Consider the following 57,110-nt stretch of genomic DNA (forward strand, 5'->3'; position numbering starts at 1 on the left):
ATATTTGGGCTTATTTGTTGGTATTTAGTCAGTGGTGGTGGCAAACCATTCATCTAACTTCTGAGCAAGCTTATCAACGCCAATACGGTTTAATGCGGAGAAAGCTTCAACTTGGATATCCCCTTGGAAAGGTAAGATTGCTTCTCTCACCATTTTTAATTGTTTGCTGCGTTCACTTTGGCTTAATTTATCTGCTTTAGTGAGAAGTAATAGTATCGGTAAATCAGCACTAACTGCCCACTCAATCATCTGTTGATCGAGATCTTTCAATGGATGACGAATATCCATTAAGATGACTACTCCGCCTAAACATTCTCGTTTTTGTAAATACTCACCTAATGATTTTTGCCATTGTAGTTTTAGTTTTTCTGGTACAGCAGCATAGCCATACCCAGGTAAATCAACGATTTTACAGTTTTCACTGACTTCAAATAGATTAATCAGTTGTGTTCTACCTGGGGTTTTAGATGTTTTTGCTAAAGTTTTTTGATTAGCAAGTGTATTCAATGCCGTTGATTTTCCTGCATTGGAACGGCCAGCAAATGCAATTTCTACACCAGCATCTGCGGGTAATTGAGTGATATTCGCTGCACTCATTAAAAAGTGAGTTTTATGGTAATTGAGTTTAAATTCACTGGTTGACACAATAATTATCCTTTTTTGAATGTAATTGTTTCGCCTTTTTCACCATAAGGGTTTGCAGTTGGTTGGCCGAGGAATACTCCCCACTCCATTAGTAACATTGCAACAATAAAAATAGGAAAAAATTTACCTAAAATAGATTGCATAATGCCTTGGCTATAAGGCGCAATCATGACACAGCACAATGGAACAAATAAGATAACGATGGCTTTAGCTGAACGCCCACGATCATGTAAACGTTTAATAATAATAGCGAGCCAGCAATAGACAATCAGCAATAATGGAATAATTGCACCCAGAGCTGTTGTCGTATGTTGTAACCATTGTTGGACAGGAAGAATATTCGCAATAATGAATAGCACTACGGCACAAAGTCCAGAACCAATCCAGAAACCTTGTCGGTTTAATCTTCCTTTAAAAGAAAAAAGTGCTTGGGTAATGTACATAATGCTTGGTGATTAAAAAAGAGCCTATTTTTAGAAAGTGAGCAATTATACAAGGAAACCATTGAAAAAAGCGAAAAATTTGTTGCTTTTTCTAAGGATTATATAAGGATTTTAGTGGAGAATAAAAAATCTTAATTGTGATCAAGTTCACATCATTTTTTACAAGACAAAAATTAAAAATCGTTTTAATATTAGCAGCGTTTTTGATTTCTATCTTTGAAAATTAACTTTAAATATGAGGAAAAACAAATGGCAAAAATCGTTAAAGTTCTTGGCCGTGAAATTATCGACTCTCGTGGTAACCCAACAGTTGAAGCTGAAGTTCATTTAGAGGGTGGTTTTGTTGGCTTAGCAGCTGCTCCATCTGGTGCGTCAACTGGTTCTCGCGAAGCATTAGAATTACGTGATGGTGATAAATCACGTTTCTTAGGTAAAGGTGTATTAAAAGCTGTTTCTAACATCAACGACATCATCGCTCCAGCATTAATCGGTAAAGATGCAGCACAACAAGCTGAAATCGACCAAATTATGATTGATTTAGATGGTACAGATAACAAATCTAAATTAGGTGCTAACGCAATTCTTGCAGTTTCTTTAGCAAATGCAAAAGCAGCAGCAGCTTCTAAAGCATTACCACTTTATGCTTGGATTGCAGAATTAAACGGTACTCCAGGTCAATATTCTATGCCATTACCAATGATGAACATTATCAACGGTGGTGAACACGCGGATAATAACGTGGATATCCAAGAATTTATGATTCAACCAGTTGGTGCAAAAACTCTACGTGAAGCATTACGTATTGGTGCAGAAGTATTCCACAACTTAGCGAAAGTATTAAAAGCAAAAGGCTTAAGTACAGCGGTTGGTGATGAAGGTGGTTTCGCACCTAACTTAGAATCTAACGCAGCTGCATTAGCTTGTATTAAAGAAGCAGTTGAAAAAGCAGGTTATGTTTTAGGTAAAGATGTGACTTTAGCAATGGACTGTGCATCTTCTGAATTCTATAACAAAGAAACTGGTATGTATGAAATGAAAGGTGAAGGTAAGTCATTCACTTCTAAAGAATTCACTCATTACTTAGAAAAACTTTGTGAAGAATATCCAATTAAATCTATCGAAGATGGTCAAGATGAATCAGATTGGGAAGGTTTCAAATATCAAACAGAAGTGCTTGGTGGCAAAATCCAACTTGTTGGTGATGACTTATTCGTAACTAATACTAAGATTCTTAAAGAAGGTATCGAAAAAGGTATTGCTAACTCAATCTTAATTAAATTCAACCAAATTGGTTCATTAACAGAAACTTTAAATGCTATTCGTATGGCGAAAGAAGCAGGTTACACAGCAGTAATTTCTCACCGTTCAGGTGAAACTGAAGATGCAACCATTGCTGATTTAGCAGTAGGTACAGCAGCAGGTCAAATCAAAACTGGTTCTATGAGCCGTTCAGACCGTATTGCTAAATACAATCAATTAATTCGTATCGAAGAAGCTTTAGGTGATAAAGCACCATTCTTAGGCTTAAAAGCAGTGAAAGGTCAAGCTTAATCTGCATGAATAATTAAAATAAAAACTGCACCTTGATGGTGCAGTTTTTTTATGCAAGCTAAACTTAATTTCGATCATCAACTCCAATTAGTAAATAACGACCATTAATATCGCTTAAACTACGAAAGCCAATATTAAAAATCTGATATGGACGAACACGACCTTTTACTTGTGTGTAATCGAAGTTGTCATGATGGTGGCCATGAAAGATCTTTTTTACCCCCATGCTTTCCGCTAATTTATTAATTACAGCGAAGCCAGAAGGATGAGGTTTAGGGGCTTCATGACAAATCAGAATGTCTGCTTGTTGGTTTGCTAGAGTATCTACATCTGAAGGGAAAATAGATGTACGGTGACGTAATGGTAACCCACCATTCCAAATTTTATCTTGTGTACAATATTGGCAATAATGAATTGGATCAAGAAATAAAGGTTTGTTTGGCGGCATCCAGATTTGTCCTCGGAATACACCGCCTAGACCAGCAATTTTTACTCCTTCAATCTCAACAACTTTACCGTGAAGATTACGTTGTTTCCATTGGCTGCCCCAAATTGCCTCGAAAGCTGCAACAGTTTTACTGTCATGATTACCATGGATAAACCAAAGATCACAGTGTTGTGCAAGTCTATCAAGCTCTGAACAGTCCGTAAGCTGTAAATCACCTAGGATAATCAACGAGATCGGTTGATTATCCTGAATAAATGGATAGAGATGTTCAAAATATCCGTGAGGATCGCCAGCAAAAAGAAGCATGGATTACTTATTTCTCCTTATCATCAACTGCTTCATGGACAGATTCATCATTAAGCACACGTTCGACAATTTTTTTCACTTGAGCATAACGTTCTAGATAGCTAGGAGATTCAATCTCGATATAAGGAATATTATATTTTTCGAGTAATTTTTTCAGTAATTGTTGAAAACGTTGTCGTTGTTGCTGAGATCCTAAACTACGTAAACCATCATCTACCCAAGCCGTATTATTTTTTAGCAGAATTGTGATATCAAAAGGGTATTCTTTGATCATTGAATCTAAGAATGGATGGGCTTTTCCTTCATATTGGATACAAAATGCTTGTGTAGTAATAAAGTCAGTGTCAATAAAAGCGACTTTATGTGCGTGACGTAATGCATAATCTACATAACGTTGATGACCTAGTGCCATTAGAGGGTAATCAGAATATTGCATTGCTTGTTCATTTCCCCCTAACTTTTCAAAGACAAATTCACGCCCATATTCCCAAGCAGATGTTGTATTGAACACAGCAGCGAGTTTATTCACTAACATTGTTTTACCACTGCTTTCACCGCCTAAAATTGCAATCGTTTTGGCAAAGAATGGGCGAACTTCTTTTGGAATAAATTTCCAATATTGGAATGGATGATTGCGAATCTTAGTCGCGGAAACATTAAAGAATTCACGTTGTGGATCAACCAAAACAACTTCTAAATGTAAGTATTTTTCATAAGGTTCTTTGTCTTGTGGTTCACTGGTGAATACAACGCTCGGTGTGAAATGTTTTTCTTTAAATAGCGTTTTAACACGTGAAGACCAATCTACCCAACCGTTTGGATAAGAGGCGATACCATCTTCGATAAGATGATGAATAAAGATTTGTTTTTGTTGATATTTAAAGATTTGTTGCATCCAACGTAAGCGATCTTGCACTGTTGGCATTTTTTTCATCTTACTATCATAGAATAGCTTTAAATCGCGTTCCGTATCACTACAAACAATAACGTGTAATTCATCCACCTTACTAAAGGCTTCATAAATCATATTAATATGCCCTGTGTGAACAGGGTAAAATTTACCAAAAATTACGCCAACTTGCTTGTTTGGGGTATTGGAAATTTGTAGTGCATGGTGGATTGCATTAAGTTTTTTAGCACTTGGATTTTGGATTTTACCACCGACAAGTTGATTGTAATAAGCACGTGTAATTTGTGCTTTTTCACAAACTTCAGCAACTTTCATGCCTAATTGTTTGCGCTTTTGTTGTAGGTAAAGAAAATCAGTCATATTTTGCTCCTTGAATGAGAAGCATAATACGCAACAAATGACATATTGTCATTATTCTTATGTTGTCTATATTAGCTATTTTTAAGATTGATTACACATTAAAGTGTATTTTATATGCTACGTTTTTGGCGTTTCATTTTGTTGTTGTAATAATGCGTCAACACGAGCTTCTAAAGCGGTGAGTTTTTCACGTGTACGTAATAATACTTGTGTTTGTACATCAAACTCTTCACGAGTGACAACATCTAATTTAGAGAGTTGAGCTTGTAAGACTTGTTTTAATTTTGACTCGACATCATTACCAATGTCTTTGATACCTTGAGGTAAGTTGTTTTGGACTTGCTGAATGATTTCTTCAATTTTTTTAGGATTTAACATAAGCACCTCATAAAATTTAATGGATTTATTGTAAGAGAAAAACGGGAAATTTACTAGGCAAGGCAAATTTTTTCTTTTATACTTCTTCCCGCATTCTCAGGGCGGGGTGAAATTCCCCACCGGTGGTAAGCGTCAGTAAGCCCACGAGCGTTCATATTTGTATATGAAGTCAGCAGATTTGGTGAAAATCCAAAGCCGACAGTGATAGTCTGGATGGTAGAGAATAGCGGTATCTCAAAGATAAAAACACTATTTAATCTATTTAAATAGTGCTTTAATGTTATTAATCTTCAATATGATAGAAATGATCTTATTTAGGCTATATTCACTGATATAGCAATAAGTTAATTTGTAGCATATAGAGATTAATATCAATTATTTTCTTGTCTGCCGTACTTCCCTTATAGCCCTGATTCTGGTACTAACAATTAACAAAGGATAATTTACCATGAGTCAGTCAATTCTTTCTCAATTTGGCAACGCAGAGCAACGTGTGCTTAATGCGATTTCTGCCTTACAACAAGGCAAAGGTGTATTAGTGTTGGATGATGAAGATCGTGAAAATGAAGGTGATTTGATCTATCCAGCGGAAACCATTACGCCAGCACAAATGGCAAAACTTATTCGTTATGGAAGTGGGATTGTTTGCCTTTGTATTACAGATGAACTTTGCCAACAACTCGATTTACCACCAATGGTAGAAAATAATACGAGTGTAAACCGTACTGCATTTACCGTAACGATCGAAGCGGCAAAAGGTGTTTCTACGGGGGTATCAGCACAGGATCGTGTTACCACAGTGAAAACAGCGGTAGCAGATGGTGCTAAACCAAGCGATTTGCATCGTCCAGGACATATTTTCCCATTACGTGCGAATGATAAAGGTGTTTTGGGGCGTCGTGGTCATACGGAAGCTTCTGTTGATTTAGCAGAATTAGCTGGTTTTAAACGTGCGGGAGTAATTTGTGAAATTACTAATGATGATGGCACAATGGCGCGCGCACCAGAAATTGTGAAATTCGCTTTAGAACAAGGTTATCCAGTAGTCACTATTGAAGATTTAGTGGCATATAAATTAAGTCATTAAGCGATACTGAATAAAGATGCCTAATGTTGATAATAATAACATTAGGCATCTTTTTATTTCCCTTTCTTAATCCAGTATTGATAAGGTATTGTAGCGGTTTCACTTTGTAATAATGTATGTTCCATAAATTGGCAGAAACCGGGGATATCTCGGGTGGTGGCGGGGTCATCAGCAAGGATTAATAAAATCTCTCCATTCTGCATTTCACGAATTTTTTTGCGTACTAACATGACAGGTTCTGGGCAGCGTAGTCCTTGTGTATCAAGTGTTTGATTAATTTTCCATTCGGTCATATGATTGCTACTTATTATGAATAAAGTGGTAATGATACTGCATTTTTAGTCGAGATGGGATAGTGGAGGAAAGAATGAAAACGTTATTCAATGCACATTTAGCACATATACAAGAGATTATTAAAGAGGCTCTATCTTGTTGTCGTTTGGATGGCGTTTGGATTTATGCAGGGCAAGCAGATCATTATTTCTTAGATGATCAAACAAAATCATTTCATATTAACCCTTATTTTAATTATGCAGTACCTATGCCAAAGGCAGAGGGCAGTTGGATATTTTTAGATGGGTATAGCAAACCAAAACTATATTTCTATCAACCTAAAGATTATTGGTATTTTGTAGAAGCATTGCCTGATGATTTTTGGTGTGATGCCTTTGAATGGGAGGTCATTACTCAACCAGAACAAATTAGACAAGTGATCAATAATCGTACTAATTGTGCTTTTATTGGTGAAGATGAGCAGTTAGCAAAATCATTAGGCTTTTTCTCAATTAATGACCGTAAGTTATTGAATATTCTTAATTATTATCGAGCGTACAAAACAGAATATGAAATAGAATGTATTTTCCAAGCACAAAAGCCAGCCTTATTCGGACATATAGCAGCAAAACAAGCGTTTGAAGAGGGACAAAGTGAATTTGCGATTAACTTAGCCTATTTACAAGCTAGTGAGCAGTCGGATCTCAATGTACCTTATGGCAATATTATTGCAATTAATGAACATGGTGCAGTATTGCATTACAATCGGTTAGCAACTAAAGCGCCAGAAACACGACGTAGTTTTTTAATTGACGCCGGGGCAACTTATTTAGGATACGCATCAGATATTACTCGTACTTATCAATATGAAAAGAATGATCTGTTTGCAGGATTGTTGCAAGGTATGGAACAAATGAAGCGAGATATTATTGCTGAATTACAAGTGGGCTATAATTATTTGACTTATCATACTCAAGTCCAGCAACGAATTTCAAAGTTACTGCAAGAGAGCGGTTTAATTAACTTACCGGCTGAGCAAATTTTTGATCTCGGGATTAACCGTGCTTTCTTACCACATGGCTTAGGGCATTTCCTTGGTTTACAGGTGCATGATATTGGTGGTTGGCAACAAAATAAACGTGGAGCAATTAAACGCCCACCAGAAGTTTATCCTAGTTTACGTTGTACACGTGAATTAGCTGAAGGAATGGTATTAACGATTGAACCTGGTTTATATTTTATTGAATTATTATTGCAAGAATGGCGAGCTCATCCATTAGCAGATAAATTTGATTGGCGTGCGATTGAAATGCTAAAAGGTTTTGGTGGAATTCGTACAGAAGATAATATTGTGATGAGGACTACTGGAGCTGAAAATTTGACAGTAAAAATGCAACAAGCGCTGAACCTTAGCTAAGAGGTACTATGCAATATCCTGTATTACAAGAACCTGTTAGCTTTAGTGAAGAAATTAAAAAAAGTCGCTTTATTTGTTATCTACAACCAGTCAAAAATCTTGAAGAAGCGAAACAATTTTGGCAACAAGTCAGAGCAGAACACCCTGATGCTCGGCATCATTGTTGGGCGACAGTCGCTGGTGCACCAAATGATTCACAACAATATGGATTTTCTGATGATGGTGAACCATCAGGCACAGCAGGCAAGCCTATGCTGAATGTGTTGTTAGGTAGCGGTTTGGGGGAAATTTGTGCCGTTGTTGTGCGTTATTACGGAGGCATTTTATTGGGAACGGGTGGTTTAGTACGAGCTTATGGCAATGGGGTACAGCAAGCACTAAAATTAGCCAAAACAATAATTAAAATTGAACGAGAACCGTATCAATTAGTGTGTCAATATCCACAATGGGCTTGGTTGGAACCAATGTTAAAACATTTTGATGTGGAAATTTTACAGCAACAATTTACGGATCAAGTCTGTTTGACTTTAGCGATTGCCCCAGAAGAAGCCAGCCTGTTAGATCAGCAATTAAATGAACGTTCTGCAGGACAACTCCAATTACAACGAAAAGAAGATTGAGTAATACTTTATGAAAACATTAATTCTATATTTAACGCATGATGGACAGACTCGTAAAATTGCTGAAGCAATTTCTGCACAACTTACGGGGCAATGTGTAATGGCAAATTTGCTGGAAAATATGAATATTGATTTAACGCCTTATGATCGTGTGGTGTTAGGTGCTTCTATTCGTTATGGGAAGTTTAGTCCAAAACTCTATACATTTATTCGTGAGCATAAACAGCAGCTAGCGACTAAAAAAGGGGCATTATATACCGTTAACTTAACGGCGCGTAAGGCGGATAAAAATACACCACAAACTAATGCCTATACGCGTAAATTATTAGCCAAAATTACTTGGCAGCCACAGTTAGTTCAGGTGTTTGCAGGTGCATTATTTTATCCGCGTTATACTTGGTTTGATCGCACAATGATTCGCTTCATTATGAAAATTACTGGGGGAGAAACCGATCCTCGTAAGGAAATAGAATATACAGATTGGAAACAAGTGGCTAAGTTTGCTCAACAGATAGAAGAGTTATAAGCAATAAAAAACCGCCAGTTAAAGGCGGTTTTTTATTACAAATTTCAAAAAATAATTAAGCTAATTTTTTGATTTGTGCAGATAATTTAGATTTGTGATTTGCTGCTTTATTTTTGTGGATTAAGCCTTTAGAAGCCATTCTATCCACTACTTTTTGCATTTCAACAAAAGCTGCTTCTGCAATTGCTTTATCACCAGCCGCTACTGCTGCATAAACTTTTTTAATATAAGTACGCATCATAGAGCGTTGGCTCGCATTGTGTTGACGGCGTTTTTCAGATTGAACCGCACGTTTTTTTGCTGACTTGATATTAGCCAAGGTCAAACTCCCAAAATTTCTAATTAATTACACTAAAAATGAAAGGCGTAAAATATGCCTACTTTTTAAGCCTTTGTCAATTTATTTATTGCCTATGCCGCAATTTGCTTCGAGAGTAAGCAGTGGCAATGATGGGCTTGCCTCAGTGAGACACAACCGAAGTAAGCCAAATAAAAGGCGGGCAAAATTTTACCAGTTTTTTAACTGAGAATATAGCGTAAAAAGTAAAAATCTATACAATGAGCCGTAATTTTTGCCAAATAAATAAGAAAAAATGGTAGGTCGTTTTGAGTAAAGTTTTATTAAAATCAGGGATTATCGTGAGCAGTATGACATTACTGTCACGAATTTTAGGATTAGTGCGTGATGTTGTTATTGCAAATCTACTAGGTGCGGGCGTAGCGGCAGATGTGTTTTTATTTGCTAACCGAATTCCTAATTTTTTACGCCGTTTATTTGCCGAAGGTGCATTTTCTCAAGCCTTTGTGCCTGTATTAGCTGAATACCAAAAAGAGGGTGATTTAGATAAAACACGGGCTTTTATTGCTAAAGTATCAGGAACATTAGGGGGCTTAGTGACTATTGTTACATTACTGGCAATGATTGGTTCGCCAGTGGTTACAGCCATTTTTGGTACTGGTTGGTTTCTCGATTGGATGAATGATGGTGCTGAAGCAGAAAAATTTACTCAAGCATCATTATTGTTAAAAATTACCTTTCCTTATCTTTGGTTTATTACGTTAGTTGCGTTATCTGGAGCGATTCTAAATTCAATTGGTAAATTTGGTGTGATGTCATTTTCGCCAGTATTATTGAATGTTGCGATGATTGGTACTGCTTTATTTCTTGCGCCTCATTTAGAGAACCCTAATCTTGGATTGGCGATGGGTATCTTTCTTGGTGGTTTATTACAGTTTTTATTCCAGATCCCTTTCTTAAAAAAAGCAGGATTATTAGTACGTCCTCAGTGGGCATGGCGTGATCCCGGAGTAGTAAAAATTCGTACTTTAATGATTCCCGCCTTATTCGGGGTGTCAGTGAGTCAAATTAATTTATTGTTGGATACCTTTATTGCTAGCTTCTTGATGACAGGATCAATTAGTTGGCTCTACTATTCTGATCGTTTACTAGAATTCCCATTAGGATTATTCGGTATTGCAATTTCTACAGTTATTTTACCAACGCTCTCCCGCCAACATGTACATAATGAAGATGTCAAAAGTAACCTTGCGTTCCGACAAACATTAGATTGGGGCGTAAGAATGATCTTATTATTAGGCGTGCCAGCAATGGTAGGAATTGCTCTATTAGCACAACCTATGTTGTTGGTATTTTTTATGCGAGGTAATTTTGTGTTAAGCGATGTACAAGCCACCTCTTACTCTTTATGGGCGTTTAATGCAGGATTATTAAGTTATATGCTGATTAAGATCCTAGCTAATGGCTATTATGCACGTAAAGATACGAAAACGCCTGTATGCTATGGCATTATTGCGATGGTAAGTAATATGTTGTTTAACCTCTTAGCTATTCAGTTTAGCTATGTAGGGTTAGCGATGGCTTCAGCAATGTCTGCAACCTTAAATGCCTTTTTATTATATCGAGGATTAGCAAAACAGGATGTTTATCATTTCTCAATGAAGAGTTTGATCTTTTTTGTCAAAGTAGTGCTTGCGGCAAGTGTGATGGGAGGCGTATTATTTTATTTCACACCAATGTTATCTGAATGGTATGCAATGCCTTTTGTTTGGCGAGTTGGTTGGTTAGGCGGCTTAATTGTAGCTGCCGCAATTTGTTATTTATTAGTATTAATTTTGCTTGGTGTGAGAAAAAGAGATTTATTGGCACACTAATATGAGCATTTTACAATCAATGTGGATGGTTTTTGCCAGTGCAACTTTTGCAATCATGGCAGCGTTTATCAAACTTGCCGCTGAAGATGGGGCAAGTTTGGGCGCAATCATTTTTACTCGAGGTTTACCATCAGTTATATTGATTTGGTTGTGGGTATTATTTGATCGTCAACATAGAAGTTTTAAGACCCCACGTTTACGTTCTCATCTTTCTCGCAGTATTTTTGGTGTTATTTCTATTTGGTGCGGATTTTATGCTTATGCTCATTTACCTTTAGCTACCGCAGCTAGTTTAAATTATACCACCACATTATTTATTACTTTTTGGACGGTTCTTACTTCTGTTGTTGCTCGAAGTGTCATCCAGATTTTAGCCGTTGGACTCGGGTTCTTAGGCGTACTCGTGGTATTACGTCCCAGCATTAATGCCCAAGATTGGTTTGCAATTTTAGTTGGCATATTGGCGGGATTAAGTGCTACTGGGGCGGTATTGACCGTGAAAAGATTAGGACAATCAGGTGAGCCCGTATGGCGGACAGTATTTTATTTCTCTGTATCAGTGACAGTCATTGGTTTTTTAGGTTTCTTGTTTGCTGATAATTATGTAGCCGATTTCCATTCAACCGGCTATTTATTAGGTATCGGTATTTTTGGTTTATTAGGGCAGTTAGGACTAACTCGTTCTTTCAGTTATGGTGCAACCGTATTAACAGCCACTTTGCAATATACAGCGATTATTTTTTCCGCATTACTTAGTTTATGGTTATGGGATACTTCGATTGATTTGTTAAGTTGGCTAGGAATGTTAGTGATCGTTGCCTCTGGCGGGTTATGTGCATACGCCGCTAAAAAATCATCTTAAGCAGAATGTTCCGATGACAGCAATGGGGTATGACGTTTTACACCCTATGACAATCTGCGTATAATACCCGCATTTTTTGTAACCTTTTTGATGAGCTAATAGCAATAATGCAGTTAATTCGAGGTCTTTATAATTTACCTACCTTTCCGCAAGGTTGTGCACTGACTATCGGTAATTTTGATGGTGTGCATTTAGGGCATCAAACCATTTTGCGGCATCTTAAGCAAAAAGCAGCACAATTAGGGTTACCAACAGTTGTGATGTTATTTGAACCACAAGCAAAAGAATTTTTCTTAAAAGAGAAAGCCCCCGCTCGTTTAATGCGTTTGCGTGATAAGCTTACTCACTTAGCTCGTTTTGATATTGATTACGTTTTTTGTGTTTCGTTCAATCAGCATTTTGCACAACAAACCACTACGGAATTCATTCAACATTATTTAATTGATAAATTGAAAGTTAAATTCCTCAGCGTAGGTGATGATTTTCGGTTTGGTGTGAATCGGAGTGGTAATTTCACGACTTTACAAGCTGCAGGCAAACAGTATGGTTTCCAAGTAGAAAATAATACGAGTTATTGTTTAGCTAATTTGCGTGTAAGCAGTACCGCGATTCGTCAGGCATTAGCAGAAGATAAGCTCGATCAAGTCGAGCAAATGCTAGGGCGTCCATATAGTATTTTAGGACGAGTTGTGCATGGTAATGAATTAGGGAGAACGATTGGGTTTCCAACCGCCAACATTGGATTACACCGTAATGTGAACCCGATTCAAGGGGTATATGCAGTAGAAATTAGGGATAAGCTAGGTAATCATCACTATGGTGTTGCTAATGTTGGTAATCGACCAACCATTAATGGAGTAAAACCTTTATTAGAAGTTCATCTATTTGATTTTAATGGTGATCTTTACGGGAAAACCTTAGAAATTTTCTTCAAGTCTAAATTACGTTCAGAAATTAAATTCCCATCATTTGATGCATTGCGTGCACAAATTGCACGTGATGCGGAAAATGCAAAAATGTATTTTCAACAAAATGGTGAAAAATAATCAAATTTTTTGATAAGTTTGTTTGCATAGCGATCTAAAAAAAGCTATAAAAGAGCGTTTACCAGCGAGATTTTGGTAGTAATGATAGAAATCTAGCTAATTCAATTTGATTTAACTTTTATTATTATTTACGGAATAAAAACATGTCTAAAGAAACAACTGATTATAAAAGCACGTTAAACCTGCCTGAAACAGGTTTCCCAATGCGTGGTGATTTGGCAAAACGTGAGCCTGCCATGTTAAAAAATTGGTATGACAAAAATCTTTATCAAAAGATCCGTCAGGCAAGTAAAGGGAAGAAAACATTTATTTTGCACGATGGCCCTCCTTATGCAAATGGTACGATCCATATTGGACATGCAGTAAATAAAATTTTAAAAGATATTATTGTTAAATCAAAAACAGCACTTGGTTATGACTCTCCTTATATTCCAGGTTGGGACTGCCATGGATTACCGATTGAACTTAAAGTAGAAGGATTAGTGGGTAAGCCAAATGAAAAAGTATCTGCAGCGGAATTCCGTGAAGCATGCCGTGCTTATGCAAAAGAGCAAGTTGAAGGACAGAAAAAAGATTTCATTCGTTTAGGGGTGATTGGGGATTGGGACAATCCTTATCTCACCATGAATTTTGCGACAGAAGCGAATATTATTCGTACTTTAGGCAATGTGATTAAAAATGGTCACCTCTACAAAGGTTCAAAACCTGTTCATTGGTGTTTAGATTGTGGCTCGGCATTGGCAGAAGCGGAAGTTGAATATTACGATAAAACCTCCCCATCAATTTATGTGCGTTTTAATGCAGTAGATGAAGCCGCAGTATTAGCGAAATTCAATTTACAACAAACAGGCGAAGGAAAAATTTCTGCTGTTATTTGGACGACAACACCATGGACATTACCATCTAACCGTGCCATTGCGTTACATCCAGAATTAGAATATCAATTAATTCAAGTTAATGGTGAACGTTTAATTTTAACCACAGAACTTGTTGATAGTGTGATGAAAGCGATTGGTGCAAGTGACTATCAGGTACTTGGTATTGCTAAAGGAAAAGATTTAGAGTTATTACAATTCCAACATCCTTTCTATGATTATGTTGTGCCATTTATCCTTGGTGAACATGTGGGGAATGATGCAGGTACAGGGTTAGTACATACCGCACCAGATCATGGTCATGATGACTTTATTGTAGGGCAACAATATAACTTACCAATGGCTGGCCTCATTGGTAATGATGGTAAATTTAATAGCCAAGCTCAATTCTTTGCAGGTGAAAATGTCTTTGATGCTAATCCATTAGTTGTCAAAAAATTGGAAGAGGTGGGAGCATTATTAAAAGTCGAGAAGATCTCGCATAGTTATCCACACTGCTGGCGTCATAAAACACCGATTATTTTCCGTGCGACACCACAATGGTTTATCGGTATGGATGTTAAAGGGCTACGTACCCAAGCATTAGGCGAAATTAAACGTGTACGTTGGATTCCAGATTGGGGACAAGCTCGTATTGAGTCAATGGTCGCAAATCGTCCAGACTGGTGTATTTCTCGCCAACGTACTTGGGGTGTACCATTAACTTTATTTATTCATAAAGAAACCGAAGCGTTACATCCACGTACTTTAGAATTAATTGAAGAAGTGGCTAAACGCGTAGAAGAAAAAGGTATCCAAGCATGGTGGGATCTCGATATTAATGAAGTATTAGGGGAAGACGCTAAAGAGTATCAAAAAGTACCTGATACCCTAGATGTTTGGTTTGACTCTGGATCAACGTATTCTGCGGTTGCAAAACATCGTCCTGAATTTGGTGGTAATGAAGTTGATATGTATCTTGAAGGTTCAGACCAACATCGTGGTTGGTTCATGTCTTCTTTAATGTTATCAACAGCAACGGATAATAAATCACCATATAAACAAGTATTAACACACGGATTTACCGTTGATGGACAAGGACGCAAGATGTCTAAATCAATCGGTAATATTGTTACACCACAAGAAGTTATGGATAAATTTGGTGGTGATATTTTACGCTTATGGGTTGGTTCATCAGACTATACAGGCGAAATTGCGGTATCAGATGAAATCTTTAAGCGTGCGGCAGATTCATATCGCCGTATCCGTAATACTGCACGTTTCTTATTAGCTAACTTAAATGGTTTTGATCCAAAACGTGATATGGTGCCAGCAGAGCAAATGATTGTGTTAGATCGTTGGGCAGTAGCTTGTGCATTACAGGCACAAGAAGAGATCAAACATTCTTATGATAATTATCAATTCCATGAAGTCGTACAACGTATTATGCGTTTCTGCTCAATTGAAATGGGATCATTCTATTTAGATATTATCAAAGACCGTCAATATACAACGAAAGCGGATAGTATTGCTCGTCGTAGTTGTCAAACTGCGTTATATCATATTGCAGAAGCGTTAGTGCGCTGGATTGCACCAATTCTTTCATTCACTGCAGATGAAATCTGGCAATATTTACCAGGCAAACGTAGTGAATTTGTCTTTATGGAAGAGTTCTATAATGGGCTATTTGCGTTAGCAGATGATGAAGCAATGAATGATGCTTACTGGCAGGAAGTGCTAAAAGTAAGAGCAGAAGTTAACCGTGTGTTAGAACAAGCTCGTAATGATAAAGTTATTGGTGCTGCGTTAGCAGCAGAAGTGACTTTATATGCTAACCCACATTATAGTAATTTATTAGCAAAATTAGGTGATGAATTACGTTTTGTATTAATTACATCTAAAGCAGAAGTAAAACCGTTGGCAGATGCAGATGTTGCAGAAGGTGAATTAAGCGGATTAGCTGTAAAAGTTGTCGCATCACAAGCGGAAAAATGTCCTCGTTGTTGGCATTATTCTGATACAGTAGGACAAAATAGCGAACATCCACACCTCTGTTCTCGTTGTGTAGAGAATGTTGCAGGTGAAGGTGAAACTCGTCAATTTGCTTAATTTGGTTTTATTAAAGCTAAAATTAATCGGAGATCACTGCTAGGATTGACTTAGCAGTGATCCTTTTTTATGGTGAAAGAGTAAATTGTCTTTAGATAAAAATCAGTAGAAATGAGCGTGTTTATGAAGCAAAAACAAGCAAATGGATTAATTTTTTTGTGGTTAAGTGTCGTAGCATTTGTCCTTGATTTAGGAACAAAATGGCTGGTTGTAACACGTTTTGAGCTATATGAAAGTATCAATATATTACCGATTTTTAATTTAACTTATGTAAGAAACTACGGTGCGGCATTTAGTTTTTTAGCCGATCATAGTGGCTGGCAAAAATATTTTTTTGTATTAATTGCCGTAGCGATTTCTAGTTTATTGTTATTTTGGTTAGCACGTTCGCCACGAAATAAAACACTGCTCAATAGCGCTTATGCGTTGATTATCGGTGGTGCATTAGCCAATATGGTCGATCGTGTATATCATGGTTTTGTTGTTGATTTTCTTGATTTTTATTGGCGTATTTATCATTACCCAGTCTTTAATGTTGCTGATATTGCAATTTGTGTTGGTGCAGGGTTAATGATTTTAGATTATATAAAGAATGATAAGAAAGGCTCGCAGGAAGGTTAATTATGAAGATTATCTTAGCCAATCCAAGAGGATTTTGTGCTGGTGTTGACCGAGCAATTAGTATTGTTGAATTAGCTTTAGAAATTCATGGCGCACCAATTTATGTGCGTCATGAAGTTGTACACAATCGTTTTGTGGTAGAAGGATTACGTCAGCGAGGAGCGATTTTTGTCGAGGAATTGAGTGAAGTACCAGATGGTGCGATTGTCATATTTTCAGCCCATGGTGTTTCTCAGGCAGTGCGTCAAGAAGCAAAGGATCGTAATTTAAAGGTGTTTGATGCGACTTGTCCGTTGGTAACAAAAGTTCATATGCAGGTGGCTCGAGCAAGCCGTAAAGGGACAAAGGCAATCTTAATTGGGCATAAAGGACACCCAGAAGTTGAAGGCACGATGGGACAATATGATAATCAATCGGGGGGGATTTATTTAATCGAGGATGTAGAGGATATTGTAAAGCTTCCTGTGTCTGATCAAGATGATTTAACCTTTATGACGCAAACAACATTATCAATTGATGACACAGTCGAAGTCATTGAAGCATTAAAAGCGAAATACCCTGCGATTCAAGGGCCACGTAAGAATGATATCTGTTATGCGACAACCAATCGTCAGCATGCAGTGAAAGAGTTAGCGGTACAGTCAGATTTAGTTATAGTAGTAGGTTCTAAAAATTCATCTAATTCTAATCGTTTAGCGGAATTGGCTTCTCGGATGGGCGTGGCTGCTAAGTTAATTGATGATGCTGCTGATATTGATCCTACTTGGTTAGAAAATGTAAAAGTGATTGGTATTACAGCAGGAGCTTCAGCGCCAGAAGTCTTGGTTCAATCCGTAGTTCGTCGTTTAGTAGAATTAGGCGCAACTTCAGTAGAAGAGTTAGCTGGATGTGAAGAAAATACTGTGTTTGAAGTACCAAAAGAGTTACGGATCACAGAAGTAAATTAAGTAGCAAAAGCCTATTACAAAACAAAAAATCGCACAGTGTATTGCTATTACTGTGCGATTTTTTTGTCAGTTATTGACTATACATCATAAGTAGTTGATGCGGTATCACCACCATGTCCAGTCCAGTTAGTATGGAAGAATTCACCGCGTGGTTTATCGGTACGTTCATAAGTATGTGCACCGAAGTAGTCACGTTGAGCTTGAAGTAAGTTTGCTGGTAAACGTGCCGTAGTATAACCATCTAAGAAGGTTAATGCAGATGCCATACAAGGCATTGGTAATCCAATTTCTACTGCTTTAGCAACGACTTGACGCCATGCAGTTAAACAATCTTTTAAGATGCTATTGAAATAAGGGTCAGAACCTAAGAATACGAGATCTGGATTTGCTGTATAAGCATCACGAATATTACCTAGGAATGCACTGCGGATAATGCAACCTTCACGCCATAAGAGGGCTGTATTACCATAGTTAAGATCCCATTGATAGTTTTCTGAGGCTTCACGAATTAACATAAAGCCTTGCGCATAAGAGATAATTTTTGATGCAAGTAATGCTTTACGTACCGCTTCTACCCATTCTTTCTTATCACCATTTACTGGTTGAATTGTATTATCAAATAATTTTGCAGCTGCTAGGCGTTGTTCTTTAAATGAAGAAACACAACGAGCAAAAACAGCTTCACTAATTAATGTTAATGGAATACCAAGATCTAACGCATTAATTCCTGTCCATTTACCAGTTCCTTTTTGACCTGCAGTATCAAGAATTTTTTCAACTAATGGTTGACCATCTTCATCTTGGTAAGCAAGAATATCAGCAGTAATATCAATTAAGTAGCTGCTTAATTCAGTGTTTTTCCATTCACTAAAGATCGCTTGCATTTCAGGATAACTTAACCCTAAACCCTCTTTGAGGAAGTGGTATGCTTCACAAATTAATTGCATATCACCGTATTCAATCCCGTTATGTACCATTTTAACGAAATGACCAGCACCATCTTTACCTACCCAATCACAGCAAGGCTCACCTGCTGGTGTTTTAGCTGAAATAGCTTGTAGGATTGGTTTAACATATGGCCAAGCTTCTTCATTACCTCCTGGCATAATTGATGGACCACGTCTTGCCCCTTCTTCACCACCAGATACACCAGTACCAATAAAGCGAATACCTTTCTCTTTTAATGCCGCAACGCGACGGTTTGTATCCGGGTAATTTGAATTTCCACCATCAATAATAATATCGCCAGCTTCAAGATAAGGCACAAGATTATCAATGAATTGATCAATCACGTTTCCAGCACGTACCATTAACATAATTTTGCGTGGTTTTTCGAGTTTATCGACAAGATCTTGTAATGAATAAGCACCAATAATATTAGTCCCTTTTGCCGCACCTTGAAGAAATTCATCAACTTTTGAAGTTGTACGGTTATAAGCAACTACTTTAAACCCGTGGTCATTCATATTTAAAATGAGGTTTTGTCCCATTACCGCTAAACCGATAACACCAATATCGCCTTTTTGGCTCATATTTTGCTCCTGTATTTTCCCAATATTTAAGTTAACTATATTTGTTATATAGCTGTGAAACCTTTATTTTACCCATGCGCTTGGATGTTGGGTAAAACCAATATGCGGATAATAATTTATTGCCTGCGGTGCAGAGAGTAAAATAATTTTACATTCTGCATCAAGCTGCTCTTTTAAAGTTTGAATTAATTGTTTGCCAATGCCTTGTTTTTGCCATTGTTCACTTACCGCTAAATCACTTAGATAGCAACAATAGGCAAAATCTGTTACTGCACGAGCTGCACCTACCAGATGTTCGCCGTGCCAAGCCGTAATTAATAGATCGGCGTGTTGTAACATCTTGGATATTTTATCAATATCATCAATTGGTCTGCGTGCACCAAGCGTTGTTTGCTTTAATAATTCAATATATTGTTGAGCTGTGAGTTGGGTATCTGTTCTATAAATAATCATTGTTTCTGTCTTTTAAGTTATTGCGTTTATGGTTGTGAGATACTCTTCTCTCCAGAACATATACTATTATTATTTCTCTCACAGTAGGTAACCATTTTAATAATGTTACTGCCTGGATAAATTACTAATGCTCTAAATTGATCATTATCTAATTGGTTGATAAAAATTCTCGCATTGTCGGCTTTCCAACTGGCTAATTCAATATTGCTCATTGCGCCACTAATTAATAATTTTTTGTCATTAATATAATGAAATGGCGGTACAAAATATTCTGTACTCTCTATTTTATTAATATAATGATTGTCGATACAATCGTCTAAATAATATTGTTTTTTATATTGATCACGAATCTGTTCAAAGGGTATTTCAGTGTAAGTTTCCTTGATTTTATCAAAATCTATCCATCGTTCTTTTTGATAATAGTGGTTATAACAATATTTCATTTCCCATTCTTGGAACCGAGTTTGTAAAACCAAGTTACTCTCGCCATATAATATCTTTTGTAAGATTATCTGATTATTTTGATTAATATTTTCAAAAGATCTTGTTGTGGTAATATAATCATCAATATAAAAAATAATAGAGATAACACCAAAAAGTAATAATATCCCAAAAATAAATACAACAATCGGAATAAATATAATCATTAGGGGAATAAAAATAATCATCCCTATTTTTTGTTTTATATTTTTCACCATAAATTAAGAGCTTTTGGCTTGTATAACAACATATTTTTGCTTAATAATTTGCTGAAATTTTTGTGATGTTGCGACCCAATCCACTACATCTACCGTATAAGGTAAATCACTCTCTGAAAATGCATTTTCAACTTGACAGAGTGTTCTTAAATCAAGCGGTTGCTCACTTATTATCACTAAATCTAAATCAGAAAATGTAGTCGCTGTCCCTTTTACCCTTGAACCAAAAGCCCATACTTCATAATTTGGCAAATAAGTCTGCAAAATTTGCTGCACAATAACTAAATGTTGCGGTTGAATATCAAGCATTTTAATTTCGCTGTTTTAGTTGTGTTAATAGTGTTTGTGCAGATTGCAGAAATCCCGAAATATCATGATAGATTTGCTGAGCTTTATTGTGATCATAAGTATCCGAGGTAATATTACGCATTTTACGATATAACAACCAATCATCCATACTTGTGATTAATCCTGCTTTTGCACTCAAACGCAAAACATCTCTAAAGTCGCTACTATCAATTTCTTCAGGTGTTTCAACTATTTGCTTTAATTGTCGTTTGAGCATTTTGATACTTAACTCATAGACAAATTCAAATTTTTGAATTGCCCCTGCAATTAATGTATCTTGCACGATACTTTCTTGTTGATTAAACCATTGTTTATCAGCTAACTTTTCAATTGTATCGTGAAGAGAGATAAACGCATTTTCTAATACTGACAGATCAAGTTTTTCCATTAGTTACCTCTCATATTGCTTACAATAAAGCCGCTGCCTCTTTATCTAAATACCACTCTGTCATACCCTGTTGAGATTTAATTTTCGCTGCAGGATAAGGTAAATCTTCAGCGGCAGTCGTTTGAATCTGATTCAGAATTTTGGCTTTGCTAACACCAGTTACCAAATAGGTAACTCGTTTTGCATTTTCAATTAAGCGTGCTGTTTTAGAAATACGATACTGCCCACTTTCAGGATGTTGTGCAATCAGCGCTAGATTTGGATCAGCAAAATTGGTTTGATGTGGGAATAAAGAGGCAGTATGCCCATCAGTTCCCATACCAAGAATAACCCAATCAAAAACAGGTAAGCCATTTTGTGTTGTTGCAATAGCTTGCAGATCTTGTTCAAAACGTACTAATCCTTGCTCTGGTGTTAATTCACCATAAATACGATGGATATTTTCATTCGGAATCGCAATATGATCGAATAATAAACGTTGCACCTCACCATAATTACTTTCTGGATCAGATGGTGGCACACAACGTTCATCTCCCCACCAAAAATGTAAATTTTGCCATTGAATTGCTGTGTTATAGGGTGGTTTTGCTAAAGTCTGAAACAATAATTTAGGCGTACTGCCACCTGATAAGGAAATATGGATTGCAGTTCCTAATTGACTATAACGCTTAAACTCTTCGGCAATATGTTCTACAGCTGCTTGTGCAGTGGTAAAAATTTGGTAATTCATATTTATAGCTCGCAGTAATTGGTATCAGTAAGATTTTTACAAGGGAAACGCCATTCACGTTGGCTACGACTCATAAGTTTATCTGCCGCATCAGGTCCCCAAGTTCCACACGCATAACCATGAATTTTTGGATTGCCTGCTTTGTAATCTAAAATTGGTTGTACAAATTGCCATGCTGCTTGCACTGCATCACTACGCGTAAACAGGGTTGCATCGCCATTTAATGCATCGAGTAATAGGCGTTCATAAGCTGAGAATAAATGCCCTTCAGCAATAGAATCATAGTGGAAATCCATTGCAACTTCTTTTGCTTTAAAGCCAGAACCTGGTTGTTTTAAACCAAAACTCATCACAATACCTTCATCTGGTTGAATACGGATAATTAATTTATTTTCTGGCGCATTCATATTAAACACTGGATGAGGTGTTTTCTTGAAGTGGATAACAATTTCGGTAACACGTGTTGGCATCCGTTTACCACTACGCACATAGAATGGAACACCACTCCAACGCCAGTTATCAATCGTTAAGCGTAATGCGACATAGGTTTCGGTACGAGATTGAGGATCGACGCCTTTTTCTTCTCGATAGCCCGGTAATTCTACACCACGAACTTTAGAACGGGTGTATTGCCCTAAAACGAGATTTTCTTCTAAGGATTCTGCGGTTAATGGATGTAGGCTTTGTAATACTTTCACTACTTCATCACGCATTGATTTTGCATTGATAACGGCTGGACTTTCCATTGCCACTAAAGCGAGAACTTGTAGTAAATGGTTTTGGAACATATCACGCATTGCACCAGAACCATCGTAATAACCGCCTCGTTCTTCAACACCTAAGGCTTCAGCACCGGTGATTTCTACATAATCAATATAGTTTCGATTCCATAATGGTTCAAATAGACCATTAGAAAAACGTAATACTAATAAATTTTGTACAGTTTCTTTACCTAAATAGTGATCGATACGATAGATTTGGTGCTCTGCAAAGGATTGATGGATTTTGTCATCTAAATCAATGGAAGATTGCAAATCATAACCAAATGGTTTTTCAACAATTAGACGTTTCCAACCTTCAGATTCATCGTTTAAATTATGTGCTGCCAGACATTCTGGAATAACCCCATATAAACTTGGTGGTGTTGATAAATAATACAGAACGTTATGCTGACCATTATGACGAAAGTTCAATTCAACTAAGCGATTTTTGATTTTTTCATAATCATTAACGTTTTTGGTATCAATCGCTTGATAATAAATATGTTGCAAGAAGGCTTCTAAAATGCCTTCATTCACTTTTTCATTTTCAATTAGGCTTTGGCGTAATTTATCACGAAATGCATTATCACTATATTCAGTACGACTTACGCCTAAAATAGCAAAATCATCTGAAAGCTGTTCATTTTCAAAAAGTTGGTACAATGCAGGGATCAATTTACGGTGTGTAAGATCGCCTGATGCACCAAAAATAACGATAGTATTATTTTCTGGTTTTTGCATATCTTTGAATTCCTACCTATAACGACTTTAAACTTTGTTAGTACTATCATCTTACGGATAAAACCGATTAAGGCTAATCGGTTTTATCTAAGGTAATGATAACTATTGTTGTAATAAAATTTGACGCCAATCCCAGTGCCGATCTCCCACAACAATAAAATGTGGGTTCACAAAGGTATTGCGTTGATTATATGTGAGCGGTTGTTGTGAAAGTGTGAAAATATCACCGCCACTTTCCTGTAAAATTAACTGTGCAGCAGCGGTATCCCATTCGCCTGTATCACCTAAACGAATATAGCAGTCACATTGTTGGCGTGCAACTAATGTACTTTTCAAGCCACTTGAACCATAAGTAATAAATTGATAATTAAATTTAGGATTTAATACAGATAAAACTTTCTGCTGATTATTACTTTTACCAATCGCAATTGTAATTGGTTTTTGCGGATCGAACGGATGGCGGCTATTTAAAGGTTGTAGTTGTTGATTTTGACGGAAGAATGCACCTTGACCTTTAACTGCATAGAATGTCTGATTTAGTACAGGAGCATGGATAATGCCAATAATAGGGTGTTGCTCTTCGATAAGTGCAATCAGTACAGAAAATTGATCTGTGCGATCAATAAATTGTTGGGTGCCATCTAGGGGATCAATTAACCAATAGCGTTGCCATTTTTGGCGTTCAGCTAAGGGAATTGCACAATTTTCTTCAGAAAGTACAGGAGTATAGGGATCAATTTGCTGTAAAGCTTGTACAAGATAGCGACTGACAGCCAGATCAGCCTCTGTAACAGGAGTATGATCGGCTTTAATTTTAATATTTACTTTGTGTTGGTAGAACGTTTTTAACTGTTCGCCAGCTTGATAAGCGATATTCAATGCTTGTTCGAGCAAGGTTGAGAGTGATTGCATATTGATTTCATTACCTCTGTGCCAAATGTTTTTTTAATAAGAATAGTGCCGATAAATTCCGGGCTTCATTAAATTTAGGATCGTCTAATAGCTCGTCTATTTTGTCTAATGGATAACGAACTAATTGCAGCGCCTCAGGTTCATCTCCCTCTAAACGACTAGGATAAAGTGATTCAGCTAATAGAATATGCATTGGGTTATTCATATAGCCTGGGGAGCTGATTAGCGTTCTTAATAAGGTGAATTGTTTAGCCGCAAAGCCAATTTCTTCTTGTAATTCTCTATTGGCACTTTGTTCTGGTGTTTCGCCAATTTCCATTAATCCTTTTGGGAAACCTAATTCGTACTGTTCGGTACCAACGGCATATTCATAGGTTAATAATAAATTTTGCTGGTCATCTATGGCTAAAATCATCACTGCACTACGGCTAGCAGGTTTGAAGCGTTCATAAGTACGCAATTCCCCATTAGAAAAACGAAGATCAACCGATTGAATTTCAAAAAGACGGGATTTTGCTGCTAATTGAATAGATAAAATTTCAGGTTTTTTCATAAAAAATTCACCTCCGCACGATTTTTTTGTTGTGATAATTGATGTGCTTTGTTTTACAAAAAACGAGAGTAACGATACCATAATTGCTGCAATTATTCGAACGCTTAGTCAGCAAATTTGTGAGAGAACGGATGAGAAAAGATAAACAACAGGAAGAACAAGAATCTTACCGTCTTGATAAATGGTTATGGGCGGCACGTTTTTATAAGACTCGCACTTTAGCCCGAGAAATGGTTGATGGAGGTAAGGTTCATTATAATGGACAGCGTACTAAACCAAGTAAAGAGGTTGAAGTGGGAGCGATGATTAAACTTAGACAAGGTAACGATGAGAAAGAAGTTGAAGTTCTTGCTTTGTCAAATCAACGTAGGGCTGCGCCACTGGCACAACAACTTTATCGGGAAACGGAAGAAAGCATTAAGAAAAGAGAACAAATTGCTTGGGCAAGAAAAGCTAATGCGTTATCTATGCCAAATCCAGAGCGGCGACCAAATAAAAAAGAGCGTCGAGATCTTCTTAAATTTAAATATCAACAATAATCTATGGCGAAATCAAATTATATTACTAGAGCAGGTTGGAATAGCTTGGATCAGGAGCTGAAATATTTATGGAAAGTGGAAAGACCGCAAGTAACGCAAGCGGTTTCTGATGCAGCAGCTTTAGGTGATCGAAGTGAAAATGCAGAATATATTTATGGTAAACGTCGTTTACGTGAAATTGATCGCCGGGTACGTTTTTTAACCAAGCGTTTAGAAGTATTACAGATTGTTGATTATCATCCTCGTCAAGAGGGAAAAGTATTTTTTGGTGCTTGGGTTGAGCTGGAAACAGAAGAGGGTGAAGTAAAACAATATCGTATTGTGGGCTGTGATGAATTTGATCCAGCAAAAAATTGGATCTCAATTGATTCTCCAGTGGCAAGAGCTTTAATTGGGAAAGCGGTTGATGATGAAGTCGATGTGGAAACGCCTTCCGGTAGGATTTTGTTTTATATTAATAAAATTTGGTATGAAAAACAGAGCGGATTATAGAATCCGCTCAATGAGATGTGGTTGATATTTCTGTTGTTTTTGTAGGCGGCGATTAATCAATTTTACGCCGAGGAAAGCCATAGTCGTTGTGAGTAGAGTAAATAAAATATTTTGCCATTCTTGAGAGAACCAATAGCTTCCCAGTAATACACTGATTATTAATACACATAGTGGGATAGTGTAAGCAATAAAAGCTAATCTAAGCAAAGATTGTTCTGGCAAACCAATTTCTACTGTTTCGCCAATTCGCATTGGTCGTGAACAAGGAAAGGTGAATTGATACCGTGTTGATTTTCCTGTTAATTCTGTAAGTGCAGCAGTGCCACAATTTGCTTTTGCTGCACAACCTCCACATCCTCCACATCCTTGATTAGCTTGACATTCGACAGTGACAACCCCAGCTTGATAATCAATGACAACAGCTTTTTCAGTAATCATTGTGTACCTCCTGTAAATTTAACATCTTGTACAATACGACGGGCTGTAGTGAGAGGTATTTGTCCAACTAACACAATCGTTTTTCCATTTACCACTTCAGCATACAGTGTATCTATACCTTGCCGCCACGCCTCATTAATTGGCATATCATTTTGTTCTAATAAATACAATGAAAAGGTGAAAAGTCCATCGCTATAAAGTTGAGTTTCAATGGAGGGTGATAAACCATCAGAGTTAAATTTGACTAACTTGAATCCTTTTGGCAGCCATGATGGTTGCCATTTGTAATCGGTAGTATTAGGGCTATAAATCGACACAACTGGCGGTTGTCTTAACTGTTTTGCCGCAGCAATAAGAGCTTGCGGATTAGTTAAAGTGTCTAAGGTGATTACCTTAAATTGAGAAATTGTATTACCATTGCGATCGAGAACTTCACCTCGCAAAGGAAGGTAAGTTTGTTCATCAATCCAGATAGCGTAAGAGTAACGGAATTCATCTTTAGGCATTAGTTTGATGACATTAGCAATTCGGTTAGCAACACGATCCTTTCCAAATGGAATAAAGTCATAATATTGAGAGAGTTGCTGAAAATTGCTGTAAACAATATTAGGTAGAGAATCAATAATATTGTTACTGCGAATACTAAAAGGAGCATAGTTAGCAGAGAAATAACTGATAGTATTTCCTTTTTGCCAAATTTCAGTTCTAGGACCATCTAAATAGAGTAATTGTGCATAATGCTCTTGTTGATCAAAAGCATGACGATAATTAAGTGCGTAGTTACCACTCTCTTCACCATAGGTAAATGCCATCGAATAGTTTTGTTGCTGAAAGGCATTTTGCATATGTACTAAACTTGTGATTGGCTGCTCTACAGGATTAGTTTCTGCAGAAACATTGAAAGAAAAAGCACTAATTAACAGCAAGCTAATAATATGAGAGAGTTTTTGGAACATATTGAACCTATGGTTATTTGCTACAATCATCTTGATTAAGATGAAATTGTATTACAAAAATGACATCACCACCAAAAAGGTGGTGATGTTTTTATCTGGCGGAATACAATTATTCTGTTTTTGAATCTGAATATAAACGGCGTTGTAATTGATAATTTTGGAGAATTTCATTTAACCGTTTATTTTGTTGTTCAAGTTGCTCTTTGCTTGGTACGTTCTTATGGGAAACATTATAGCTAACTTCTTGAACTGATTGAGTAAAAGGTAAGGTTTGTAATGCCGGAGAAATAGTGACATCACTATTTTTATCTTTATTTAATGTTTGAATACTAAACACAGCAATTAAGCAAACGCTCGCAGCCACTGCAGTTTGTAAGATTGGCGCAAAATATTTTTTAGTTTTAGAGAAAAAGGAAACTTTTGGTGGAACAACGGTTTCTGGAGCTGGTTGCTCTTGTAATTGAATAGTTGGTTCATCTTCAATAAGTTTTGCCATTTTCTCAGTAAATGAGGCATCAAGGATAATAGGACTTTCATTACGCATTACTGCACGAGCAATATGCAAAGTTGTCCATGTTTTTTGCAATTCTTGGTCTTGGCAAAGATCTTCAACGAAGTCACGTCTGACTTCCTCACCATCCATATAAGCTGAAAGTTGTTCTTTGTGTTGCATAATTTTCCGCCCCTTCATCAAATCCTAATGTTTTATTAACGGTGCTAATTGGTTTTCAATGAATTCTCGTGCTCTGAAGATTCTAGAACGCACAGTACCCACAGGACAATCCATTATTTCGGCAATCTCTTCGTAACTCATGCCTTCAAGTTCACGTAATGTAATAGCTGTTTTTAATTCATCAGGAAGTGATTCGATAGTTTTAAAAACAATATCTTTCAGTTCATCTGATAGAGTTAAATTTTCAGGTGTATCAATATTACGTAATCTTGAGCCTATTTCGTAACTTTCCGCATCTTCCGCTAAAAGATCTTCAGTTGGAGGACGTCTTCCTTGTGTCATCAGATAATTTTTAGCGGTATTTACTGCAATGCGATAAACCCAAGTATAAAAAGCGCTTTCTCCACGAAACGATTCTAAAGATCGATAGACTTTAATAAAGGTTTCTTGAACAACATCAGGAATATCATTTGCTGATACATAGCGTGTTAACAATCCAGCGACTTTGTTTTGATAACGAGCGACCAACAAATTAAACGCTTTTTTATCACCTTGCTGTGCTTTTTCAACTAAAATTTGATCTGTTAGTTCTTCACTCATGTAAGTGAAATCTCCATTCATCTATTTAATCTAACAGCTTCCTTGTTGTTACAGCAAGCAGTGCATCGAAGCGTTAGAGTTCGATTTTTGATAAAAGTTCAAAAATTTTTAATAAAAATTTGTCTGTTAAAATGTTGGAAGTTTTTGTTTTATCAAGTCCACCATCTCTTGTAATGGTTGAGTTGGTGCTTTTTCTTGATTCATTAGCCAACGGAATAACTGAGGATCAGTATAGGTAAGTAATTCAATAAAAATATCTTTTTGTTGATCAGATAGTTGATCAAAAACATTTTTATAAAAAGGCATAATCATCTTATCTAATTCCAACATCCCACGTCGACAATCCCACTCAATGCGTAATTTATTATATTGCTTCATTTTATTTATTTTCACCGTTTGAATGACTAGGGCATTATCTTATCAATTTTTGCTAAGAATAATGAAGAAGAATTAGTAGAGAATTATGATTGTTTGTTAAAATAATCCATCATTTTGGGGCAGTTTCAACGGAGGTGTATTATCGACAATTGGCAACGAGGGTTTGTATTACATCGCCGAGAATACAGTGAAACGAGTTTATTAGTTGATGTTTTTACAGAAAACTATGGCTGTATTACTTTATTGGCAAAAGGTGCTCGCTCAAAACGTTCCCCCTTAAAAAGTTTACTACAACCATTTACGCCGTTATTACTACGTTGGAGCGGACGTGGTCAATTAAAAGTATTAACCAAAGCAGAAGCGATTTCAGTCACACTCCCAATGAAGACCGTCGCGTTATATAGCGGTTTTTATGTGAATGAATTAGTGGCAAGAACGTTAGAACATGAGACTGCCTATCCGGAGTTATTCGAAGAATATCTACGCTGTTTAACTGGATTAGCAACACACGGTGATCAAGTGGAAGCCATTTTACGCCGATTTGAGTTTGTTTTACTTAAGTCATTGGGCTATGGTGTTGATTTTGAACATTGTGCAGGTAGTGGCGAAGCCGTTATTGATAATATGACGTATCAATATCGTGAGGAGAAAGGGTTTATCGCTTCTCTATTAAAAGATAATTTGACATTTTATGGTCGTGATTTACGTGCTTTTGCCCAGTTAACTTTTACCGAAAAAGAAACATTACAAGCAGCAAAACGTTTTACTCGCTTGGCATTGAAACCTTATTTAGGTAGTAAGCCATTAAAAAGTCGAGAATTATTCCAACAACATTTAAGTATTTTATATCCAACAAATTAAATTGAATTATGGTCCTATTTTATCGTAAGCCGACAAAAACAACACAACCTAGTAAAAACCGGATTGCAACAATCGAAGATGTAGATTATCAAGGGTTAGGTATTGCCAAGATTGATGGAAAAACGTGGTTTATCGAAAATGCGTTACCATCAGAAAAAGTGCAGTTTCAGGTGAAAGAAGAAAAACGGCAGTATGGTATTGGTAAAGCGGTAAAATGGCAAAATCGTTCTCCAATTAGGCAAGAGCCTATTTGTCGTTGGTATGCTCAGTGTGGTGGTTGTCAGATGCAACATCTCACTATAGAAGCACAGCGAGAGGCAAAACAACACGCATTATTGCGCCAATTACAAAAAATCTCGCCTGAAATTCAATATGAAAAAATGATTGTTGATGAAGCTTGGCATTATCGTCGCCGCGCCAAATTAAGCCTACAATATTCAACTGCAACAAAATCAGTAGAGCTTGGTTTTCGCCAACAACAAAGTAGTCAGTTAGTAAGTATTGATGAATGTCCAACTCTTGTTCCGCAATTATCTCAGCTGCTTGTACCATTACGCACATTATTTCAACAATGGCAACAACCTAAAAAGTTAGGCCATATTGAATTAGTTGCTGCAGATAATGGTGTAGCAATGTTATTACGCCACTCGGGATCATTGACAGAGGAGGACAATCAACGGCTTACTCAGTTTGCGATATATCATCATGTAATGCTGTTTATCAGTGAGCAAGAAAATCAGGTGATTGCTAAGACAGAAGAATACCCTTATTACCAAATAGGAAACTTAAAATTACAATTCGATATTCGTGATTTTATTCAAATTAATGCTGCAATTAACCAACAGATGGTGGCGACAGCGCTTTCTTGGTTAGAGTTATCTGCGAATGATCGTGTCTTGGATCTGTTTTGTGGAATGGGAAATTTTAGTTTACCGCTCGCAGAGCAAGCAGCGTATGTTGTTGGGGTAGAAGGTGTGGTAGATATGGTAACGAAAGCGACAGCCAATGCACAGAGAAATCAGCTAGATAATGTTGCTTTTTATCAAACGGATTTAGATAGCTCATTTGCTGATAAAATTTGGGCAAAAGAAAAGTTTAATAAAGTCTTATTAGATCCTCCTCGTTCAGGTGCATTATTTGCACTAAGCCATCTTCTTGAATTACAACCAGAAAAAATTCTTTATGTCTCTTGTAATCCAGCTACGTTGATTCGTGATGCTAAGATTTTAGTAGAAAATGGCTATCGTTTAGTGAAAAGTGCAATGATTGATATGTTTCCACAGACAGGGCATTTGGAGGGTATTACTTTGATGATTAAAGAGACTAAATGAATAGAATAGTGTGAAGAACCCAAAGTAGAAAGAGATATCAGTATGAAATATATCAAATATAAGGTTGCAGAACTTTTATCTATTGATGAAGAAGCGTTTCTTTCTGCGCTCTTTTTTCATACAGAAAAACAGTATTTAACAGAAAAATGGCATGATCAAGCCGAAGAAAAAGTTAAGTCATGGCAGGACTGTTTACGCTTTTTTAAATACTATCTCTCTCATTATGATGCCGTTGCAGATATAGCAGAGGTACCAATTTGTTTTGAATACAATATTTTTGATGGAACATGGATTGATGCGATTATTGTTTGTAGTAATAAGTTAATTATTTTTGAATTTAAGAGTGGACAAGATACTCGATATGAAACATTAGTCTCACATAGAGCACAGCTTTTAGGTTATTACAACAAAATTACGCGTTGTAATCGCGTTATCTGGGAAGAGTTAAAAAGAAATCCTAATTTTATTGTCGATAAATATCTCATATATACCAATCCCGCAATGCAAGGCAAAATTGAATCACTGGATTATATTAAGGTTTGTGATGAATTTATTGATGTATTGCGTAGTATTACAACTGCTGCTACCGATGCACGAATTGAACAACTTTTAGAATTTGTTACCGAGATCGATATTACGACAACGGGGGTAATGAGGGATATCCTTAATAAGAAACTTCTGAGTGAGATGTATGTTCAAGATGATAATGTGGTTACTTGTACTCGCATTATTGATCAAATCTATCACCACACTACAGACAGAAATCTTAATTTAATTTTTATCAAGGGCGCACCTGGCACTGGAAAAACTGGAACAGCATTTAGTTTATTAGAAAAATATCTTGATAAAGGTGCAAAATACGTTACAGGAAATGGAAATTTATCTGCAATTTTTAGCCAGATGATGAATGAAGACCATATTACTGGGGTTGAAGCTGCTGCAGTAGGTTCATTGCATAATTTATACGATGTCAATCTGTTTTGCGCTAAATATCAAGATGGAAAGTCATTAAGATTAGATAGCATCAAGAATAATCTTTTAATTATTGATGAAGCACAACGAATATGGAATCCAATCCAAATTGCTTTTTCAAAAAAGAATAAGTTGAATGAAGCACAAAAAGCATTCGTTTTAGAACGAGAAGTGTCAGAAGCAATGCTGGTTTTAAGAGCTGTTTGCCAAGCCATTCATCAAGATAATTATAGCCGAACAGTTGTATTTTTACTCGGTTCGGGACAGGAGATTTATTTAGGTGAAGAAGATGGCGAAAAATATATTAAACAAGCAATAGCCCATTTAAAAGGATTGTCTCTCTGCAAACCTATTAAGATTAATCTTTATGTGCCGACACAAGCAATGTATGCAGAATATGCTGATTTAGGGCATCACTGCTACCTTGAAGCGGGATTATTGTTAGATAAAAATAAACGCAATCTTCATAGTGAAACCGCAATCAAATACGTTGATGCAATGATTGGTGATCAAACGTTAGCGTTAAAAGAAAAGCTAACAGATATATTTTATATATTTGATGATTATTCTAGATTGGAAAAGATGATTCAATCGATCAATACCAAAGCATTTTCGATAGGGATTGTTGCTAATGGTTTCGATACATTTACATATTGGGAAAAGCAAAATAAAGGGAAAAGTACGCCTATTTCCTACATCCAATTAAATCAGCAAAAGATTGTTAATTTGCATAAAAAGGACTTAAAACGCTTTTATCTAGATAAATCTTGTAACACGTTAAAAACATTTGCCAGCCAATTTGACTGCCAAGGGCTAGAACTCGATTATGTGATTGTTGTTTGGGGAACTAAGATGTTACGGCGCGGAGAGCAGTGGCGTTTTTCTTCTGATCCTATCAGGCCGATTGAAACTTATTGTAATGAAGTGGATGTGTTACAACGCCAGTATCCACAATTAACATCGATCTTAAGTTTAGATAAAGAAGATATTAAACAGACATTTATTAGAAATTGCTATCGGGTATTACTCACGCGAGCAAGGATTGCGACATACATCTATGTAGAAGATCAGGAAACGCGAGAATATTTGAGAAAAGTCATATCGGGATAGTCTATGAAAACAATTCGAGTCGTTGCCGCAGTTATCCATCAAGAAAAGCAGGTATTTGCAACAGCCAGAGGGTATGGTGATTTTAAGGGATTATGGGAATTTCCGGGTGGGAAAATTGAAGTAGGCGAAAGTGCACAGCAAGCTTTAGTCAGAGAGATAAAAGAAGAACTTAATCTTAATATTCAAGTTGGTGAATTGATTGATACAGTTGAGTATGATTATCCAACATTTCATCTTTCAATGGATTGTTTTTGGGCAACTATCATTAGTGGGAAGTTAATGCTTAAAGAAGCTGAAGCTGGAAAATGGCTAACAAAGAATACATTGGATTCAGTAGTATGGGTACCTGCGGATATATTAATTCTTGATCGGATTCGCGATAATTTATAGAGCCAGATAGAATAAAATATCCACATCATTTGATAAGGTTGTATCATAGATTTTCTTTTGTAAAAGCATAGATTAAACAACAGAATTGATATATTTTAAGAAAATAATTTAATCTAATTTTGAGTGTTTAAAGAAAATACTGGGCAGCAAGATTTCCGATGTGATCGGGATGGTGGTTTTGCTGAAAATTTAGACAGATAGTCAAATACAGGAACGAGAAGATGGTTGCAGTAAGAGAAATACATTTAAAAAATTTAAAGGGTTTTGTTTTTGATGAATGGCTAAATACTTTGGCAATTACACCACGAACTAAAGAAGCCCTTACCAAAGCGTGGCGCTATCTTGAACCAAAAATTGCAGAAAATGAATACGCTAAAGATATTGTATCGAGTAGCGTTGAAATGGTTTCGATTCTGACTGAATTAAATATGGATGAAAGTACGCTCGTTGCTGCGTTATTCTTTCCGTTAGTTGAAAATCAGATTATCTCTCTAGAAGACTTACAAATAGAGTTCGGCAAAAATATTGAACGCTTAGTACGTGGTGTATTTGAAATGGATAATATTCGCCAATTAAATACTTCACGTGGTGCGGATAGTGTGCAAATCGACAATATTCGCCGGATGCTATTAGCGATGGTTGAAGATTTCCGTTGTGTTGTAATCAAATTAGCAGAACGTATTACCTTCCTACGCACAGCGGATAGTCGAGTTAGTGAAGAGGATAAAGTTTTAGCTGCCAAAGAGTGTTCCAATATCTATGCACCACTGGCTAACCGCTTAGGGATTGGACAACTTAAATGGGAATTAGAAGATTACTGTTTCCGTTATCTCCACCCAGCACAATATCGTCACATTGCCAACCAATTACATGAACGCCGTTTAGAACGTGAACAATATATCCAAGACTTTGTAAAAGAACTCACAGGTTATTTAAAAGAGAGTATCAGTGAGGTAGAGGTTTATGGGCGACCGAAGCACATTTATAGCATTTGGCGCAAAATGCAGAAGAAAAATTTAGCCTTTGGTGATCTTTACGATATTCGTGCAGTGCGAGTTATTGTTCAGAAATTACAAGATTGTTATGCCGCATTGGGGATCGTGCATACCCACTTTAAACACCTGCCTAAAGAGTTTGATGACTATATTGCTAATCCAAAACCTAATGGTTATCAATCGATCCATACTGTAGTGTTAGGGCAAGGTGGTAAGCCGATTGAAGTACAAATTCGTACACAAAAAATGCATGATGATGCCGAACTTGGGGTTGCAGCTCACTGGAAATACAAAGAGGGAGCAACAGCAGGGCGTAGTGGTTATGAAGAAAAAATTGCGTGGTTGCGTAAACTTTTAGCGTGGCAAGATGATTTAGCTGATTCTGGCGAAGTGTTAGCTGAAATGCGTAGTCAGGTGTTTGATGATCGGGTGTATGTGTTTACGCCAAAAGGTGAGGTAATTGATTTACCGACAGGTTCAACACCATTAGACTTTGCTTATACTATCCACAGTGAAATTGGTCATCGTTGTATCGGAGCAAAAGTCGCAGGGCGGATTGTACCATTCACCTACCAATTACAGATGGGTGATCAAATTGAAGTAATTACACAGAAGAATCCAAACCCAAGTCGAGATTGGTTAAATCCGAATTTAGGCTTTGTGCATACTGCACGAGCGCGAGCAAAGATTCATGCTTGGTTTAAAAAATTAGATCGTGACAAAAATATTCCGGCTGGTCGCGAAATGTTAGAAAGTGAAATGAATCGGATTGGGCTTACCCAAAAACAGATCGAACAGTATGCGTTACCTCGTTATAACTTACGCAATTTAGAGGATCTTTATGCAGGTATTGGTGGCGGAGATATTAAATTAAATCAATTAATTAACTTCCTACAAAGTAAGTTATTAAAGCCATCTGTTGAAGAAATAGATGAAGAAATCCTCAAACATATTTCAAATAAATCAGCGAATAATAGCCAACAACAAAAAGAGAAGAAAAAAGGTCATGTTGTCGTTGAAGGTGTTGGTAATTTAATGCATCATATCGCACGCTGCTGCCAGCCGATACCTGGTGATGATATTGTGGGCTATATTACACAAGGTCGCGGGATTTCCATTCACCGTTCGGATTGTGATCAATTAGCTGAATTACAGGCAGCAAATCCAGAAAGGGTCGTTGAAGCCCTTTGGGGAGATAATTATTCATGTGGTGTACATGTGGGTATTCGTATCATATCAAGTGACCGTAACGGGTTGTTACGTGATATTACAACGGTGTTGGCGAATGAAAAAGTTAGCGTTTTAGGGGTAAGTAGCCGTAGCGATACAAAACGCCAAGTAGCCACGATTGATATGCAAATTGAATTAAATAATGTACAGATGCTAAGTAAGATTCTCTCTCGACTCGCAAAATTAGATGATGTCATTGAAGCGAAACGAATTACCAATTAAGGAATATTATGCAGAAATATACTGGACTTACGCATTTCTTCAAAGCCGCGAAATATTCAATGCAAGGGCTACGTGCAGCATTTAAGCATGAAGCGGCTTTTCGCCATGAAGTCGGGGCGGCAATTATTTTAATCCCATTAGCGTTTTTCTTAGGGAAAAGCAAAATTGAAATTGCAATTATGGTGGCTTCGGTATTGATGGTGTTTGCGATTGAATTACTTAATAGCGGTTTAGAAGCGATTGTCGATCGTGTCGGTAAAGAGTATCACGAACTATCCGGGCGCGCGAAAGATCTTGGATCAGCAGCCGTATTTGTGGCGATGGTAACTTGCGGTTTAGTTTGGTTAATCATTTTATTTGGATAAGTCATGCAGGATTTAGGCACCTCTTTACAACCCTATCACACCTTTGGTGTTGCCGCACAAGCAAAGCAGATTCTACAAATTGAAACCATTGATGAATTATGTAGTACATGGCAGAAAGCCCAAGCTCAACAACTCCCAATCTTATTATTAGGTGAGGGTAGTAATGTTTTGTTTGTTGAGGATTTTGCTGGAATTGTGGTAGTAAATCGCATTAAAGGGATACAGCATCAGCATGATGAGCATTACCATTATTTACAGGTAAATGCTGGAGAAAACTGGCATCAATTAGTCAAATATTGTGTTGCGCGGAATATTGGTGGTTTAGAAAATTTAGCCTTAATTCCAGGATGTGTCGGTTCAGCACCAGTACAAAATATTGGTGCTTATGGCGTGGAACTGAAAGATGTTTGTGAAGCGGTTGATGTGGTAGAGCTAGCAACAGGTAACCAGTTTCGTTTAAACAAGACGGAATGTGAATTTGCTTATCGAGAAAGTGTGTTTAAACATCGTTACTTACATGGTTATGCGGTAGTGGCAGTACACTTTAAATTAGCTAAAGATTGGCGACCAGTATTAACCTATGGCAATCTTTCTGAATTAGCTAAAGAACAAATTACGCCTCAACAGGTTTTCGAGCAAATTTGTTTAACTCGACAAAGTAAATTACCTGATCCAAAACAGATTGGCAGTGCTGGCAGTTTTTTTAAGAATCCTGTGATCTCTAAGGCACAATTTGAGCAGATCTATCAACAATACCCTACCATGCCACATTACCCACAAGCAGATGGTAGCGTGAAATTGGCGGCTGGATGGTTAATTGATCAATGTGGTTTAAAAGGTTATCAAATTGGCGGTGCAGCGGTACATGAGAAACAAGCATTGGTATTAATCAATAAAGCCAATGCAACGGGACAAGATGTCGTGGCATTAGCTCGTTATATTTGTAACCAAGTCAGGGATAAATTTCAGGTTCAGTTATCTCCGGAAGTGAGATTTATCGGTAAACAAGGTGAAGTTACTTTTACGCTAAAGTAACAGCCAACGTGCTGATTAACCTCTAAACTTGAGAAAAAATTTTGATAAATATTGGTTGGATCTCCTCTCACACTTGTGTCAAAACTGATTAGCGACAAGGTAAGTAAGTGTATGAGGAGATAATAGATGTATAACCTCAGTTATTATAGCAACTAAGGCAACGCTTTTTCGCCTAATAGCTCAATCAAGTTCTTCATTAATAAAGATAACTCGCCTGTCATTAACACAAAGTCAGCATCAAAACGTTGTTCAATATCTTCTTTTAAAATATCGTCATTTTTTTCACGCACAACATCGGCAAATTTTACGCGTTTTAACGAAGCATCTTCATTAAGTACAAAAGAGAAATGATTTTCCCAATCTAAAGCCAGCTTAGTGACCACTTTACCGGTAGTTAAATGTCCTTGAATATCTTGTTCATAAAGATCTTGGTTTTTACAACGGATGGTTGATCCAGTATCGAGATCTTTAAACTCTCCCTCTTCTAAACACGTTAGCCATTGTGGTAATTCATCTTTCAGTAACCAGTTAGTCATCGTAGTTGGTAATTCTTCAGCAAACGCAAATGGAATCACGGGTAATGAACCTAATGATTTGCGTAAGAGTGCTAATACATCTTCAGCTCGCTTACTAGAAGCCGCATCAATATAAATTAAATCTTGTGTGGTATCAATCCAGAGTGCTGTGCGTTGATGGCGACTAAAAGCACGCATTAATAACGTTGCGACAACATCGTCTTTTAAGGCTTGTTTTTCGGTTTTTTTCAGCTTGCGTTGTTGTGCGGCTTCTAATTCTTGAACACGATTTTCTAATGTTTCTTTAACCACATTAGTTGGTAAGATTTTTTCTTCTCGATGGGCGACTAATAAAATCTGACCGCCAACACTAAAGTGTAATAATTCACTGGTTGATAAAGGCGATTGCCAGCCAAATTTACTTTGGTCTGCCGAGCCGCAGGAGGTAAATTGGTGTTGAGCAAGATTATTTTGTAAGGCATCTAATGCCCAATCTAATTTCTTTGTTAAACGGTAAACCAGAATATTTTTAAACCAATACATAGGCGTTTCCTTTCATTTATATTATTATACGTCGCGGACAGCGGAAGCTATTGTAACTTGATTAAGAGAGAAAATCTTATGCAACAAAAAAAGATTGCTTTTATTGGTGGCGGCAATATGGCCACTGCTATTGTTTTTGGTTTATTGGCAAAAGGGTATATCGCAGAAAATATTATTGTTTGTGAACACAATCCAGATAAACATCATACGTTTAATGAACGTGGTGTATTTACTACGTTGGTGGCAACAGATGCAGTTCAACAGGCAGATGTAATTTTATTAGCAGTAAAACCACAAAATATGCAGCAAGCCTGCGAGAGTTTTAATCAACTCGATCTAAGTAATAAATGGATTATCTCGATTGCAGCGGGAATTTCGGTAGGCGCATTACAACGTTTTTTGCCAACGGCGAAGCAGTTTGTGCGAGTAATGCCAAATACACCGGCTTTAATTTCTAAGGGAATGTCGGGATTATTTGCAACTAGCAGTGTAACGCCAGAATTTAAAGGATATGCAGGAGAATTATTTGAAGCAGTGGGACAAGTTTGTTGGGTAGATGTAGAAACCGATATCAACACAATTATTGCTGCGTCTGGAAGTAGCCCTGCTTATTTCTTCTTGTTTATGGAAGGCATGCAAAAAGCCTTAATTGAAATGGGATTAAGCGAAGAACAATCTCGTTTATTGGTACAACAATCTGCATTAGGTGCAGCAGAAATGGTGGTCGCCAATTCTCGTACTTCGATTGAAACATTAAGACAACAAGTGACTTCAAAAGGTGGTACTACGGCAGCTGCAATTAATGTATTCCAACAACAACAACTGGAAGTAACGATTAAACAAGCAATGCAAGCAGCGATTGATCGTGCAGAAGAAATGGAGAAATTATTTTGATCAAAGTTCGTTCAGAGTATTGGCTGGTTCTGAATTATCTTGGTTATTTTTGTGCTTATGGAGTATTTGTGCCATTAATTCCAGTATGGTTACAGGCACAATCTTATTCTGATGAAAATATTGCCTTACTATTAGCCTTTGCTTATGTATTCCGCTTTTTGGGCGGAATCTTTTTTTCTAGTCGGATTAAAGATACGGCTTATTTGCCTACAATGTTGCGTCACTTAGCATTAGGTTCAGCAATTGTTATTTTAGCAATGGGGCTGAGTGCATTACATTGGCATTCATTTATTCTAATTTTTATCTTGTTTGGTTTATTTAGTGTATTGAATGGTGCAGGTATGCCATTACAAGATAGTTTGGCAAGCATTTGGAATCAACAAATTGGTTTAGACTATGGGCGGGTACGTTTAACTGGTTCATTAGGATTTGTAATTGGTGTTGTCTGTTTCGGTGGATTAATCAATTATTTAGGTAATGATGCAATTATTTGGGTATTAGGCAGTTTGTTAATTTTATATACCTTGGTGCAATTACCTGTACCCACAGTACTGCCTAAATCAACTCAAGTCCAAACAGAGAATAGCAAAATTAGTTATCGTGATTTATTAAGAGAATCAAATACTTTACGTTTATTAATTGCAGTATCGCTGATTCAAGGATCACACGGTGCGTATTACGCGTATAGTACAATTTATTGGGTTTCCCAAGGAATAAGTATTCAAACCACAAGCTGGTTGTGGGGAATTTCAGTCACAGCTGAAGTTGCATTATTCTTTTTTGCTTCTAGGCTATTTAAGAATTGGAATATTACGGCATTATTTGTGTTAAGTATTAGTGCGGCAATAATTCGTTGGCTCTGTTTCCCATTAATGACAGGGTTTGTTGAGCTTGCCTTACTGCAAACTTTTCACGCATTAACTTATGCAGTCGCTCATTTCGCCACAGTGCGTTATATTTCAGCACAACCTGATACGCATATTGCGAAATTACAAGCACTGTATAATGGTTTGAGCAGTTGTATTGCAGTAGCGCTTCTTACGGCATTATCAGGGGTGTTATATACCTATGCAGCAAGTTATGCATTCTGGGGAATGGCAATCATCGTTGCATTAGCTTTACTTTTCTTACCTAAGTCCCTACCTCGAATTGAGCAAATTGCCCGTTAAATCGGGCATTTGCTTGTATCCAACCCGAGATTTCCCTAACATATAAATCCATATTTAAAATATTTCTTTTTCTTTAACACGTTAATGAGAGGCTATATGTTAGATCAACAAACTATCGATTTGATTAAAGCAACTGTACCCGCATTAGAAGTACACGGTACAACAATTACTAAAACTTTCTATAAAAATATGTTTAACGATCATCCAGAGCTGTTGAACATTTTTAATAAAACCAACCAAAAACAAGGTAAACAACCAACAGCATTAGCGACCACAGTATTAGCAGCGGCAAAACATATTGATAATTTAGGTGCGATTCTTGATCATGTGATTCAAATTGGTCATAAACATAGAGCGTTACAGATTAAGCCAGAACATTATGCGATCGTAGGTAAGCATTTATTAATTGCGATTAAAGAAGTATTACAAGACGCAGCAACACCAGAAATTATTGATGCGTGGGCAAAAGCTTACCAAGTGATTGCAGATGCATTCATCCAAGTAGAACAAAAAATGTATGATGAAGCAGCATGGCAAGATTTCCAACCATTTGAAGTAGTAGGAAAACGTGCAGTAAGTAATGACATTATTGAGTTTACTGTAAAAAATGATGCTATTTTAAATGGATTAATAGTCCAAGCTGGTCAATATATTACTGTTCAAGTCCAACCAAAAGCAGATGATAATTTAGCATTGCGTCATTACTCAATCTGTTCTGTTGATTTAAGTGCTGGATTAAAATTTGCGGTGAAACGTGAAAGTACAGAAGGTATCCCAGGTGTAGTATCTAATTATTTACATGATGAAGTACAAGTTGGCGATAAAATTAACCTTTCTGCCCCAGCAGGTGATTTCTTACTAGAACAAAATGATCGTCCAGTGGTGTTATTGAGTGGTGGTGTTGGTATTACGCCAATTCTTGCGATGTTAGATGCACAAGTAGCGACAAATGCACAACGTCCATTAGTTTGGATCAACGCGACGAAGAATCAAGAAACAGAAGCATTTAAAGCAGAGGTAGCACAATATTTAGCAAAAGCGAATGTTGTTCATGCTGCAACATTATATAGTGCAGATCAACAACGTATTACTGCAGAATATTTAGCAGAACATTTACCAGAAAATGCAGATATTTATTTATGCGGTTCTGTGAGATTTATGGAATCTGTTATTGGATTATTAGAAGGATTAAATCGTCCGCAACAAACTATTCATTTTGAGCCATTTGGGCCGAAGATGAGTTTAATTAAGGTTTGATTATTAGTAAGAGGGGGATGAGTAATCCCCTTTATTTTTATCCACGAGGATGATAGCGAGCGTGTAATTGCTTTAATCGCTCTTTGGCAACGTGGGTATAAATTTGAGTGGTTGAAAGATCACTGTGTCCTAACAACATCTGAACTACCCGCAAATCTGCGCCATGATTGACAAGATGAGTCGCAAAAGCGTGGCGTAACACGTGTGGCGATAATTTATCAGTATCAATATTCGCGCGTACTGCATAATGTTTAATACGATGCCAGAATGTTTGTCTTGTCATTAAGGTACCACGTCGGCTAGGAAACAAAATATCGCTGCTTTGCCCAGATAATAAGACTGTACGTCCATATAGAATAAATTGTTGTACCCAATAGTTAGCTTCTTCCCCCATTGGCACCAATCGTTCTTTATCGGCTTTACCAATAATCCGTACCACGCCTTGTTGTAAATTAATATTGTTGGTGGTTAAGGTAACTAATTCTGTTACCCGTAATCCCGTAGCATACAATAATTCAAGCATTGCTTTATCACGTAACTCCAAAGGATCTTCAGTAGCAGGTGTATTCAATAGATCTGTAACCTGACTTTCAGTTAAATATTTGGGTAAACGTGCAGGTAATTTTGGTGATGATAATAAGGCACAAGGATTATCCGCTCGGTATTTCTCTTGGTATAAATATTGAAACAGTTTGCGTAATGAACTCAACATTCTGGCGTAACTTGTTGCTTTGTAGCCTAAGTCTAAGCGTTCACCGAGAAAAGTTTGTAAATCAAGATATTGCACTCGTTGTAAATCGAGTTGATGTTGTTCCAACCATTGACTAAAAAATTTTAAATCAGAACGATAACTAGCAATTGTATTTTGCGATAAATTTTTACTTAACCAAAGATCGTCAAGGAAAAGGTTGATCAGAGTACTATCTTTCATTGTTCTTTTATTTCAATTAGATGGTTATCAGGTATAATGTACCGCAATTTTGACGGCAAAAATAAACTCTATCGCCATTATCGTTCCCCTGCAAGGCGAGAACTCGATTTTTTTGCGAAAACAGATTTTAGAGTGACCACTATTTGTCGTGTAGCACTTACCAAATCACAGATTTGGTATGGCTTCTATTTTTAAAAATTTTATAAATTTATACATTTGAGGACTATTTTATGGCGCGTTCACAATGGGGATCTCGCTTGGGCTTTATTTTGGCTTCAGCTGGGTCAGCAATTGGTCTTGGGGCAGTATGGAAATTTCCTTATGTTACTGCGACACAAGGTGGCGGTGCATTTTTATTAATTTATCTTTTTATTTGCTTAACTCTAGGCTTAATTTTGATGTCCACAGAAATGGCAATCGGGCGAGCAACACATCTTGGACCTATTGGTGCATTTCGGAAATTAGGCAATAAGAAATGGACAATTATTGGCATTATGGGGGTATTAGTCGCATTTCTGATCCTCTCGTTTTATAGTGTGGTGGGCGGCTGGACGGTTGCTTATCTTGTTAAGGCGGTAACGGGTGGTATTGCGAACTCGACGGATCCAACTAGTAACGGTAAGCTTTTTACTGATTTTATTACCAATCCTTTGCAACCATTAATCTATCATTTTATCTTTGGCTTTTTAACGCTATTTACGGTGGTATCAGGGGTAGAAAAAGGCATAGAACGTATCTCTAAATATTTAATGCCAATTTTATTAATTCTTATGTTGGTGCTAATTGGTCGTGCAATTTCTCTGCCTGGTGCGATAGAGGGAATTAAATTTTTCTTACTGCCTGATTTTAGCAAAATTACCGGAACAACTTGGTTAGAGGCATTAGGTTTAGCCTTCTTCTCTTTATCACTAGGTATTGGGATTATGATTACTTATGGTTCGTATGTTGGGCCTGAAGCAAAATTGGTTAGCTCTTCTGTTTGGGTTATCTTATTAACATTATTAACCTGTATTTTATCAGGATTAATGGTATTGCCAGCAGTTTTTGCATTTGGCTTTGAACCGGGTGCTGGTCCAGGTTTAACCTTTATTACAATGCCAGCTGTGTTTGCGAGTATGCCATTTGGGCATTTATTAGCGAGTTTGTTTTTTGCATTGTTGTTGGTTGCGGCATTAACATCATCCATTTCATTATTGGAAGTTCTAGTGAGTTTCTTGATTGATGAGTTCAAATTACATCGCTTAAAAGCGGGGATCATCTCCTTTGCCTTATTCTTCTTATTAGGGGTAACGGCCTCGCTTTCTTTAGGTGATTGGAGTGGTTATACCATTTTTGGTTACAACATTTTCGATGCCTTAGACAAATTAACGCAAAACATCTTAATGCCTTTAGGTGAGATCTTCTTAACCTTATTTGTTGCTTGGTGGCGTTGGGATAAGATTAAAGTGCAACTTGGTGCAGCGAATTCAGGTTGGTTAGTATTATTGCGTTTAGCCTTGGGTGTGATTATTCCATTGATTATTTTTGCGATCTTCTTACAAGGGATTCTTGGTTAAAAATAATTCCAATAAAACGGTTGAGTTTTGTTGGAATACTCTTTATACTGCCCCTCCAGTGCCTACACTGGAAAGATAGAAATGCAAAGTTATACAACAAACAGAATGGAAAAAGCGGTTTACTCACAAGTGGTAAAATTAAGCCCATTATTGTTTGTTATTTATTTTTAAAAATCCTCATTATTGAGGATTTTTTTTTGCCTGCAATTTACCTTCCAGAGTGATGTTTACTTAAATTAACTGCAAAACTGGAGCAATTTCGATGAACCATATTCGTACCTTTAAGGCCTATGTGCGTGATGAAATTATTAAAAAAGGCGGTTGGGTAAATTCTCATGCTCATGCTGACCGTGCATTTACAATGACACCAGAAAAAATGCATATTTATCATAATAGTAATTTGCAGCAAAAATGGGATTTAGTTGATGAAGTGAAACGTAATTCTTCAGTAGAAGATTATTATGCACGTTTTAGTCAAGCGATTGAGTTGATGATTTCACAAGGGGTGACGGCATTTGGTACATTTGTTGATATTGACCCAATTTGTGAAGATCGCGCAATTATCGCTGCACATAAAGCCAGAGAAGTATATAAAAATGATATTGTGCTGAAATTTGCCAACCAAACCTTAAAAGGTGTAATTGATCCCGTAGCAAAATATTGGTTTGATCTTGGTTCAGAGATGGTTGATATCATTGGTGGGTTACCGTATCGAGATGAATTAGATTATGGTAAAGGCCTTGAAGCAATGGATATCTTAATGGATAAAGCCAAATCATTAGGTAAAATGCTGCACGTTCACGTCGATCAATTTAATACCCCAAAAGAAAAAGAAACAGAACAGCTTTGTGATAAATCTATTGAGCATGGTATGGAAGGGCGAGTAGTGGCGATTCATGGTATTTCCATTGGTGCTCATTCTCGAGAATATCGTTATCAACTCTATGAAAAAATGCGTAAGGCAAAAATGATGATGATCGCTTGCCCAATGGCGTGGATTGATAGTAACCGTAAAGAAGACTTAATGCCTTTCCATAATGCACTGACACCAGCAGATGAAATGATTCCAGAGGGGATTACGGTTGCGATTGGTACTGATAATATTTGTGACTATATGGTGCCATTATGTGAAGGTGATATGTGGCAAGAGTTGAGCCTACTTTCTGCGGGGTGCCGTTTTCCACATTTAGAAGCGATGGTGGATATTGCGAGTGTGAATGGTCGTAAGGTATTAGGTTTAGAGCCTTATTGATAGTTGTATAAAGTAAAAATATGGGGTGGTTGTTAATTGGTGTTATCAGTCAGAGCCTAGTTTTTTATAAAAAGGATAATTTTTTATGTGTACATTAATGCAGAAAGATGTGTTAATTGAATTAGTAGCAAATGCTCAAGCCATTGTCACTAAATGTGTTGATGTAAATTCGCCTTTAACTGATGATGAAATAAAATTAGGTAAGATTAGAGATTTCCTTTATAGCACTTCTCCAGAAGATATTTCTTACACATCACTTATTAATGAAGTAAGAACTATTCAACAAAAATTTGAACCTCAAAGTCCGCATGTAGTGAATGATTATGATGTAGATGAAGATGTAGTTGCTCAATTTCCAATGGTCTGGCGTAAAGTATTATCAGAGAGTGCTGTTTCTTCTCAAGCTCAACCTTATGGCATTTTGTTAGGTGGGCAGCCAGGGGCGGGTAAATCTTATGGCACCATGCAAATCAAAAAACGTTTGCAGAATAATGTGTTAATTATTAATGGTGATGAATTTAGACCATATCATAGTCAATATCACCAAATTTATAAAAAATATGGTAAAGATGCACCAAAATATACAGCAGATTTTGCTGGGAAAATGGTAGGTAAAGTAAGAGATAAAGCAATCCAAGAACGTTTTAATATATTAATTGAAGGTACATTTAGAACGATTGAAACGCCAATTAAAAGAAATCAATAATTTTAGGGAATATGGTTACCAAACCGAGATAATTATTTGTACTTGCCCAAAAAATCTGAGTTGGGAAAGTACAGTTATACGAGCAAAAGAACTAGAGTTAGTTGGGATTCAACCGAGATATGTTGCTAAAGATCACTATGATCTTGTTGTCACAAAATTAGCAGAAAATGTTGAAAAAGTGCTAAAGGAAGCTCAAGTTTCTCATTTAGAAGTGTACTCTAGAGAGGGTAAGCTATTTGATTCCTATACTGATTCTATAATGAGCTTAGCTGAGTGTATAAATAAAGAATTAAACCGTAAATAAGTGTTTGAATATGGGAAAATCAGATAAAGTGTAATTCAAACACTTTTTACTTTCCATAAACAAAACAATGCCAATAACGTTAAAACAGAACAAAAATAGAACGTATCATAATAGCTATAAGCACCACCAATAAACCCAGCTATTGGACCGCCAACAATCCAGCTACTTTTCGCACTATTAGTAAATAACGTTGTTGCCGAACCTAATTGAGATGGCATTAAATCTTGAAAATAGGTCATTCCTATGGAAGCCAAAATACCGATTAAAATGGCGTTTAATAGTTGTAAACAAACTAATCCCCAAGTAGAAGTAACGACCAAGAGTAAAGGATAAAAGATTACACCACAGAGTAGAGCAACAATCATTAAGTGTTTTTTGGCAACAAATTTACTTAGCCAACCGGCAATAATCATCACAGGAATTTCTAATCCAGCAGCAGTTCCCATCAGAAAACCTGCTAAATTTTCAGGCAAATGTAATTGTGTTGTAATGTATAACGGCATATTAATCAAATACATACTATTACAACTAAAGATAATGACTAAGGTTAAAGAGAGATAAATAACCGATGTTTTATTTTGTTGTGGTGCTTGAGGTAATGCAGTCGTTTTTGTACTTTTTTGTTGTGTGTCATTAAGTGGTGGTAAGAGAAAACGTCCGCAACATCCACTTAATAGAAATGTTGCCGCACCAATTAAAAAGAGAAATGTGAATCCTTTATTAATGGCTAACCAGAAAGCCAATGGCGGGCCAATAATCCACGCTAAAGAAATTTGTGCCCGCATAATCGACATAAACATCACAGTTTGGCGTTGTTTACGATTAGCATATTCACGGGCAAAAGCGAAAATTTGTGGATTAGACGCTGATCCTAAACCAAAGAGTGTGACTGCTAGGGTGAGCAGTACCCAATAGTTACGGCTATATGCAAAAATGACATATCCGCCTGCTGCCATAATGCAGCATAACAAAATTAACCAACGGCGATCAGCGAGTCGATCTGAATAAAAACCGATGACTTGCCCTAATACAATGCCAACTAATGCATTTACAGCAAAGAAAATCCCCACAGCAAAAGATGAAACTTGTACTTCTTTGGCTAAAAAAAGGCTCATCACGGGGAGTTGAAAAGCAGAACCTATACCGGTTAAGAAAGCCATAAATAGAAAAGCAAAAGTCACTCTTTTCAATGTAGTTGGTGTAGTATTTTGTGTTGTCGCTGTTGATGTTGGTGTCATAATAAAATAGCCCCTGCGGAACAGGGGCAAACAGATTAATTATTAAGAAAAGTGTTTATTGATTATAAAACGTCACGGCAGTTTAAGTCGTGGTAAGCTTCTTCTAAACGAGCAACCATTGACTCTTCACCTTTACGTAACCATACACGTGGATCGTAGTATTTCTTATTCGGTGCATCAGGGCCTTCTGGGTTACCTAATTGACCTTGTAAGTAAGCTTCGTTTTTCTTGTAGTATTGTAGGATACCGTTCCAAGTTGCCCATTGAGTATCAGTATCAATGTTCATTTTTACAACACCGTAAGAAACTGCTTCTTGAATCTCTTCGTGAGTTGAACCTGAACCACCGTGGAATACATAAGAAACTGGTTTGTCAGTAGCTAAACCATGTTTTGCTTTAATGTAGTCTTGGCCTTTTTTAAGGATAACTGGAGTAAGTTTTACATTACCTGGTTTATAAACACCGTGTACGTTACCGAATGCAGCTGCGATAGTGAAACGTGGGCTAATTTTTGATAATTCAGTATAAACTAAATCGATTTCTTCTGGTTTTGAATAAAGATCCATTGGGTCACGATCAGAATTATCTACACCATCTTCTTCACCACCAGTAATACCTAATTCCATTTCTAAGGTCATACCGATTTTGTCCATACGAGCAAGGTATTTTTTACAAATTTCGATATTTTCTTCTAATGGTTCTTCTGAAAGGTCAAGCATATGAGAAGAGAAAAGTGGTTTACCAGTTTCAGCAAAATGTTTTTCACCAGCTTCTAATAAGCCATCGATCCATGGAAGAAGTTTTTTCGCAGCGTGGTCAGTGTGTAGAATAACTGGAACGCCATAGTGTTCAGCTAATGCATGAACGTGTTTCGCACCAGCAATAGCACCAAGTACATCAGCGCGTTTGCCTTCAGGTAATTTAATGCCTTTACCTGCGTAGAAAGAGGCTCCACCGTTTGAGAATTGAATAATTACAGGCGCTTTTACACGAGCAGCTGTTTCTAATACTGCATTGACAGAATCTGAGTTTACGCAGTTTACTGCAGGAATCGCAAAATTCTTTTCTTTTGCAATAGCGAAAACTTTTTGTACTTCATCACCAGTTAATACACCTGGTTTTACGAAATCGAAAATTTTAGACATAGTATTTTCCTATTTTAAGTGGAGAAGAGAGAGGGAATTACTCCTCTCTCTAAGAAAGATGATTAACCTTTTGCTCTTTGTTCAAGAATTTCTACTGCTGGTAATACTTTACCTTCAACGAATTCAAGGAACGCACCGCCACCAGTTGAGATATAAGAGATTTTATCTGCGATACCGAAAAGATCGATCGCTGCTAATGTATCACCACCACCTGCGATAGAGAACGCATCACTTTCTGCGATAGCACGCGCAACAATTTCTGTACCTTTACGGAAGTTAGGGAATTCAAATACACCTACTGGACCATTCCAAAGAATAGTTTTTGCACCACGGATGATTTCAGCGATTGCTTCTGCTGATTCATCCCCTAAATCCATAATTTCTTCATCATCAAGAACTTCAGTTGCTTTTTTCACAGTTGCTGGTGCAGTTTCAGAGAATTCTTTACCAACACGAACATCAGTTGCTACAGGAATATCGCAACTTGCCATTAAACGTTGTGCTTCAGGAATTAAATCTTTTTCATAAAGAGAAAGACCTACATTGTTACCTTGCGCTGCCACGAAAGTATTTGAAATACCGCCTCCCACAACAAGTTTATCAGCGATTTTTGCAAGAGAATCTAAAACAGTTAATTTAGTTGATACTTTTGAACCACCAACCACAGCAACCATTGGACGTTGTGGATTTTTCAATGCTTTGCCTAACGCTTCTAATTCGTTAGAAAGTAATGGGCCCGCACAAGCGATAGGTGCGAATTTTGCCACGCCGTGGGTTGATGCTTGCGCACGGTGTGCAGTACCGAATGCATCCATTACAAACACATTGCAGAGTGCTGCATATTTTTGTGCTAAATCGTCAGCGTCTTTTTTCTCACCTTTGTTAAAGCGAACGTTTTCTAACACAACCAATTCATTTGGAGCAACTTCAACGCCATCAAGATAATCTTTTGCTAAACGAACAGGAACATCAAGAAGATCGTTTAGGTAATCTACAACAGGTTGTAAAGAGAATTCAGCGTTATATTCGCCTTCAGTTGGACGACCAAAGTGAGAAGTTACCATCACTTTTGCGCCTTGTTCTAATGCTAATTTGATTGTTGGAAGAGATGCTTTAATACGAGCATCGGAGGTGATTTTGCCATCTTTAACAGGAACATTAAGGTCTGCACGAATAAGAACACGTTTACCTGCAAGATCAAGATCGGTCATTTTAATTACTGACATTTTAAGCCCTCTTAAAAGTTAAATAGGAGTGATTTTTAGATTCAAAAGAATGAAATCATTATAACAGCTCATTGCAATAAAAGCGTGGTCTAGATCAAATTTATTTTGACTAGTTTCTGATTTATTTTTATAGATAAAATAAATTACTAAAAAAAGCAATTATAAAAATAGAAGGAACCATGTAAAATAAGCCACTTTTGCGAACTTACTTCCTTTTAAAATTATGGCGTTATTAATAACAGATAAATGTACCAACTGCGATATGTGCGAACCAGAGTGTCCAAATCAAGCGATCTCAATGGGGGATGAGATCTATGTGATCGATCCTGCGTTATGCACAGAATGTGTTGGGCATTATGAAACGCCAACCTGCCAAAAGGTTTGTCCAATTACAAATTGCATCACAAAAGATCCACTGCATGATGAAAACCAAGATGAACTTTGGGAAAAATTTGTTCTGATTCATCATGCTGAGAAGTTATAAATTAGAAAAAAGATAAAAATAACATTTCTTTTTTAGATAAATTCTAACGATTGTTGAAATAATCCGTAAAAGTGTTTGAAAAGGGTAGTGTTTATTGAATAATAAGCGCCGTTACTTTTTTGGAAGAGAATTTATCATGAAAAAATCATTTATTTTACAACAACAAGAAATTAGCTTTGTGAAGAACACATTCACAGCAAAATTAGCAGAACATTTGGGATTAGTTGAAGTTCAAGGGCCAATCATCAGCCAAGTTGGCAACGGGATTCAAGACAATTTATCAGGTAAAGAGAAAGCAGTACAAGTTAAAGTCAAACAGATTGAAGGGGCTGTATTTGAAGTTGTGCATTCATTAGCGAAATGGAAACGCCATACTTTAGGACGTTTTGATTTCAAACCGGGCGAAGGGTTATTTGTGCATATGAAAGCATTACGCCCAGATGAAGATTCTTTAGATCGTACTCACTCTGTTTATGTTGATCAATGGGACTGGGAACGTGTAATTCCAGAAGGATTACGGACTCTGGCTTATTTAAAAGATACTGTGCGTTCGATTTATCGTGCCATTCGTGAAACAGAAGCATTAGTCGAACAACATTTCCATATCCCTGCGACTTTACCGAAAGAGATTACCTTTGTTCATTCAGAAGATTTGGTAAAACGTTTCCCAAATATGAGTGACAAAGAACGTGAAAATGCAATTTGTAAAGAGCACGGAGCTGTATTCTTAATTGGGATTGGTGGCAAATTATCTGATGGTAAGCCACATGATGTACGTGCGCCTGACTATGATGACTGGACAACTGTGTCAGAAGGTGATTACAAAGGTTTAAATGGCGATATTTTAGTATGGAATGAACAACTTGGTACTGCATTTGAATTATCATCAATGGGCATTCGAGTAGATGAAGCTGCATTACGCCGTCAATTAGCGATTACGGGCGATGAAGACCGTTTACAATTTGCATGGCACCAAGATTTAGTTAACGGCAAATTACCGCAAACTATTGGTGGTGGGATTGGGCAATCTCGTATGGTAATGTTCTTATTACATAAAAAACATATCGGTGAAGTTCAATCAAGTGTATGGCCACAACAAGTGTTAGATGAGTTTGAAAACATTCTGTAACTCAATTTAGTTATTGTTTTGGGTGAAAACCGCTTAATTCCTTATGGGATTAAGCGGTTTTTTCTTACCTATTGAGTAGCAGAGAGAATATCTTTTCTAAAAATCTTCTTTTTTTACTTTTTTAATATATTGATTTTTATGTGTTTTTTTATTTTTAGCTAATTTTATTAAATTATTGTGAACAAAATCACAAATTTTCTAATGTAATAAGCTTGCCCCCCCCCCCGGAAAATTTTATATACTTTGCGCGCCTATTAACTTATTGAAAGGAAATTTACAAAAATGAAAAAACTAATTTTAACAACATTAATTGCGGCTGGTTTAGGTATTACCGCGCAAGGGGCTTTTGCTGTAAATGGTGTCGCAGGAGTTGCAAATTTAGAAAGTGGTGCAACGGTTACAGATACTAATGCTGATGGTATTGTACAAATTCAAGGTTTAGTAGTTGATACTACTTGTACTATCACTGGTAATGCAGGGCAACACGTTAACCTTGATTTACCTAAAGTACAAGCTTCAAAATTAGCTCAACAAGGGGCTAAATTAGGAGAGAAATCTTTTGAAATTAAATTAAGCGATTGCCAGAATTTAGGGGATATTACTAAAGCTAGAGCTTATTTTTTAGATAATACTTCTTATGTTAATGATAATGGTCGTTTAATAAATCAACTTTCTAGTGGTGATGCTGCTACCAAAGTAAGTATAGAATTGTTGAATAGTGATGATTCAGTCATTAATCCTAAACTAAGAGAAAGTCAAAGTTCTAACAGTTTTAACATAGTAGATAACGCAGCAATATTAAAATATAAAGCGCGTTATTATGCAGAAGCAGCTAATGTTACAGCAGGGAAAGTATTAGCAAAAGTTGAATATTATATTGAATATCAATAATTAACTTTTTGGGCAGCCAGTTGCTGCCCAATTTCTTCTGTCTTGCCTAAGGTATTTCTATGTTAAAAAAACTATTATTGCTTGCCGGTGGTTTATGGCTAGCAACGACTAGCTATGCCAATATTGTGATTACAGGTACACGGATTATTTATCCGGCGAATCAAAAAAATGTCAGTGTACAACTTTCCAATGCGGGTGATGAGCCAGCATTAGTTCAAGCGTGGATTGATAATGGTGATCCTCATGCTGCACCAGAACAGATTAAAACTCCATTTGTGATCACACCACCGATTTCTCGAGTTGATGCCAATAAAGGACAAACGTTACGTGTCACTTATACGGGCGAACCTTTACCGAATGATCGTGAGTCAATTTTCTATTTCAATATTTTAGATATACCGCCTAATCCAAAAGATAAAAGTAAAAATTACCTACAGGTTGCGATTCGTAGTCGAATTAAATTGTTTTTCCGTCCAACGAACTTAAAAGTTTCACCAGAAGAAGCGTATAAACAGGTGGAATGGCGTGCACAAGGGAAACAACTGATCGCAAATAATAACACGCCTTATTTTATTACTTATAGTGATATAGCAGTTACACAAGGAAGCCGTAAAGTGAAAGTACTCAATTCAACAATGATTTCCCCATTTTCTCAAGCAACCTTTAATTTAACGCAAGCGGTTTCTGCAACTGGTTCAGTAGAGTGGACTGTGATTAATGACTATGGTGGCAGACCAACTGGTAATAGCAAATTATTCTAAAGGATGGGATAAAACTATGTATCGACTAATGCCAACAGCATATAGATTCAGTTTAAATAGCCTTTACTTAGCCTTACTGAGTAGTTTGGCAGTAGCAGCCTATGCGGATGAGTATGCCGAATTTGATGCAGGTTTTTTGCGTAGTGGTAAAGATAAAGATGCGATTGATATTAGCCGATTTAGTTATAGCAATCCAACTCCAGCGGGAGAATATGTTGCCGATGTTTATTTAAATAATGATTTTCGAGGCCGGATTAATTTACGGTTTGCTGAAGTGCCAGAACAGAATAGAACGGCGGTGTGTGCTACGCAAGATCTGTTAGCGATTTTAGATTTCAAAGATAAGGCATTTACTGGGAAGCAACAGAGTGAAAAGGCCGAGTGTGTGTTTTTACCGGAGCAAGTACCAGAGGCAAAAATTAACTTTGATGTTGCGGAATTACGCTTAGATGTAGATGTGCCACAAGCTTTTATTACCCAACGACCGCGAGGTTATATCTCCCCAGCTCAATGGCAAACTGGCGTGCCAGTGGCGTTTGTCCGTTATGATGCGTCACACTACCGTTATCGTTATGCAGATATGGAATCTCGGCAAACCTATTTAGGAATTGATGCGGGAATTAACCTATTCGGTTGGGCATTTCGTCATCGTGGTTCGCAAAGTTGGGATCAGCAACAGCGATTACCTTATCAAAGTATTTCAACCTACGCCCAGCATGATGTCGCCGCCTTACGAGGGCAGTTTACTATTGGTGATTTTTATACCAGTGGTTCATTAATGGATAGTATCTCGATTCGAGGTATCCAATTAGCGTCTGATGATCGAATGTTAGCCAGTTCAGTGCGCGGTTATGCGCCTATTATTCGTGGTGTGGCGAATAGTAATGCGAAAGTCAGTATTCGCTAAAATGGCAGTTTATTGCGTGAAGTGACGGTACCATCTGGACCTTTTGAAATTGATGATCTTTATCCAACCGGATATGGTGGTGATATTGAAGTGGAAGTTTTAGAAGCCAATGGTGAAAAACGCTCATTTACTATTCCTTATACTGCAGCAGCACAGTTAGTTCGTCCAGGATATAGTCGTTATCAACTTGCAGGAGGACGTTATCGTTATGGTAATGAAGTCTTTGATGTCAATGTTGGTCAGGCGACGAGGCAATATGGTTTGACCAATAATATTACTTTGAACTTGGGTGGGATATTCGCCAAAGATTACCATGCTGAATTAGTTGGGCTTTCATTTAATACACCAATCGGTGCTTTTGCGACCAATGCAACTTTTTCGACAGCAAAATTTAATGAAATCGATGACAAATATAAAGGATATAGTCTTTATGCTAGTTATAACACGCGCCTAGAACCAACGGATACTAATGTCACGTTAGCGGCTTATCGTTATTTGTCACGGGATTATTATAGTTTGCAGGATGTAATTTTAGCGAATTATCGGGATTTTGCTGAAGAAAAAGGAATTCGTTTACCTTTTAGTCGTTACTGCCCCAAAAATCAATTCCAGCTTTCAATTAGTCAATCATTAAAAGAGGGTTGGGGCTCTGCTTATCTCACAGGTAGTACTTATACCTATTGGGGTACAGATGAAAAGCAACATGAATACCAAATTGGTTATAGCAATTCTTATAAAGGACTGAATTATAGCCTTTCTTTCTCTCAATCAAAAAATAGTATGGGGGAAGATGATAGACGAGTTTATCTTAGCCTTTCCTTATCGTTGGGTAGCGGTATCAATTCAGCCTATCTTTCCCAAAGTTTAAATTATAGTAAGGTGAGTGGTTATTCTGGTTATACCTCGCTATCTGGCTCTTTAGGTGAAGATCGACAGTATAGTTATAGTGTTTCTGCAAGTAAGCAACAACAAGGCAACAGTAATCTTTCATTGAGTAACAGCTATTCAGGTTCGTTAGCACAAGTAAATGCGTCTTGGAGCCGAGATAATCAAAGTAATCAACAACTCTCTTTTGGTGTATCGGGTGCGGTAGTAGCACATCCGAAAGGGATTACTTTATCCAACTCGCTTGGTGATAGTTTTGCAATTATTCATGCAGAGGGTGCAGCAGGGGCAAAAATTAATGGCGCTATTGGTAATCAAATTGATTACTTTGGTAACGGTATTGTGCCGTATCTCCAACCTTATAGTGTGAATTATGTTGGGCTAGACAGTAATAATCTGCCGGATTCAGTTGAGCTATCTGCTACAGAACAACAAGTGATTCCACGTGCTAATCAGGCGATGTTGGTAGATTTTGCTACTACGGTGGGTTCGGTGGTGTTCTTTGAATTGACAGACACAGATAACTTACCACCATTAGGCACGGAAGTGTTTGATCAAAATAATCAAGCGATTGGTGTTGTTGCACAAGGTGGCAAAATTTATACCCGAGGCGTTGCGAAATCAGGTGAGTTGCATATTCGCTGGGGTGATAAACAGTGCCGTGCGGAATATACGATTCCAGAGCAAGAGAGTAATGATCAAATGTTAATAGTGCCGATACGGTGTCGCTTTGAGTGAGATAAATATAATGAGAAGAAATAATATTTTTCTAGGCATAGTATGTCTGTTTATATCTGGACAAGGGCTAGCTGCTATTCCTAATACTATTGAGGTGGAAGGGAATCGAACAGGTTCAACAATTACTTATACAGGTACTATTTCAAAAAATGTTAAAGCAGATTTATGTAATAATAGAGATAGTGACTATGGATATTGGATTGAAATAAAGTATGACAATAATAAGCAGGATGAAAGTGTATTTCAGGAGAATTACTTTGTTGATTCTATCAATGTTTCTAGTGGGGCAGGTGGGACAAAAATTATTCAGGGAAATTGGTCTACTAATCAGACAATAAAAGTGGCTGAGACTGATGATGAATTATCAATTCAGGTTCAATTCGATAGAAAAATAGCAACAATTACGAAAGCTACCCCTAGTATTGATGGTAAACCAATACTGGATATGACATTCGTTTGTTGGAGAAAAACAGGAGAAAATTCATCTGCTCTTGGATCAGGTGGCGGTGTAGCAAACGGTGATCTAGGGGAAATAAACAATAATTTATCAAAAGATGTGGCTCCTATTGGTTGGCGAGTAAAACTTGTTTCAAAAAATAATCTGACATTTTCTAATACTTGCAGATTATTATCTGCACCAACTAGGACTATCAACTTACATCAAGCGAGGACAATAGACTTAAATCAAGGTAAAGAAGTATCAGGAGGAACATTTGATGTAGCACTAGATTGTAATCAATCTGATGTATCAGATGCTTATATTTCTTTTACAGATGCGAATAATTCGACGAATAATACACAAATTTTAACACTGGATAACACTTCAACTGCCACAAATGTAGGGTTAAAAGTTTATGAAGAGGGGGATACGAGTAGTGCAATAAGATATGGTATAGCGACATCTCCATTTGCATCTATAAGTGATAATAATGTACGCCGCTTTGCTACATCAATACAAGGATTACCAACGGTAAAAAAATCTTATAAAGTTTATTATGTAAAAACACCTCAAAGCAGTAGTTCTACTGCTGGTTCGGTCAATGCTAAATTAATTTACAATTTATATTACCAATAACCCTCAACGAAAATGTCGGACAACCTCCGACATTTTTATTGGGTAACCTGCTACTGTTTAATCGTTTTTTTGATTTTGATTCAAAAAAATTAGATTTTCTATATTCAATTCTATTGTGTTGTGCTACTTTTATTGCCGTTTTGTGTTTCATTTATATAGGAAGGAAAGTGTAATGAAGTGGATTTTACAACCTCAAGCTGTGTTTAGTGCGTCACCAGTTGTGCCG

At 36.9% G+C, this 57,110-nt stretch carries 60 protein-coding genes, 1 pseudogene and 1 riboswitch (1 of these 62 running past the window's edge); of the genes and pseudogenes, 35 read left to right on the forward strand and 26 right to left on the reverse strand.

Annotation, left to right across the window (positions count from 1 at the left end):
* Positions 1-24: 24 nt before the first annotated feature.
* Entirely contained in the window at positions 25-597 is a 573-nt protein-coding gene (gene yihA, locus PF272_RS07525) for a ribosome biogenesis GTP-binding protein YihA/YsxC (protein ID WP_271142324.1), read from the reverse strand.
* A gap of 53 nt (positions 598-650) precedes the next feature.
* The gene (locus PF272_RS07530; protein ID WP_271142273.1) at positions 651-1,088 is read right to left on the reverse strand and encodes a DUF805 domain-containing protein; all 438 of its coding nucleotides are present in this window, start codon (positions 1,086-1,088) and stop codon (positions 651-653) included.
* A 249-nt stretch (positions 1,089-1,337) separates the two neighbouring features.
* Between PF272_RS07530 and eno the strand changes: the two genes are divergently transcribed.
* Positions 1,338-2,639 (forward strand): phosphopyruvate hydratase, encoded by a 1,302-nt coding sequence (gene eno, locus PF272_RS07535; RefSeq protein WP_065234696.1) that lies wholly within the window; start codon positions 1,338-1,340, stop codon positions 2,637-2,639.
* 64 nt (positions 2,640-2,703) lie between these two features.
* Here eno and PF272_RS07540 read toward each other — a convergent pair whose 3' ends face one another.
* The 3 genes from PF272_RS07540 to ubiK form a co-directional block, all read right to left on the reverse strand.
* Positions 2,704-3,393 (reverse strand): metallophosphoesterase family protein, encoded by a 690-nt coding sequence (locus tag PF272_RS07540; protein WP_271142274.1) that lies wholly within the window; start codon positions 3,391-3,393, stop codon positions 2,704-2,706.
* Positions 3,394-3,400: 7 nt separating this feature from the next.
* Positions 3,401-4,663: a multifunctional transcriptional regulator/nicotinamide-nucleotide adenylyltransferase/ribosylnicotinamide kinase NadR gene (gene nadR / locus PF272_RS07545; protein ID WP_271142275.1), complete on the reverse strand. Its 1,263-nt coding sequence runs from the start codon at positions 4,661-4,663 to the stop codon at positions 3,401-3,403.
* Positions 4,664-4,780: 117 nt separating this feature from the next.
* Positions 4,781-5,041: a ubiquinone biosynthesis accessory factor UbiK gene (gene ubiK, locus PF272_RS07550; RefSeq protein ID WP_065234288.1), complete on the reverse strand. Its 261-nt coding sequence runs from the start codon at positions 5,039-5,041 to the stop codon at positions 4,781-4,783.
* A gap of 88 nt (positions 5,042-5,129) precedes the next feature.
* Positions 5,130-5,270, forward strand: a riboswitch (FMN riboswitch).
* Between the two features lie 219 nt (positions 5,271-5,489).
* Here ubiK and ribB point away from each other — a divergent pair.
* Entirely contained in the window at positions 5,490-6,128 is a 639-nt protein-coding gene (gene ribB / locus PF272_RS07555; RefSeq protein WP_271142276.1) for a 3,4-dihydroxy-2-butanone-4-phosphate synthase, read from the forward strand.
* Between the two features lie 53 nt (positions 6,129-6,181).
* Here the strand turns inward: ribB and tusA are convergent, their stop codons facing one another.
* Complete coding sequence (tusA, locus tag PF272_RS07560) at positions 6,182-6,421, reverse strand: sulfurtransferase TusA (RefSeq protein ID WP_271142277.1); 240 nt, start codon at positions 6,419-6,421, stop codon at positions 6,182-6,184.
* A 74-nt stretch (positions 6,422-6,495) separates the two neighbouring features.
* On the opposite strand from tusA, the gene pepQ reads away from it, so the two are divergent.
* Genes pepQ through hemG form a run of 3 tightly spaced genes read left to right on the forward strand, consistent with a single transcriptional unit; the run spans position 6,496 to position 8,964 of the window.
* Complete coding sequence (pepQ, locus tag PF272_RS07565) at positions 6,496-7,818, forward strand: Xaa-Pro dipeptidase (protein ID WP_271142278.1); 1,323 nt, start codon at positions 6,496-6,498, stop codon at positions 7,816-7,818.
* A gap of 8 nt (positions 7,819-7,826) precedes the next feature.
* Positions 7,827-8,438, forward strand: a complete 612-nt coding sequence (locus PF272_RS07570) for a YigZ family protein (protein WP_065234292.1) — start codon at positions 7,827-7,829, stop codon at positions 8,436-8,438.
* A gap of 10 nt (positions 8,439-8,448) precedes the next feature.
* Positions 8,449-8,964: a menaquinone-dependent protoporphyrinogen IX dehydrogenase gene (gene hemG, locus PF272_RS07575; RefSeq protein WP_065237684.1), complete on the forward strand. Its 516-nt coding sequence runs from the start codon at positions 8,449-8,451 to the stop codon at positions 8,962-8,964.
* A 55-nt stretch (positions 8,965-9,019) separates the two neighbouring features.
* On the opposite strand, the gene rpsT is transcribed toward hemG, so the two are convergent.
* Positions 9,020-9,283, reverse strand: coding sequence for a 30S ribosomal protein S20 (rpsT, locus tag PF272_RS07580; protein WP_271142279.1), 264 nt, complete (start codon positions 9,281-9,283; stop codon positions 9,020-9,022).
* Positions 9,284-9,570: 287 nt separating this feature from the next.
* Here rpsT and murJ point away from each other — a divergent pair, with 287 nt between their 5' ends.
* The 6 genes from murJ (at position 9,571) to ispH (ending at position 17,575) form a co-directional block, all read left to right on the forward strand.
* The gene (gene murJ, locus PF272_RS07585; RefSeq protein WP_271142280.1) at positions 9,571-11,136 is read left to right on the forward strand and encodes a murein biosynthesis integral membrane protein MurJ; all 1,566 of its coding nucleotides are present in this window, start codon (positions 9,571-9,573) and stop codon (positions 11,134-11,136) included.
* 1 nt (position 11,137) lies between these two features.
* Complete coding sequence (locus PF272_RS07590) at positions 11,138-11,998, forward strand: DMT family transporter (protein ID WP_271142281.1); 861 nt, start codon at positions 11,138-11,140, stop codon at positions 11,996-11,998.
* A 107-nt stretch (positions 11,999-12,105) separates the two neighbouring features.
* On the forward strand, positions 12,106-13,044 hold the full coding sequence (ribF, locus tag PF272_RS07595; RefSeq protein ID WP_271142282.1) for a bifunctional riboflavin kinase/FAD synthetase: 939 nt from the start codon (positions 12,106-12,108) through the stop codon (positions 13,042-13,044).
* Between the two features lie 143 nt (positions 13,045-13,187).
* Positions 13,188-16,007, forward strand: coding sequence for an isoleucine--tRNA ligase (ileS, locus tag PF272_RS07600; RefSeq protein WP_271142283.1), 2,820 nt, complete (start codon positions 13,188-13,190; stop codon positions 16,005-16,007).
* A 123-nt stretch (positions 16,008-16,130) separates the two neighbouring features.
* Positions 16,131-16,628, forward strand: coding sequence for a signal peptidase II (lspA, locus tag PF272_RS07605; protein WP_271142284.1), 498 nt, complete (start codon positions 16,131-16,133; stop codon positions 16,626-16,628).
* Between the two features lie 2 nt (positions 16,629-16,630).
* A complete protein-coding gene (gene ispH / locus PF272_RS07610) occupies positions 16,631-17,575 on the forward strand; it encodes a 4-hydroxy-3-methylbut-2-enyl diphosphate reductase (protein ID WP_271142285.1) in 945 nt (314 codons plus the stop codon).
* Positions 17,576-17,652: 77 nt separating this feature from the next.
* Here ispH and gnd read toward each other — a convergent pair whose 3' ends face one another.
* The 9 genes from gnd to nudE all read right to left on the reverse strand — a co-directional run bounded on the left by gnd (position 17,653) and on the right by nudE (position 24,691).
* Positions 17,653-19,107, reverse strand: a complete 1,455-nt coding sequence (gene gnd, locus PF272_RS07615) for a decarboxylating NADP(+)-dependent phosphogluconate dehydrogenase (protein WP_271142286.1) — start codon at positions 19,105-19,107, stop codon at positions 17,653-17,655.
* A gap of 63 nt (positions 19,108-19,170) precedes the next feature.
* Positions 19,171-19,560, reverse strand: coding sequence for a GNAT family N-acetyltransferase (locus PF272_RS07620; protein ID WP_271142287.1), 390 nt, complete (start codon positions 19,558-19,560; stop codon positions 19,171-19,173).
* Between the two features lie 26 nt (positions 19,561-19,586).
* Entirely contained in the window at positions 19,587-20,258 is a 672-nt protein-coding gene (locus PF272_RS07625; RefSeq protein ID WP_271142288.1) for a hypothetical protein, read from the reverse strand.
* A gap of 3 nt (positions 20,259-20,261) precedes the next feature.
* Complete coding sequence (locus PF272_RS07630; RefSeq protein WP_065237696.1) at positions 20,262-20,567, reverse strand: nucleotidyltransferase family protein; 306 nt, start codon at positions 20,565-20,567, stop codon at positions 20,262-20,264.
* A gap of 1 nt (position 20,568) precedes the next feature.
* A complete protein-coding gene (locus PF272_RS07635; protein ID WP_271142289.1) occupies positions 20,569-20,994 on the reverse strand; it encodes a nucleotidyltransferase substrate binding protein in 426 nt (141 codons plus the stop codon).
* A 19-nt stretch (positions 20,995-21,013) separates the two neighbouring features.
* On the reverse strand, positions 21,014-21,724 hold the full coding sequence (pgl, locus tag PF272_RS07640; RefSeq protein ID WP_271142290.1) for a 6-phosphogluconolactonase: 711 nt from the start codon (positions 21,722-21,724) through the stop codon (positions 21,014-21,016).
* 2 nt (positions 21,725-21,726) lie between these two features.
* Complete coding sequence (gene zwf / locus PF272_RS07645; RefSeq protein ID WP_271142291.1) at positions 21,727-23,226, reverse strand: glucose-6-phosphate dehydrogenase; 1,500 nt, start codon at positions 23,224-23,226, stop codon at positions 21,727-21,729.
* A gap of 102 nt (positions 23,227-23,328) precedes the next feature.
* Positions 23,329-24,138, reverse strand: a complete 810-nt coding sequence (gene cysQ / locus PF272_RS07650; protein ID WP_271142292.1) for a 3'(2'),5'-bisphosphate nucleotidase CysQ — start codon at positions 24,136-24,138, stop codon at positions 23,329-23,331.
* A gap of 10 nt (positions 24,139-24,148) precedes the next feature.
* Entirely contained in the window at positions 24,149-24,691 is a 543-nt protein-coding gene (nudE, locus tag PF272_RS07655; protein WP_271142293.1) for an ADP compounds hydrolase NudE, read from the reverse strand.
* A gap of 131 nt (positions 24,692-24,822) precedes the next feature.
* Here nudE and hslR point away from each other — a divergent pair, with 131 nt between their 5' ends.
* Together hslR and greB are read left to right on the forward strand one after the other, a co-directional pair.
* Entirely contained in the window at positions 24,823-25,230 is a 408-nt protein-coding gene (gene hslR, locus PF272_RS07660) for a ribosome-associated heat shock protein Hsp15 (RefSeq protein WP_271142325.1), read from the forward strand.
* A gap of 3 nt (positions 25,231-25,233) precedes the next feature.
* Complete coding sequence (gene greB, locus PF272_RS07665; RefSeq protein WP_271142294.1) at positions 25,234-25,722, forward strand: transcription elongation factor GreB; 489 nt, start codon at positions 25,234-25,236, stop codon at positions 25,720-25,722.
* Here the strand turns inward: greB and PF272_RS07670 are convergent.
* From PF272_RS07670 to PF272_RS07690, 5 genes are all read right to left on the reverse strand, one after another.
* Entirely contained in the window at positions 25,717-26,160 is a 444-nt protein-coding gene (locus PF272_RS07670) for a SoxR reducing system RseC family protein (protein ID WP_271142295.1), read from the reverse strand. The two genes, greB and PF272_RS07670, sit on opposite strands and share 6 nt — an antisense overlap.
* Positions 26,157-27,116, reverse strand: coding sequence for a MucB/RseB C-terminal domain-containing protein (locus tag PF272_RS07675; RefSeq protein ID WP_271142296.1), 960 nt, complete (start codon positions 27,114-27,116; stop codon positions 26,157-26,159). Before PF272_RS07675 ends, PF272_RS07670 begins: the two co-directional genes overlap by 4 nt.
* A 109-nt stretch (positions 27,117-27,225) precedes the next feature.
* Entirely contained in the window at positions 27,226-27,789 is a 564-nt protein-coding gene (locus PF272_RS07680; RefSeq protein ID WP_271142297.1) for a sigma-E factor negative regulatory protein, read from the reverse strand.
* A gap of 24 nt (positions 27,790-27,813) precedes the next feature.
* Positions 27,814-28,389, reverse strand: a complete 576-nt coding sequence (gene rpoE / locus PF272_RS07685; RefSeq protein ID WP_065234432.1) for an RNA polymerase sigma factor RpoE — start codon at positions 28,387-28,389, stop codon at positions 27,814-27,816.
* A 126-nt stretch (positions 28,390-28,515) separates the two neighbouring features.
* Entirely contained in the window at positions 28,516-28,767 is a 252-nt protein-coding gene (locus tag PF272_RS07690; RefSeq protein WP_065234431.1) for an FAD assembly factor SdhE, read from the reverse strand.
* 138 nt (positions 28,768-28,905) lie between these two features.
* Here PF272_RS07690 and recO point away from each other — a divergent pair, with 138 nt between their 5' ends.
* The 7 genes from recO (at position 28,906) to murB (ending at position 37,278) form a co-directional block, all read left to right on the forward strand.
* Positions 28,906-29,628 carry a DNA repair protein RecO gene (gene recO, locus PF272_RS07695; RefSeq protein ID WP_065234430.1) on the forward strand — a complete coding sequence of 241 codons (723 nt, stop codon included), beginning with the start codon at positions 28,906-28,908 and terminating at the stop codon, positions 29,626-29,628.
* A gap of 8 nt (positions 29,629-29,636) precedes the next feature.
* Positions 29,637-30,959, forward strand: coding sequence for a 23S rRNA (uracil(1939)-C(5))-methyltransferase RlmD (rlmD, locus tag PF272_RS07700; RefSeq protein ID WP_271142298.1), 1,323 nt, complete (start codon positions 29,637-29,639; stop codon positions 30,957-30,959).
* Positions 30,960-31,001: 42 nt separating this feature from the next.
* Positions 31,002-33,041 (forward strand): DNA/RNA helicase domain-containing protein, encoded by a 2,040-nt coding sequence (locus PF272_RS07705; RefSeq protein WP_271142299.1) that lies wholly within the window; start codon positions 31,002-31,004, stop codon positions 33,039-33,041.
* 3 nt (positions 33,042-33,044) lie between these two features.
* Entirely contained in the window at positions 33,045-33,431 is a 387-nt protein-coding gene (locus PF272_RS07710) for a (deoxy)nucleoside triphosphate pyrophosphohydrolase (RefSeq protein WP_271142300.1), read from the forward strand.
* Between the two features lie 221 nt (positions 33,432-33,652).
* Positions 33,653-35,878 carry a GTP diphosphokinase gene (relA, locus tag PF272_RS07715; protein WP_271142301.1) on the forward strand — a complete coding sequence of 742 codons (2,226 nt, stop codon included), beginning with the start codon at positions 33,653-33,655 and terminating at the stop codon, positions 35,876-35,878.
* 8 nt (positions 35,879-35,886) lie between these two features.
* Positions 35,887-36,243 carry a diacylglycerol kinase gene (locus tag PF272_RS07720; protein ID WP_065239046.1) on the forward strand — a complete coding sequence of 119 codons (357 nt, stop codon included), beginning with the start codon at positions 35,887-35,889 and terminating at the stop codon, positions 36,241-36,243.
* Between the two features lie 3 nt (positions 36,244-36,246).
* Positions 36,247-37,278 carry a UDP-N-acetylmuramate dehydrogenase gene (murB, locus tag PF272_RS07725; protein ID WP_271142302.1) on the forward strand — a complete coding sequence of 344 codons (1,032 nt, stop codon included), beginning with the start codon at positions 36,247-36,249 and terminating at the stop codon, positions 37,276-37,278.
* A gap of 152 nt (positions 37,279-37,430) precedes the next feature.
* On the opposite strand, the gene rdgC is transcribed toward murB, so the two are convergent.
* Entirely contained in the window at positions 37,431-38,336 is a 906-nt protein-coding gene (rdgC, locus tag PF272_RS07730) for a recombination-associated protein RdgC (protein ID WP_271142303.1), read from the reverse strand.
* A 78-nt stretch (positions 38,337-38,414) separates the two neighbouring features.
* On the opposite strand from rdgC, the gene proC reads away from it, so the two are divergent.
* The 3 genes from proC (at position 38,415) to PF272_RS07745 (ending at position 41,656) form a co-directional block, all read left to right on the forward strand.
* Positions 38,415-39,230: a pyrroline-5-carboxylate reductase gene (gene proC, locus PF272_RS07735; protein WP_271142304.1), complete on the forward strand. Its 816-nt coding sequence runs from the start codon at positions 38,415-38,417 to the stop codon at positions 39,228-39,230.
* The gene (locus PF272_RS07740; RefSeq protein WP_271142326.1) at positions 39,230-40,399 is read left to right on the forward strand and encodes a 3-phenylpropionate MFS transporter; all 1,170 of its coding nucleotides are present in this window, start codon (positions 39,230-39,232) and stop codon (positions 40,397-40,399) included. Before proC ends, PF272_RS07740 begins: the two co-directional genes overlap by 1 nt.
* Positions 40,400-40,495: 96 nt before the next feature.
* The gene (locus PF272_RS07745) at positions 40,496-41,656 is read left to right on the forward strand and encodes a globin domain-containing protein (RefSeq protein ID WP_271142305.1); all 1,161 of its coding nucleotides are present in this window, start codon (positions 40,496-40,498) and stop codon (positions 41,654-41,656) included.
* 37 nt (positions 41,657-41,693) lie between these two features.
* On the opposite strand, the gene xerD is transcribed toward PF272_RS07745, so the two are convergent.
* Positions 41,694-42,587 carry a site-specific tyrosine recombinase XerD gene (gene xerD / locus PF272_RS07750; protein WP_065239049.1) on the reverse strand — a complete coding sequence of 298 codons (894 nt, stop codon included), beginning with the start codon at positions 42,585-42,587 and terminating at the stop codon, positions 41,694-41,696.
* A 230-nt stretch (positions 42,588-42,817) separates the two neighbouring features.
* Between xerD and PF272_RS07755 the strand changes: the two genes are divergently transcribed.
* From PF272_RS07755 to PF272_RS07770, 4 genes are all read left to right on the forward strand, one after another.
* Complete coding sequence (locus PF272_RS07755) at positions 42,818-44,143, forward strand: sodium-dependent transporter (RefSeq protein ID WP_065239050.1); 1,326 nt, start codon at positions 42,818-42,820, stop codon at positions 44,141-44,143.
* A 262-nt stretch (positions 44,144-44,405) separates the two neighbouring features.
* Positions 44,406-45,395, forward strand: a complete 990-nt coding sequence (locus PF272_RS07760) for an amidohydrolase family protein (RefSeq protein WP_065237720.1) — start codon at positions 44,406-44,408, stop codon at positions 45,393-45,395.
* Between the two features lie 85 nt (positions 45,396-45,480).
* Positions 45,481-46,101 (forward strand): zeta toxin family protein, encoded by a 621-nt coding sequence (locus PF272_RS07765; RefSeq protein ID WP_271142306.1) that lies wholly within the window; start codon positions 45,481-45,483, stop codon positions 46,099-46,101.
* A complete protein-coding gene (locus PF272_RS07770) occupies positions 46,073-46,405 on the forward strand; it encodes a zeta toxin family protein (protein WP_271142307.1) in 333 nt (110 codons plus the stop codon). The genes PF272_RS07765 and PF272_RS07770 overlap by 29 nt, the downstream gene beginning before the upstream one ends.
* Before the next feature lie 35 nt (positions 46,406-46,440).
* Here the strand turns inward: PF272_RS07770 and PF272_RS07775 are convergent, their stop codons facing one another.
* The 3 genes from PF272_RS07775 to pgk all read right to left on the reverse strand — a co-directional run bounded on the left by PF272_RS07775 (position 46,441) and on the right by pgk (position 50,014).
* Positions 46,441-47,643: a sugar efflux transporter gene (locus tag PF272_RS07775; RefSeq protein WP_271142308.1), complete on the reverse strand. Its 1,203-nt coding sequence runs from the start codon at positions 47,641-47,643 to the stop codon at positions 46,441-46,443.
* A gap of 62 nt (positions 47,644-47,705) precedes the next feature.
* On the reverse strand, positions 47,706-48,788 hold the full coding sequence (gene fbaA / locus PF272_RS07780) for a class II fructose-bisphosphate aldolase (RefSeq protein WP_065234417.1): 1,083 nt from the start codon (positions 48,786-48,788) through the stop codon (positions 47,706-47,708).
* Between the two features lie 62 nt (positions 48,789-48,850).
* Complete coding sequence (gene pgk, locus PF272_RS07785; RefSeq protein WP_271142309.1) at positions 48,851-50,014, reverse strand: phosphoglycerate kinase; 1,164 nt, start codon at positions 50,012-50,014, stop codon at positions 48,851-48,853.
* A gap of 223 nt (positions 50,015-50,237) precedes the next feature.
* On the opposite strand from pgk, the gene PF272_RS07790 reads away from it, so the two are divergent.
* From PF272_RS07790 to PF272_RS07825, 8 genes and pseudogenes are all read left to right on the forward strand, one after another.
* Positions 50,238-50,498 carry a YfhL family 4Fe-4S dicluster ferredoxin gene (locus PF272_RS07790; RefSeq protein WP_065237723.1) on the forward strand — a complete coding sequence of 87 codons (261 nt, stop codon included), beginning with the start codon at positions 50,238-50,240 and terminating at the stop codon, positions 50,496-50,498.
* A gap of 136 nt (positions 50,499-50,634) precedes the next feature.
* Positions 50,635-51,627, forward strand: coding sequence for an aspartate--ammonia ligase (asnA, locus tag PF272_RS07795; RefSeq protein WP_271142310.1), 993 nt, complete (start codon positions 50,635-50,637; stop codon positions 51,625-51,627).
* Between the two features lie 282 nt (positions 51,628-51,909).
* Positions 51,910-52,518, forward strand: coding sequence for a fimbrial protein (locus PF272_RS07800; protein ID WP_271142311.1), 609 nt, complete (start codon positions 51,910-51,912; stop codon positions 52,516-52,518).
* A 59-nt stretch (positions 52,519-52,577) separates the two neighbouring features.
* On the forward strand, positions 52,578-53,279 hold the full coding sequence (locus PF272_RS07805) for a fimbria/pilus periplasmic chaperone (protein WP_271142312.1): 702 nt from the start codon (positions 52,578-52,580) through the stop codon (positions 53,277-53,279).
* A gap of 28 nt (positions 53,280-53,307) precedes the next feature.
* Positions 53,308-55,509: pseudogene (locus PF272_RS07810) on the forward strand (fimbria/pilus outer membrane usher protein); the annotation flags it as partial.
* Between the two features lie 21 nt (positions 55,510-55,530).
* Positions 55,531-55,809, forward strand: a complete 279-nt coding sequence (locus PF272_RS07815; RefSeq protein WP_271142327.1) for a FimD/PapC C-terminal domain-containing protein — start codon at positions 55,531-55,533, stop codon at positions 55,807-55,809.
* Positions 55,810-55,819: 10 nt separating this feature from the next.
* On the forward strand, positions 55,820-56,884 hold the full coding sequence (locus PF272_RS07820; RefSeq protein WP_271142313.1) for a fimbrial protein: 1,065 nt from the start codon (positions 55,820-55,822) through the stop codon (positions 56,882-56,884).
* Between the two features lie 172 nt (positions 56,885-57,056).
* Positions 57,057-57,110: the start of a bifunctional 4-hydroxy-2-oxoglutarate aldolase/2-dehydro-3-deoxy-phosphogluconate aldolase gene (locus PF272_RS07825; RefSeq protein ID WP_271142314.1), read on the forward strand. 594 nt of this gene lie beyond the right edge of the window; 54 of the gene's 648 nt are visible here — the first part of the coding sequence; it begins with the start codon at positions 57,057-57,059; the stop codon falls past the right edge of the window.

Source organism: Gallibacterium faecale (assembly GCF_027920745.1).
Classification (GTDB): Bacteria; Pseudomonadota; Gammaproteobacteria; order Enterobacterales; family Pasteurellaceae; genus Gallibacterium; species Gallibacterium faecale.

What these genes read in the sequence shown, in the direction of transcription:
- PF272_RS07680 (WP_271142297.1), bottom strand. Translation starts at nt 27,789, where the DNA reads ATGCAACACAAAGAACAACTTTCAGCTTATATGGATGGTGAGGAAGTC.
- PF272_RS07635 (WP_271142289.1), bottom strand. Translation starts at nt 20,994, where the DNA reads ATGGAAAAACTTGATCTGTCAGTATTAGAAAATGCGTTTATCTCTCTT.
- xerD (WP_065239049.1), bottom strand. Translation starts at nt 42,587, where the DNA reads ATGAAAGATAGTACTCTGATCAACCTTTTCCTTGACGATCTTTGGTTA.
- ispH (WP_271142285.1), top strand. Translation starts at nt 16,631, where the DNA reads ATGAAGATTATCTTAGCCAATCCAAGAGGATTTTGTGCTGGTGTTGAC.
- PF272_RS07710 (WP_271142300.1), top strand. Translation starts at nt 33,045, where the DNA reads ATGAAAACAATTCGAGTCGTTGCCGCAGTTATCCATCAAGAAAAGCAG.
- PF272_RS07790 (WP_065237723.1), top strand. Translation starts at nt 50,238, where the DNA reads ATGGCGTTATTAATAACAGATAAATGTACCAACTGCGATATGTGCGAA.
- PF272_RS07760 (WP_065237720.1), top strand. Translation starts at nt 44,406, where the DNA reads ATGAACCATATTCGTACCTTTAAGGCCTATGTGCGTGATGAAATTATT.
- ileS (WP_271142283.1), top strand. Translation starts at nt 13,188, where the DNA reads ATGTCTAAAGAAACAACTGATTATAAAAGCACGTTAAACCTGCCTGAA.
- proC (WP_271142304.1), top strand. Translation starts at nt 38,415, where the DNA reads ATGCAACAAAAAAAGATTGCTTTTATTGGTGGCGGCAATATGGCCACT.
- cysQ (WP_271142292.1), bottom strand. Translation starts at nt 24,138, where the DNA reads ATGCAATCACTCTCAACCTTGCTCGAACAAGCATTGAATATCGCTTAT.
- relA (WP_271142301.1), top strand. Translation starts at nt 33,653, where the DNA reads ATGGTTGCAGTAAGAGAAATACATTTAAAAAATTTAAAGGGTTTTGTT.
- greB (WP_271142294.1), top strand. Translation starts at nt 25,234, where the DNA reads ATGGCGAAATCAAATTATATTACTAGAGCAGGTTGGAATAGCTTGGAT.
- PF272_RS07630 (WP_065237696.1), bottom strand. Translation starts at nt 20,567, where the DNA reads ATGCTTGATATTCAACCGCAACATTTAGTTATTGTGCAGCAAATTTTG.
- PF272_RS07765 (WP_271142306.1), top strand. Translation starts at nt 45,481, where the DNA reads ATGTGTACATTAATGCAGAAAGATGTGTTAATTGAATTAGTAGCAAAT.
- PF272_RS07675 (WP_271142296.1), bottom strand. Translation starts at nt 27,116, where the DNA reads ATGTTCCAAAAACTCTCTCATATTATTAGCTTGCTGTTAATTAGTGCT.
- PF272_RS07815 (WP_271142327.1), top strand. Translation starts at nt 55,531, where the DNA reads ATGTTGGTAGATTTTGCTACTACGGTGGGTTCGGTGGTGTTCTTTGAA.
- PF272_RS07805 (WP_271142312.1), top strand. Translation starts at nt 52,578, where the DNA reads ATGTTAAAAAAACTATTATTGCTTGCCGGTGGTTTATGGCTAGCAACG.
- PF272_RS07620 (WP_271142287.1), bottom strand. Translation starts at nt 19,560, where the DNA reads ATGATTATTTATAGAACAGATACCCAACTCACAGCTCAACAATATATT.
- rpoE (WP_065234432.1), bottom strand. Translation starts at nt 28,389, where the DNA reads ATGAGTGAAGAACTAACAGATCAAATTTTAGTTGAAAAAGCACAGCAA.
- PF272_RS07800 (WP_271142311.1), top strand. Translation starts at nt 51,910, where the DNA reads ATGAAAAAACTAATTTTAACAACATTAATTGCGGCTGGTTTAGGTATT.
- PF272_RS07530 (WP_271142273.1), bottom strand. Translation starts at nt 1,088, where the DNA reads ATGTACATTACCCAAGCACTTTTTTCTTTTAAAGGAAGATTAAACCGA.
- yihA (WP_271142324.1), bottom strand. Translation starts at nt 597, where the DNA reads ATGAGTGCAGCGAATATCACTCAATTACCCGCAGATGCTGGTGTAGAA.
- PF272_RS07670 (WP_271142295.1), bottom strand. Translation starts at nt 26,160, where the DNA reads ATGATTACTGAAAAAGCTGTTGTCATTGATTATCAAGCTGGGGTTGTC.
- rdgC (WP_271142303.1), bottom strand. Translation starts at nt 38,336, where the DNA reads ATGTATTGGTTTAAAAATATTCTGGTTTACCGTTTAACAAAGAAATTA.
- PF272_RS07590 (WP_271142281.1), top strand. Translation starts at nt 11,138, where the DNA reads ATGAGCATTTTACAATCAATGTGGATGGTTTTTGCCAGTGCAACTTTT.
- nadR (WP_271142275.1), bottom strand. Translation starts at nt 4,663, where the DNA reads ATGACTGATTTTCTTTACCTACAACAAAAGCGCAAACAATTAGGCATG.
- nudE (WP_271142293.1), bottom strand. Translation starts at nt 24,691, where the DNA reads ATGAAAAAACCTGAAATTTTATCTATTCAATTAGCAGCAAAATCCCGT.
- PF272_RS07745 (WP_271142305.1), top strand. Translation starts at nt 40,496, where the DNA reads ATGTTAGATCAACAAACTATCGATTTGATTAAAGCAACTGTACCCGCA.
- lspA (WP_271142284.1), top strand. Translation starts at nt 16,131, where the DNA reads ATGAAGCAAAAACAAGCAAATGGATTAATTTTTTTGTGGTTAAGTGTC.
- rlmD (WP_271142298.1), top strand. Translation starts at nt 29,637, where the DNA reads ATGGTCCTATTTTATCGTAAGCCGACAAAAACAACACAACCTAGTAAA.
- pepQ (WP_271142278.1), top strand. Translation starts at nt 6,496, where the DNA reads ATGAAAACGTTATTCAATGCACATTTAGCACATATACAAGAGATTATT.
- hslR (WP_271142325.1), top strand. Translation starts at nt 24,823, where the DNA reads ATGAGAAAAGATAAACAACAGGAAGAACAAGAATCTTACCGTCTTGAT.
- PF272_RS07775 (WP_271142308.1), bottom strand. Translation starts at nt 47,643, where the DNA reads ATGACACCAACATCAACAGCGACAACACAAAATACTACACCAACTACA.
- pgl (WP_271142290.1), bottom strand. Translation starts at nt 21,724, where the DNA reads ATGAATTACCAAATTTTTACCACTGCACAAGCAGCTGTAGAACATATT.
- murB (WP_271142302.1), top strand. Translation starts at nt 36,247, where the DNA reads ATGCAGGATTTAGGCACCTCTTTACAACCCTATCACACCTTTGGTGTT.
- eno (WP_065234696.1), top strand. Translation starts at nt 1,338, where the DNA reads ATGGCAAAAATCGTTAAAGTTCTTGGCCGTGAAATTATCGACTCTCGT.
- hemG (WP_065237684.1), top strand. Translation starts at nt 8,449, where the DNA reads ATGAAAACATTAATTCTATATTTAACGCATGATGGACAGACTCGTAAA.
- asnA (WP_271142310.1), top strand. Translation starts at nt 50,635, where the DNA reads ATGAAAAAATCATTTATTTTACAACAACAAGAAATTAGCTTTGTGAAG.
- fbaA (WP_065234417.1), bottom strand. Translation starts at nt 48,788, where the DNA reads ATGTCTAAAATTTTCGATTTCGTAAAACCAGGTGTATTAACTGGTGAT.
- PF272_RS07720 (WP_065239046.1), top strand. Translation starts at nt 35,887, where the DNA reads ATGCAGAAATATACTGGACTTACGCATTTCTTCAAAGCCGCGAAATAT.
- zwf (WP_271142291.1), bottom strand. Translation starts at nt 23,226, where the DNA reads ATGCAAAAACCAGAAAATAATACTATCGTTATTTTTGGTGCATCAGGC.
- PF272_RS07625 (WP_271142288.1), bottom strand. Translation starts at nt 20,258, where the DNA reads ATGGTGAAAAATATAAAACAAAAAATAGGGATGATTATTTTTATTCCC.
- PF272_RS07540 (WP_271142274.1), bottom strand. Translation starts at nt 3,393, where the DNA reads ATGCTTCTTTTTGCTGGCGATCCTCACGGATATTTTGAACATCTCTAT.
- ubiK (WP_065234288.1), bottom strand. Translation starts at nt 5,041, where the DNA reads ATGTTAAATCCTAAAAAAATTGAAGAAATCATTCAGCAAGTCCAAAAC.
- PF272_RS07755 (WP_065239050.1), top strand. Translation starts at nt 42,818, where the DNA reads ATGGCGCGTTCACAATGGGGATCTCGCTTGGGCTTTATTTTGGCTTCA.
- PF272_RS07570 (WP_065234292.1), top strand. Translation starts at nt 7,827, where the DNA reads ATGCAATATCCTGTATTACAAGAACCTGTTAGCTTTAGTGAAGAAATT.
- ribB (WP_271142276.1), top strand. Translation starts at nt 5,490, where the DNA reads ATGAGTCAGTCAATTCTTTCTCAATTTGGCAACGCAGAGCAACGTGTG.
- pgk (WP_271142309.1), bottom strand. Translation starts at nt 50,014, where the DNA reads ATGTCAGTAATTAAAATGACCGATCTTGATCTTGCAGGTAAACGTGTT.
- tusA (WP_271142277.1), bottom strand. Translation starts at nt 6,421, where the DNA reads ATGACCGAATGGAAAATTAATCAAACACTTGATACACAAGGACTACGC.
- ribF (WP_271142282.1), top strand. Translation starts at nt 12,106, where the DNA reads ATGCAGTTAATTCGAGGTCTTTATAATTTACCTACCTTTCCGCAAGGT.
- PF272_RS07820 (WP_271142313.1), top strand. Translation starts at nt 55,820, where the DNA reads ATGAGAAGAAATAATATTTTTCTAGGCATAGTATGTCTGTTTATATCT.
- gnd (WP_271142286.1), bottom strand. Translation starts at nt 19,107, where the DNA reads ATGAGCCAAAAAGGCGATATTGGTGTTATCGGTTTAGCGGTAATGGGA.
- PF272_RS07690 (WP_065234431.1), bottom strand. Translation starts at nt 28,767, where the DNA reads ATGAAGCAATATAATAAATTACGCATTGAGTGGGATTGTCGACGTGGG.
- PF272_RS07705 (WP_271142299.1), top strand. Translation starts at nt 31,002, where the DNA reads ATGAAATATATCAAATATAAGGTTGCAGAACTTTTATCTATTGATGAA.